39 protein-coding genes and 1 tRNA gene (2 of these 40 running past the window's edge) are annotated in these 57,671 nt (G+C 72.0%); 19 read left to right on the plus strand and 21 right to left on the minus strand.

Features of this window, described 5'->3' with window-relative positions:
- Together OG965_RS16070 and OG965_RS16075 are read right to left on the minus strand one after the other, a co-directional pair.
- On the minus strand, positions 1-2,418 hold the 5' portion of the coding sequence (locus OG965_RS16070; protein WP_371652760.1) for a LamG domain-containing protein. Its footprint begins 1,137 nt before the window's first position; only the first 2,418 of its 3,555 coding nucleotides appear in the window; it begins with the start codon at positions 2,416-2,418; the stop codon falls past the left edge of the window.
- A 32-nt stretch (positions 2,419-2,450) separates the two neighbouring features.
- Positions 2,451-3,929, minus strand: coding sequence for an integrin alpha (locus tag OG965_RS16075; protein ID WP_371652761.1), 1,479 nt, complete (start codon positions 3,927-3,929; stop codon positions 2,451-2,453).
- 373 nt (positions 3,930-4,302) lie between these two features.
- On the opposite strand from OG965_RS16075, the gene OG965_RS16080 reads away from it, so the two are divergent.
- From OG965_RS16080 to OG965_RS16140, 13 genes are all read left to right on the plus strand, one after another.
- The gene (locus OG965_RS16080; RefSeq protein ID WP_371652762.1) at positions 4,303-5,562 is read left to right on the plus strand and encodes an ROK family protein; all 1,260 of its coding nucleotides are present in this window, start codon (positions 4,303-4,305) and stop codon (positions 5,560-5,562) included.
- 65 nt (positions 5,563-5,627) lie between these two features.
- Positions 5,628-6,974 carry an ABC transporter substrate-binding protein gene (locus OG965_RS16085; protein ID WP_371652763.1) on the plus strand — a complete coding sequence of 449 codons (1,347 nt, stop codon included), beginning with the start codon at positions 5,628-5,630 and terminating at the stop codon, positions 6,972-6,974.
- Between the two features lie 27 nt (positions 6,975-7,001).
- Complete coding sequence (locus OG965_RS16090) at positions 7,002-7,943, plus strand: carbohydrate ABC transporter permease (RefSeq protein ID WP_371652764.1); 942 nt, start codon at positions 7,002-7,004, stop codon at positions 7,941-7,943.
- 13 nt (positions 7,944-7,956) lie between these two features.
- Positions 7,957-8,835, plus strand: a complete 879-nt coding sequence (locus OG965_RS16095) for a carbohydrate ABC transporter permease (RefSeq protein ID WP_190092531.1) — start codon at positions 7,957-7,959, stop codon at positions 8,833-8,835.
- Between the two features lie 3 nt (positions 8,836-8,838).
- Entirely contained in the window at positions 8,839-10,104 is a 1,266-nt protein-coding gene (locus OG965_RS16100; RefSeq protein WP_371652765.1) for a 6-phospho-beta-glucosidase, read from the plus strand.
- Complete coding sequence (locus OG965_RS16105) at positions 10,101-11,075, plus strand: N-acetylglucosamine kinase (RefSeq protein WP_371652766.1); 975 nt, start codon at positions 10,101-10,103, stop codon at positions 11,073-11,075. The genes OG965_RS16100 and OG965_RS16105 overlap by 4 nt, the downstream gene beginning before the upstream one ends.
- Positions 11,076-11,339: 264 nt before the next feature.
- On the plus strand, positions 11,340-12,740 hold the full coding sequence (locus tag OG965_RS16110) for a hypothetical protein (RefSeq protein ID WP_371652767.1): 1,401 nt from the start codon (positions 11,340-11,342) through the stop codon (positions 12,738-12,740).
- A gap of 61 nt (positions 12,741-12,801) precedes the next feature.
- Positions 12,802-13,779 carry a glutamate ABC transporter substrate-binding protein gene (locus tag OG965_RS16115; RefSeq protein ID WP_371652768.1) on the plus strand — a complete coding sequence of 326 codons (978 nt, stop codon included), beginning with the start codon at positions 12,802-12,804 and terminating at the stop codon, positions 13,777-13,779.
- A 59-nt stretch (positions 13,780-13,838) separates the two neighbouring features.
- On the plus strand, positions 13,839-15,167 hold the full coding sequence (locus tag OG965_RS16120; RefSeq protein WP_371652769.1) for a hypothetical protein: 1,329 nt from the start codon (positions 13,839-13,841) through the stop codon (positions 15,165-15,167).
- Positions 15,168-15,217: 50 nt separating this feature from the next.
- The gene (locus OG965_RS16125; RefSeq protein WP_371656952.1) at positions 15,218-17,947 is read left to right on the plus strand and encodes a tetratricopeptide repeat protein; all 2,730 of its coding nucleotides are present in this window, start codon (positions 15,218-15,220) and stop codon (positions 17,945-17,947) included.
- Between the two features lie 3 nt (positions 17,948-17,950).
- Complete coding sequence (locus tag OG965_RS16130; protein WP_371652770.1) at positions 17,951-19,249, plus strand: PP2C family serine/threonine-protein phosphatase; 1,299 nt, start codon at positions 17,951-17,953, stop codon at positions 19,247-19,249.
- Between the two features lie 66 nt (positions 19,250-19,315).
- Entirely contained in the window at positions 19,316-20,674 is a 1,359-nt protein-coding gene (locus OG965_RS16135; protein WP_371652771.1) for a VWA domain-containing protein, read from the plus strand.
- A gap of 118 nt (positions 20,675-20,792) precedes the next feature.
- Positions 20,793-21,935, plus strand: a complete 1,143-nt coding sequence (locus OG965_RS16140) for an FHA domain-containing protein (protein ID WP_371652772.1) — start codon at positions 20,793-20,795, stop codon at positions 21,933-21,935.
- Here OG965_RS16140 and OG965_RS16145 read toward each other — a convergent pair.
- Positions 21,932-22,909 carry a methyltransferase domain-containing protein gene (locus tag OG965_RS16145; RefSeq protein ID WP_371652773.1) on the minus strand — a complete coding sequence of 326 codons (978 nt, stop codon included), beginning with the start codon at positions 22,907-22,909 and terminating at the stop codon, positions 21,932-21,934. The two genes, OG965_RS16140 and OG965_RS16145, sit on opposite strands and share 4 nt — an antisense overlap.
- Positions 22,910-22,994: 85 nt before the next feature.
- Here OG965_RS16145 and OG965_RS16150 point away from each other — a divergent pair, with 85 nt between their 5' ends.
- The 4 genes from OG965_RS16150 to OG965_RS16165 all read left to right on the plus strand — a co-directional run bounded on the left by OG965_RS16150 (position 22,995) and on the right by OG965_RS16165 (position 30,576).
- Entirely contained in the window at positions 22,995-23,399 is a 405-nt protein-coding gene (locus tag OG965_RS16150) for a globin (RefSeq protein WP_371652774.1), read from the plus strand.
- 166 nt (positions 23,400-23,565) lie between these two features.
- Positions 23,566-26,880, plus strand: a complete 3,315-nt coding sequence (locus tag OG965_RS16155; protein WP_371652775.1) for an FtsX-like permease family protein — start codon at positions 23,566-23,568, stop codon at positions 26,878-26,880.
- 1 nt (position 26,881) lies between these two features.
- On the plus strand, positions 26,882-29,596 hold the full coding sequence (locus OG965_RS16160; RefSeq protein WP_371652776.1) for an FtsX-like permease family protein: 2,715 nt from the start codon (positions 26,882-26,884) through the stop codon (positions 29,594-29,596).
- Complete coding sequence (locus OG965_RS16165; RefSeq protein WP_371652777.1) at positions 29,593-30,576, plus strand: ABC transporter ATP-binding protein; 984 nt, start codon at positions 29,593-29,595, stop codon at positions 30,574-30,576. The genes OG965_RS16160 and OG965_RS16165 overlap by 4 nt, the downstream gene beginning before the upstream one ends.
- Before the next feature lie 250 nt (positions 30,577-30,826).
- Here the strand turns inward: OG965_RS16165 and OG965_RS16170 are convergent, their stop codons facing one another.
- The 7 genes from OG965_RS16170 to OG965_RS16200 all read right to left on the minus strand — a co-directional run bounded on the left by OG965_RS16170 (position 30,827) and on the right by OG965_RS16200 (position 40,709).
- Positions 30,827-31,504 (minus strand): hypothetical protein, encoded by a 678-nt coding sequence (locus tag OG965_RS16170; protein ID WP_371652778.1) that lies wholly within the window; start codon positions 31,502-31,504, stop codon positions 30,827-30,829.
- Positions 31,501-31,977 carry an acyl-CoA thioesterase gene (locus OG965_RS16175; protein WP_371652779.1) on the minus strand — a complete coding sequence of 159 codons (477 nt, stop codon included), beginning with the start codon at positions 31,975-31,977 and terminating at the stop codon, positions 31,501-31,503. Before OG965_RS16175 ends, OG965_RS16170 begins: the two co-directional genes overlap by 4 nt.
- Positions 31,978-31,982: 5 nt before the next feature.
- Positions 31,983-33,647 (minus strand): energy-dependent translational throttle protein EttA, encoded by a 1,665-nt coding sequence (gene ettA / locus OG965_RS16180; RefSeq protein WP_371652780.1) that lies wholly within the window; start codon positions 33,645-33,647, stop codon positions 31,983-31,985.
- 305 nt (positions 33,648-33,952) lie between these two features.
- A complete protein-coding gene (locus OG965_RS16185) occupies positions 33,953-35,389 on the minus strand; it encodes an LAETG motif-containing sortase-dependent surface protein (RefSeq protein ID WP_371652781.1) in 1,437 nt (478 codons plus the stop codon).
- Positions 35,390-35,606: 217 nt separating this feature from the next.
- On the minus strand, positions 35,607-36,218 hold the full coding sequence (locus tag OG965_RS16190) for a single-stranded DNA-binding protein (protein WP_371652782.1): 612 nt from the start codon (positions 36,216-36,218) through the stop codon (positions 35,607-35,609).
- A gap of 340 nt (positions 36,219-36,558) precedes the next feature.
- Entirely contained in the window at positions 36,559-38,247 is a 1,689-nt protein-coding gene (locus OG965_RS16195; protein WP_371656953.1) for a GTPase, read from the minus strand.
- An 863-nt stretch (positions 38,248-39,110) separates the two neighbouring features.
- On the minus strand, positions 39,111-40,709 hold the full coding sequence (locus OG965_RS16200) for a dynamin family protein (protein ID WP_371656954.1): 1,599 nt from the start codon (positions 40,707-40,709) through the stop codon (positions 39,111-39,113).
- Positions 40,710-41,051: 342 nt separating this feature from the next.
- On the opposite strand from OG965_RS16200, the gene OG965_RS16205 reads away from it, so the two are divergent.
- Both OG965_RS16205 and OG965_RS16210 read left to right on the plus strand, forming a co-directional pair.
- A tRNA-Arg gene (locus OG965_RS16205) sits at positions 41,052-41,124 on the plus strand.
- Between the two features lie 347 nt (positions 41,125-41,471).
- Positions 41,472-42,701, plus strand: a complete 1,230-nt coding sequence (locus OG965_RS16210) for a hypothetical protein (protein WP_371652783.1) — start codon at positions 41,472-41,474, stop codon at positions 42,699-42,701.
- Between the two features lie 70 nt (positions 42,702-42,771).
- Here the strand turns inward: OG965_RS16210 and OG965_RS16215 are convergent, their stop codons facing one another.
- From OG965_RS16215 to iolC, 11 genes are all read right to left on the minus strand, one after another.
- Entirely contained in the window at positions 42,772-43,320 is a 549-nt protein-coding gene (locus tag OG965_RS16215; protein ID WP_371652784.1) for a hypothetical protein, read from the minus strand.
- A 594-nt stretch (positions 43,321-43,914) separates the two neighbouring features.
- Positions 43,915-44,991, minus strand: a complete 1,077-nt coding sequence (locus OG965_RS16220) for a pentapeptide repeat-containing protein (RefSeq protein WP_371652785.1) — start codon at positions 44,989-44,991, stop codon at positions 43,915-43,917.
- Positions 44,992-45,532: 541 nt separating this feature from the next.
- Positions 45,533-46,420 carry an ABC transporter permease gene (locus OG965_RS16225; protein WP_371652786.1) on the minus strand — a complete coding sequence of 296 codons (888 nt, stop codon included), beginning with the start codon at positions 46,418-46,420 and terminating at the stop codon, positions 45,533-45,535.
- Positions 46,417-49,038, minus strand: a complete 2,622-nt coding sequence (locus OG965_RS16230) for an alpha/beta fold hydrolase (protein ID WP_371652787.1) — start codon at positions 49,036-49,038, stop codon at positions 46,417-46,419. The genes OG965_RS16225 and OG965_RS16230 overlap by 4 nt, the downstream gene beginning before the upstream one ends.
- A gap of 112 nt (positions 49,039-49,150) precedes the next feature.
- Entirely contained in the window at positions 49,151-49,945 is a 795-nt protein-coding gene (locus OG965_RS16235) for a maleylpyruvate isomerase family mycothiol-dependent enzyme (protein ID WP_371652788.1), read from the minus strand.
- Between the two features lie 83 nt (positions 49,946-50,028).
- The gene (locus tag OG965_RS16240; protein WP_371652789.1) at positions 50,029-51,426 is read right to left on the minus strand and encodes an APC family permease; all 1,398 of its coding nucleotides are present in this window, start codon (positions 51,424-51,426) and stop codon (positions 50,029-50,031) included.
- A gap of 450 nt (positions 51,427-51,876) precedes the next feature.
- The gene (gene mmsA / locus OG965_RS16245) at positions 51,877-53,388 is read right to left on the minus strand and encodes a CoA-acylating methylmalonate-semialdehyde dehydrogenase (protein WP_371652790.1); all 1,512 of its coding nucleotides are present in this window, start codon (positions 53,386-53,388) and stop codon (positions 51,877-51,879) included.
- Between the two features lie 15 nt (positions 53,389-53,403).
- A complete protein-coding gene (gene iolD / locus OG965_RS16250; RefSeq protein ID WP_371652791.1) occupies positions 53,404-55,284 on the minus strand; it encodes a 3D-(3,5/4)-trihydroxycyclohexane-1,2-dione acylhydrolase (decyclizing) in 1,881 nt (626 codons plus the stop codon).
- Positions 55,281-56,102, minus strand: coding sequence for a 5-deoxy-glucuronate isomerase (iolB, locus tag OG965_RS16255; protein ID WP_371652792.1), 822 nt, complete (start codon positions 56,100-56,102; stop codon positions 55,281-55,283). The genes iolD and iolB overlap by 4 nt, the downstream gene beginning before the upstream one ends.
- Before the next feature lie 9 nt (positions 56,103-56,111).
- Positions 56,112-57,005, minus strand: a complete 894-nt coding sequence (locus OG965_RS16260; RefSeq protein WP_371656955.1) for a deoxyribose-phosphate aldolase — start codon at positions 57,003-57,005, stop codon at positions 56,112-56,114.
- A gap of 2 nt (positions 57,006-57,007) precedes the next feature.
- Positions 57,008-57,671: the 3' portion of a 5-dehydro-2-deoxygluconokinase gene (iolC, locus tag OG965_RS16265; RefSeq protein WP_371652793.1), read on the minus strand. It continues 308 nt past the right edge of the window; the window shows 664 of its 972 coding nt (coding positions 309-972); its start codon lies off the right edge, out of view; the stop codon is at positions 57,008-57,010.

Consider the following 57,671-nt stretch of genomic DNA (forward strand, 5'->3'; position numbering starts at 1 on the left):
ACTGGCGGTGAAGCTCTGCCCGGTGTCGGTGATGGTGCCCCAGGAGTCCACGTAGGCGTCGGTCGTGCCGTTGAAGCGCGCCGCCCGGTCGGCCGGACCGCCGGGCCCCGGCACACCGAAGGTGACGCCTGTCCCGACGGCGCCGGGATGGCGCCCGGTCTCGTCCATGGCTGCGGTGGTCCCCTCCGCGTCGTCCAGGTTCCACTGGCCGACGGCCTGCTTGCCGTCGGTGACGAGGAATTCGTAACGCGCGGGGACCAGATTGGAGTTGTTGGCCCCGTCGTATGCCTCGACCGTCACTCCGTGGCGCCCCGCCCAAGTGGGCGTCCACGTCACCGTCACGGGGGCACCGCCCGAGGTCGCCTTCTTCACGGTCGCCTCGTCGTCGAAGGTGTAGCGGTACTCCTTCACGTCCTTGTCCGCCGCGGTGAAGGTGAAGCGGCCCACCGTCCCCACGCCGTGGTGCCACATCGGATCGTCCGGATATTCAACGGAGTTGACCGCAGGCGGTTTGGGTCGCGTGGCGTCCCAGATGAACTCACAGCGCGACGGGCTCCACGGCCCCCAGGCGTCTCCGTCGTACGCGCGCGCCTCCCAGGAGATCACCGAGTTCTGCTGGATCTGCGGCGTCGTCGCCGTGCGCTGGGTCACCTGATGGGAGAAGGTCGTTCCCGGGTTGGGCGACTTGTAGCCGGTGTCCGCCGTGTAGTTCTGCGCCTTGCCGCTCTTGTCCGTGTACCAGACCCGGAACTGCACCTTGACCTGATCGGCCTGGGAGGACGAGTTGTCGGCGTCGCGGGCCTCCGCGCGCAGAAGCGGCAGCACGTCCACGTACGGACGCGATGCTCCCGATACGCACTTGCCGCCCGGGCTGGACGTCATCAGCTGGTTGTCGACCGCCTTGGGCGGCGTGTTGTACTCGATGGACAGATAGGCATTTCCGCACAGCCGCTTCCACCCGGCGTACGAGGACTCGTCCTTCGCCTTGAGGCCGAGGGTCATGCTCTTCCACGAGTCGCCCGTGGCGTTCTGCACCTCGGTGAGGAGCTGCCCGTTGGTGATGTTGAGGTTGGCGGCGCTGTTGCACTGCGTGGGTGAGATCTTCGCGTTGAGCGTCGTCGGGATCGATCCCCACTCGTCCTTCGTGTTGGACCAACTGCTCGACGACGTGATGGTGCGGTTCTTGCCGCCGATGCGATACAGCTCTACCGGCTCCGCGGTGGGGGTGGCCGAGTAGATGTGTTCGACCCTGCCCGAGAACTGGGCGCTGAGGATCTGCTTCCCGCTGTACGTGGCGAGCGGGAAGGTGAAGAGGAGACGGCGGACTCCGATGTTGGCGCAGGTGACGGGGTTGTAGTCCAGCGGGCACTTGCCCATGCCGGCGCTTCCCGAGTACGCCCAGTCCTGCTCGGACGGCATGCCCGACATCACGGACGTCCAGGCCGTACGGCTGAGGGTCTTGGGGATGGGGTCGACGACGACCGGATACACCGTGTCCTTGCCGCGCAGCAGCGGGATGTCCGGCGTAAGGGTGATCTTGTTCTTCGTGACCGTGAGCCCGACGGGCGCTGTGCGGCCCGACTCCCCGACTTCCAGTCGGGCTTTCGCCGCGCGCGGCACCACTCCGCGAACGGACTGCTGCGTGGTGGTGGGCGGCGCCGAGTCCCACATGACCGGCTTCGCGGCTTCGAAGACGGTGCCGCCGACGGCGGCGTCCACGGCGCGCATGCCTCCGCCGGGAGTCGCCTCGATCCTCAAGCCCTTGGTGCTCAGACCCAGTTCGATGCGGGTCAGCCCGGGGTCGGCCGCGGCTTCGGCGTTCTTGACGATCAGAAAGTGCGCAAAGCCCTCGGCCTCGGCACGTACTGCCAGGTCGACACCTGGCAGAACCTCTTCGTACTGGGCCGTGTCGCCGCTGACTTTCGGCTTCGGAAGCGCGCTGCCGGGCCAGGTGAGCGCGTACTCACGGCCGGCCCGCTCCATCCGGGCGAAGGGGCCGTCGCCGCCTCCCGAGAACCGGACATCGACAGTCGCGGCCTTCGGCGACAGGGAGCCGTCCTTGCGCTGTACGAGCGTGTCGTCGACCGGCGTCCACGATCCGCTGAGGCGGGTGCGTACCGGCTGGGTGTATTCACGGGCCGTGAATGTGCCCCCCGGGTTGGCGAAGACGTCCCGGCGCTCCTGCCGCAGTACCGTCACTTCCACGGGCCTTCCGCTCGCCTGGGCAGCGGCCTGGGCCACCTGTTCGGTCGCCGCCGCACCGCTCTCTCGGGCAGACGCGACCGCTGCCTCGCGCGGGGCTGCCGCCGTGTCGGCATTCGCGGTCGGGAGCGCCACCGTGCCCGAGGCCAGCAGCGCCGTCAGCACCCCCGCCACGACGGTCGCGCGGTGTCCCCGGCCGGGCTTCTTCCTGAGCACGCCCGATCTCCTGCTTCTCTCCATGGCCCGGGTCATCGGATCGACGCCCCGAATGCCGCGCCCCCGGCGGGGATCCCGCCCTCTCCCGGTGTGAAGGTCTGTGTCGGTGCCGTACCGCTCTGGGAATCCCAACCGAACGCGTAGACGGCGCCCGAAGCACTGCCGGAGGCCTTCGCGACTCCGACGAGCAGCGCCTGCGGCGTCGCGGCCAGGCTCGCCCCGACGAACATCTGCTGTTCGGGGACGCCCGGAATCCCGTACCCCGGGTCGAACCAGGCGTCGGTCACCGTCGAATCACCCCGGACGGTGAAGATGTGGATGCCTCCCTTGTCGAGGTGCTCCTCGGAGGACTCCTCACCGGGGACGCCGACCGCCAGACGCAGCGTGAGCGGGCCCTGGAGCGACATGGCCACGGTCTGTCCGAAGAAGTCCCCGGTCTCCGGCGTGTTCCCCGCACCACCGACACCCTGAGCCAGGGCGCCCATGACGGTGGTGACGGTCCCGTCCCCCTCGATCCGGTAGAGAGACGCACTGCCGGCGTCGACCGCGGTACCCAGGTCCTCGCCCGGGGAGCCGACCAGCACATACGACTCACCGGCGAGCGAAGCCGGTAGTGGCGCCGCCGCGAGAGCGGTGCCGAAGCGGTCTCCGGCCTCCGCAGAGCCGACGTTCGTGGACGTCTGATCCGCGCCTGTGAGCGGCGTCGGGCGGCCGGTGGCGTCCAGTGTGTGGCTGAATATCACGATGCCACCGGCGAAGGCCTCCGTTCCGAATCCCTCACCCGGTACCCCCACGATCAGATGGGTGGGCGTCGATGCGAGCGAGGCGCCGAACCGGTCGTCCGGCTCCGAGAGCCCCGGCACGTTGGACGACTCCTGGTCCACCCATGCGGCCACGCCGCCGTGGACGTAGGCCATCGCGCCCGCGTCCCGGACCGTGCCCACGTCCTCTCCGGGGATCCCCATCGCCACATACGGCGTGCTCCCGGTCGCCTTGCCGGCGGAGAGGGAGTACCCGAACAGATCGCCGGGCTCGGAGGTGGCCGAGGTCCGCTCCTGCACGTAGAACGTGGAAGCAGGTCCCGTACCCAGACCCCCCGGAGCCCCGTAGATCACATAGACGGCTCCCGCGTCGGCCGCACCGTTCACGTCCCGGTACGGAGCCCCGACGACCAGATCGGCGCAGCCGTCGGCATTCAGGTCCCCCGACGTCAGCGAGAAGCCGAACCTGGTCCCGGCCTCCGGGTCGCCCGGCACCCATGCGAGCCCCTGGCGCACCTGGACGACCCCGGCTGCGCCGCCGTAGGCCACCGTGACCGTGCCCGCGAGGGACTTACCGTTCACGGTCGCGTCCGGGTCCCCGATCGCGGTGTCGCGAACGCCGTCACCGTTGTAGTCCGCGTCGACGCCACTGCACGCGGCGGCCGCGGCATGCGCCCGCCCGGTACCCCACGCCACCAGAGCCGCCACGACAAACCCCGCGACAGCGAGCCAGGCGATCCACTCCCCCACACGAAAATTCCTGCCCCACATCCTCGACGGCCCCCCAGCCTTCACATACGAGGTGATCTTGTGAAGACATCGACACTATGTGCGAATACGGGGTTCCGGAGCGTCATATCCCGCCAGAAAGCGGCCCTCCAGGAACACGAGCCCCACAGATCTCGGCCAACTCGCCACATATGCACAGGAGATGCGTCGAAGTGGGGTGTCGCGCCTTCGCGATCGCCGCCAACCCACCCAGGTAACGCTTTGGTAGCCGCCCGGGCGCAGACCATTGACGTCCCCATGACGTGCGGCCTACTTTCTCCCCCATCGGATAGGAAACTTTCCTAACAGTGAAGTGGGAAAGCCGCCTCAGAGGTGAAGGGCAGGTGCTGCCGTCGTGGCCGGTACTACCCCGGGAACGCCGCGCGTACTCCGCGCCATGAACGACCGTGCCGCCCTCGATCTGCTCCTGGAGCACGGGCCCCTGTCCCGTACCCGGATCGGGAAGCTCACCGGGCTCTCCAAGCCGACCGCTTCGCAGCTGCTCGCGCGGCTGGAGGCGGCGGGGCTGGTCGTGGCGACCGGGACCACCGAGGGGCGGCCCGGGCCCAACGCCCAGCTGTACGCGGTCAACGCGCGTGCCGCGCACGTCGCCGGGCTCGATGTGACGCCCGAGCGGATCCGGGCCGCCGTCGCGGACGTCGCCGGGGACGTGGTCGGGGAGTTCGAGGTGCGCACCCCGGGGCGCAGGGCCGGCGAGTCCGTGGTGCGGCAGGTGACCGACGCGCTCGACGGGGCCGTGAAGGCCGCCGACCTCGTCCGGGGCGATCTACACCGCGTCGTCATCGGCACGCCCGGCGCCTTCGACCCGGGCACCGGGCGGCTGCGGTACGCCTCCCATCTGCCCGGCTGGCACTCCCCCACCCTCCTCGACGAGCTCGCGGCCGCGCTGCCGATGCCGGTCGAGTACGAGAACGACGTCAACCTCGCCGCCATCGCCGAGCAGCGGCTCGGCGCCGCGCGCGGCCACGACGACTTCGTGCTGCTGTGGAACGAGGGCGGGCTCGGTGCCGCGCTCGTCATCGGCGGGCGGCTGCACCGCGGGTTCACCGGCGGCGCCGGCGAGGTCGGCTTCCTGCCGGTGCCGGGCGCCCCGCTCGTACGGCACGTCACCAAGGCCAACTCCGGCGGCTTCCAGGAGCTGGCGGGCGGGCAGGTGCTGCCCCGGCTGGCAAGGGAGTTCGGCGTCGCGGACATCCCCGTCGGCACGCCCATCGAGGTCGCCACCGCTCTGGTCGCGCGGGCGGCCCGGGCCATGGAGACGTCCGCCCCCGACACGTCCGCCGGCACGTCCGCCGACACCTCCGCCCCCGACTCCCCCTCCCGCCGCCTCCTCGAAACCTTCGCCACCGGCCTCGCCACCGGCCTCGCCTCCATGGTCGCCGTGCTCGACCCCGAGCTCGTCGTGCTGTCCGGCGCGCTGATCTCCGCCGGCGGCGAGCCGCTGCGCGCGCTCGTGCAGCACGAGCTGGGCGAGCTCGCCGCCTCCCGGCCCCGGCTCGTCATCGGCGAGGTGCGCCACCACCCCGTACTGCGCGGCGCGTTGGAGAGCGCCCTCGCCGCCACCCGCGACGAGATCTTCGACACCTCCCGCTGACCCCCCGCAACCCAGCCCGCCCGAACATCCCCGTTCCTCCGCCCCTGCCCCCGGGAGACTCCACCATGTCCGGAAACAGCCCAAACCGCCGGAAGTCGGCCGCCGCGCTCGCCGTGACCGCCTCCATCGCCCTGTTCGCCTCCGCCTGTACGGGCCAGAGCAGCTCCTCCACCGAGGACGACGCCTCCAAGGAGACGACGATCACCTTCTGGCACGGGTGGAGCGCCCCCGAGGAGGTCAAGGCGATCCAGGCCGACGTGGACGCCTTCCAGAAGGCGCACCCCAACATCCATGTGAAGGTCGTCGGCAACATCAACGACGACAAGGTCAACCAGGCGCTGCGCGCAGGCGGTTCGAGCGCGCCGGACGTGGTCTCCTCCTTCACGACCAACAACGTCGGCAAGTTCTGCTCGTCCAATGCCTTCGTCGACCTCGCCCCCTTCCTGAAGAAGGACGGGATCGACCCCGCGAAGACCTTCCCGAAGGCGATGAACGAGTACACCCAGTTCGAGGGCAAGCGCTGCACGCTCCCGCTGCTCGGCGACGCCTACGCGCTCTACTACAACAAGGACGCCTTCAAGGACGCCGGGATCGCCGGGCCGCCCAAGACGTGGAGCGAGTTCGCCGCGGACGCCAAGAAGCTGACCAAGGCGAAGGGCGGCTCGTACGAGCAGCTCGGGTTCATGCCGGACTACCACGGCTACGAGTCGACGACCGAGCACTACATCGCCCAGTGGTCGCCCACGTACTTCGACTCCAGCGGCAAGTCGAACATCGCCAAGGACCCGGCCTTCGCCAAGGGGTTCGCCTTCCAGAAGCAGCTGGTGGAGGACCTCGGCGGGTTCCAGAAGCTGGAGCGGTTCCGGTCCGGCTTCGGTGACGAGTTCGGCGCCAAGCACCCGTTCCACCTGGGCCAGGTCGCCATGCAGCTGGACGGCGAGTGGCGCCTCGGGATGGCCGAGGAGAGCAAGCCGAAGTTCGAGATCGGGGTCGCCCCGCTGCCCGTACCGGACGACCAGGCCGCGTCCTACGGGAAGGGCTACATCACCGGGACCATCGCCGGCATCGCCGCCACCTCCAGCAAGCAGAACGCCGCCTGGGAGCTGGTGAAGTACATGACGACCAACACCGAGGCGGTCGTGAACTTCGCCAACGCGATCCACAACGTGCCCTCCACGCTGGAGGCGCTCAAGTCGCCGAACCTGAAGTACGACCCGCGCTTCAAGACGTTCCTGGACATCGCGCAGAACCCCGGCTCGACGACCAGCCCGGCCTCCGTCAACGGCGGCCAGTACCTGGTGTCGATCCAGAACCTCGGCTACGACGTCGAGAAGGGCAAGCAGGGCGACATCAAGGCCGGTCTGGAGAAGACCGCCAAGGAGATCGACACCGCGATCGACCAGGCCAAGTAGGCCGGGCCCGGGCATCGCGGAGCACCCATGACCACGTACACACTGCGCGCCAAGCGCCGCCGGGCGGCGCTGCGGACCGCCGCCTTCATGTCCCCCTGGCTGATCGGCTTCGGCGTCTTCTTCGCCTACCCGCTGATCTCCACGGTCTACTTCTCCTTCACCCACTACGACGGGTTCACCGACCCCACCTTCAACGGGCTCAAGAACTGGTCGTACGTCTTCAACGACTACCCGCTGTTCTGGCCCGCGCTGCGCAACACGCTGTGGCTGGTGGTGGTCATGGTGGCCTGCCGGGTCGCCTTCGGGCTCGGCATCGGGCTGCTCATCACCAAGATCAAGACGGGCACCGGGGTCTTCAGGACGCTGTTCTACCTGCCCTACCTCGCGCCGCCCGTCGCCGCCACGCTCGCCTTCGTCTTCCTGCTCAACCCCGGTACGGGGCCGGTCAACTCGGTCCTGTCCGACCTCGGGATACCGGCGCCGGACTGGTTCACCGACCCCGCCTGGTCCAAGCCCGCGCTGACCATGCTCGCGGTGTGGGGCGTCGGGGACCTGATGGTGATCTTCATGGCCGCGCTGCTCGACGTGCCGAAGGAGCAGTACGAGGCGGCCGAGCTGGACGGGGCCTCGTCCTGGCAGCGGTTCCGGTTCGTGACGCTGCCGAACATCTCGCCCATCGTGATGTTCGCGGTGGTCACCGGGATCATCCAGACCATGCAGTACTACACCCAGCCGCTGGTGGCCGGAAAGGTCGCCTCGGGGATCATCGGCAGCTCCGGTCAGCCGTTCGAGCCGGGCTACCCGGACAAGTCGACGCTGACCCTGCCGCAGCTGGTGTACAACCTCGGCTTCCAGCGCTTCGACTACGGCTCCGCCTGTGTGGTCGCCCTGGTCCTCTTCGCCCTCTCCATGGCCTTCACCGCACTGCTGATGCGGCGCCGTGGCGGACTGATCCAGGCAGGTGACTAGGCAGATGGCCGACATGACGTACGCACTGGACGCCCCGGTGGCGACCCCGGCGGCCCGCGTGGCCCGCCGCAAGGCGCTCCTGCACTGGATCGGCGTGCACGCCCTCGGCGTCGCGGCGGCGCTCTTCTTCGTGCTGCCGTTCGTGTTCATCGTGCTCACCTCGCTGATGGACAACCAGCAGACGCTCACCCGCGACCTGGTCCCCGACCACTGGCAGTGGTCCAACTACAAGAAGGTGTTCGACACCCCCGGCTTCCTCACCTGGTGGCGGAACACCCTGCTCTACGCCGGGCTCGGCACCGTCCTGACGGTGGTGTCCTCCGTCCCGGTGGCCTACGCGCTCGCCAAGTTCCGCTTCCGCGGCCGCAATCTGTCGATGATGCTGGTCATCTCGATGATGATGCTGCCGCCCCAGGTGATCATCATCCCGATGTATCTGTTCTGGGCGAAGCAGCTGGACCTGTCCGGCACGCTCTGGCCGCTGATCATCCCGATGGCGTTCGGCGACGCGTTCTCCATCTTCCTGCTGCGGCAGTTCCTGATGACCATCCCCAACGAGTACCTGGACGCGGCCAAGGTCGACGGCTGCGGGGAGCTGCGGACCCTGCTGCGGGTCGTGCTGCCGATGGCCAAGCCGGGGATCGCCGCGGTCGCGCTCTTCCAGTTCTTCTACGCCTGGAACGACTACTTCGGGCCGCAGATCTACGCCTCGGAGAACCCGGGCGCCTGGACGCTGTCGTACGGCCTGGAGTCCTTCAAGGGCGCGCACCACACCGACTGGAACCTGACCATGGCCGCGACCGTACTGGTCATGGCCCCCGTGATCCTCGTGTTCTTCTTCGCACAGAAGGCGTTCGTCGAGGGTGTCACGCTCACCGGAGTGAAGGGTTAGAAATTGAAGCTCACCGTGGTCGGCGGAGGGTCGACCTACACCCCCGAACTCATCGACGGATTCGCCCGGTTGCGGGACGCCCTGCCCATCGAGGAACTGGTCCTGGTCGACCCGGCGGCCGACCGTCTTGAGCTGGTCGGCGGCCTGGCCCGGCGCATCTTCGCCAAGCAGGGCCACCCGGGCCGGATCACCACCACCTCCGACCTGGACGCGGGCGTGGAGGGAGCCGACGCGGTGCTGCTCCAGCTGCGCGTCGGCGGCCAGGCGGCCCGCGAGCGCGACGAGACGTGGCCGCTGGAGTGCGGCTGCGTGGGCCAGGAGACGACCGGCGCGGGCGGCCTGGCCAAGGCGCTGCGGACCGTCCCGGTGGTCCTGGACATCGCGGAGCGGGTGCGGCGCACCAACCCGGACGCCTGGATCATCGACTTCACCAACCCGGTGGGCATCGTCACGCGCGCGCTGCTCCAGGCCGGCCACAAGGCGGTCGGGCTCTGCAACGTCGCCATCGGCCTCCAGCGCAAGTTCGCGAAGCTGCTTCAGGTGACGCCTTCCGAAGTCCACTTGGACCACGTCGGCCTCAACCACCTCACCTGGGAGCTCGGGGTGCGCCTGGGCGGCCCCGCCGGGGAGAACGTGCTGCCGAAGCTGCTCGCCGACCATGGGGACGCGGTGGCGGACGACCTGCGCCTGCCCCGGCAGGTCCTCGACCGGCTGGGCGTCGTCCCTTCGTACTATCTGCGCTACTACTACGCGCACGACGAGGTCGTGCGGGAGCTGGGCACCAAGCCGTCACGGGCGGCCGAAGTCGCGGAAATGGAACGGCAGTTGCTGAAGATGTACGGGGACCCGGCGCTCGACGAGAAGCCGGAGCTGCTCGGAAAGCGCGGCGGCGCCTTCTATTCGGAGGCGGCCGTGGACCTGGCCGCCTCGCTGCTCGGCAACGGGGGCAGCCCGGTGCAGGTCGTCAACACGTACAACAACGGCACCCTGCCGTTCCTCGCGGACGACGCGGTGATCGAGGTGCAGGCGCGGGTGGACGCGAGCGGCCCGGTGCCGCTGGCCGTGCCCGACCTCGACCCGCTGTACGCGGGGCTGATCGCGCACGTCACCGCGTACGAGGACCTGGCCCTGGAGGCCGCGCTGCGCGGCGGCCGCGACCGGGTGTTCCGGGCACTGCTCGCGCATCCGCTGGTCGGCCAGTACGAGTACGCCGAGGGCCTCACCGACCGGCTGATCGCGCACAACCGGGAGCACCTCGCGTGGGCATGAGCGTGCTGGCGATCGACGCGGGCAACAGCAAGACCGACGTCGCCCTGATCGGCCCGGACGGCACGGTCCTGGGCACCGCACGGGGCGGCGGCTTCCGGCCTCCGGCCGTGGGCGTCGGGACGGCGGTGGACGCGCTGGCGGAGACGGTCGTACGGGCGTGGACGGCGGCCGGAAACACCGGGCCGGTGGCGGTCGACCACGTCTCCGCGTGTCTGGCCAACGCCGATCTGCCCGTCGAGGAGCACCAGTTGGCCGAGGCACTGACGGCCCGCGGCTGGGGCGGCACGGTCAACGTGTACAACGACACCTTCGCGATCCTGCGGGCCGGACTGCCCGTCGGCGCCGAGCCGCGCGGGGTCGCGGTGGTGTGCGGGGCGGGGATCAACTGCGTCGGCATGACCCCGGACGGCCGCACCGCCCGCTTCCCGGCGCTCGGCAAGATCTCCGGGGACTGGGGCGGCGGCGGCGGACTCGCCGAGGAGGCCCTGTGGTTCGCCGCGCGGGCCGAGGACGGGCGGGGCGGGCCGACGGCGCTGGCGCGGGCGCTGCCGGAGCACTTCGGACTGCCGTCCATGTACGCGCTGATCGAGGCGCTCCACCTGGAGCGCGTGGCGCCCGCCCGCCGCCACGAACTGGCGCCGGTGCTCTTCGCGGTCGCGGCGGACGGGGACCCGGTGGCCCGGGCCCTGGTGGACCGCCAGGCCGAGGAGATCGTGGCGCTGGCCGTGGTCGCCCTGGAGCGCCTGGACCTGCTGGACGAACAGACGCCGGTCCTGCTCGGCGGCAGCGTCCTCGCCGCCCGCCATCCGCAACTGGACGACGGGGTACGTACGTTGCTGGCGGCCCGGGCGCCCAAGGCGGTCCCGCTGGTGGTGGCGGCCTCGCCGGTGCTGGGCGCGGGGCTGCTCGGGCTCGACGAGGTGGCGGCGTCGGCGGAGGTGTTCGGGAGGCTGCGCGAGCAGTACACATAGGGCACTTGGGGGCGGTGCGCGCGTAGGTGCGGGGGTGGTTCGCGCGTAGGCGCGGGGGGTGGTGCGCTTAGACGCGCAGGGGGCGCCGTCGCATCGGGTCGCGCCGAGTGGAACCGATCCGATCCCAGCGGCGTATACATGGTGGGGAGGCAGCGGGGGCAGGGGTGAGCAAGCGGGTAACAAGATCAGGTCAACCCTTGTGTGGTGGTCGGTCCCTGCGTCCATACTGCTGGCCAGGCACTCGGTGACCAAGGGGGAGGTCAAGTGGCACACCCGCCGAGCACACGCGCACCGCAGGCGCCGGTGGCGGCACCGGCATCGGCACCACCGGCCCCGGGGCACCCGCCCGCCCCCGCGCCGCGCCGAGGCGGCTGGGCCGAGTCCCGGGAGCGGCTGCGCGCCGCCGCGACGACCGAGCCGGGGCGGCTGTGGATCATCGGCACGGTGGTCGCGCTGCTCGTCGTGGCGTTCGGCGCGGTGACCGCCTGGGAGGTCTCCGACCGGGCGGCCGCCGCCGACGACGTGGTGAGCCGCAGCCAGCCGCTGAGCGCCGACGCGGCCTCCATCTACCGCTCGCTCGCGGACGCGGACACCGCCGCCGCGAGCGGCTTCCTCGCGGGCGCCCACGAGTCCCACGACGTCCGGCTGCGGTACGAGTCGGACATCGCGACCGCCTCCCGCCTCCTGGTGAAGGCCGCGGCCAACACGACGGGCGCCTCCGACTCCGGCCGCTCGATAGCCGCGCTCAACGAGCAACTGCCGGTCTACAACGGCCTGATCGAGCAGGCCCGCGCCAACAACCGCCAGGGCTTCCCGGTCGGCGGCGCCTATCTGCGGTACGCGAACGAGCGGATGACCAAGCAGCTGCTGCCCGCCGCCCAGGATCTCTACGAGGCCGAGACCGGCCGGCTCTACGACGACTACGACCAGGCCGAGACCTGGCCGTACGCGGCGCTCGCGGTCGGCGTCGTGGCGCTCGGCGCGCTGTTCTGGGTCCAGCGGCGCAACTACCTGCGCACCAACCGGGTGCTCAACCACGGGCTGCTCGCCGCCAGCGCGGCCTCGACGGTCGTCCTGCTGTGGCTGGTCGCCGGGCACGCGGTGGCCGCCGCCGACCTGTCCACCTCGCGCTCGCACGGGCAGGAGTCGCTGAAGGTGCTCAACGACGCCCGCATCAGCTCCCTCCAGGCCCGCGCCAACGAGAACCTGACGCTGGTGGCCCGCGGGGCCGTCCAGACCAAGGACGGCAAGGACCAGTACGACACGGACTACGCGGCGGAGATGAAGGACCTCGTGGGCAAGCTCGGCTCGGCCGGTGAGCTCGCCGACGACACCTCGGGCCGTACGCCCGTCAAGGACGCGCAGGACGGCGTCACCCAGTGGCAGGAGCGGCACCAGAGCGCCCGGAAGACGGACGACGCCGGTGACTACGACGACGCCCTGACGCAGGTCATCGGCGCGTCCGGCTCCACCGGCCAGTCCTTCGACCGGGTCGACGCGGCCCTGGCGAAGGCGATCGACCACGAGCAGCACGAGTTCACCCGGGCCGCCTCCGACGGCAAGGGCGCGCTGGCCGGGCTTCCGCTGGGCGCCGCGGTGCTCGCGGTGCTGGGCGCGGCGGCCGCCGGCGTCGGCGTCAGCCGCAGGCTCGCGGAGTACAGGTGAACACCGTGGGGTACAGGGGAACACCGGCCCGAGGGGCACAGCGGTCCTGGGAGGAGGCGCGATGAACAGGAAGGGCAAGCTCCGCGGGTGGGGCGGCGTCGGCGGGATGGCGCTCGCCTGTGCCGCCGCCGCTTCGCTGCTCGTTCCGCTGTCGCGGCACGGAGCGGGCGAGGACGGCGGACGCGTCGGCGGGTCCGCAATCGCGCAGGGCGTCCAGGCGAAGGCCGACACCTGCAAGGAGCCCGAGGCCAGCCTGCCGCCCTCGGGTGAAGACGGGGCGACCATCAACGACATCAAGCGGCGCGGCAAGCTCGTCGTGGGCGTCGACCAGAACAGCTTCCGCTGGGGGTACCGCAACCCGGCGAACGGGGAGCTCGAAGGGTTCGACATCGAGCTGGTGCGGGCGATCGCCAAGAACATCCTGGGCGACCCGGACGCGGTCATCTACCGCACCATCCCCACCAGCCAGCGCATCCCGGCGCTCCAGAAGAAGCAGGTCGACATCGTCGTGCGGACGATGACCATCAACTGCAAGCGGATCGGCCAGGTCGCCTTCTCCTCCGCGTACTTCAAGGCCGGGCAGCAGGTGCTCGCGCCCAAGGTTTCGGCGATCACCGGGTACAACGACACGCTCAAGGGCAAGAAGGTCTGCACGGCGACCGGCTCGACCGCGTTCGACGCGCTGGAGAAGAACGCGTACGGCGCCGTCTACAAGAACCTGACCGTGCCCAGCCAGCTGGACTGCCTGGTGCGCCTCCAGCTCGGCCAGGTCGACGCGGTGGTCACGGACAACGCGCTCGCCGCGGGCCAGGCCGCGCAGGACCCGACGGTGAAGTTGCAGGGTGCCCCCTTCACCGAGGAGTACTACGGGGTGGCCACCAACCTGGAGAGCACCGACCTGGTCCGGCGGATCAACCAGGTCCTGGTGGACTACCGCAGCGGCGGTGCGAACAGCTTGTGGATGAAGGCCTACCGCGACTGGCTCGCCGCCGACCTGCCCAACATATCCGGCCCGCCAGAGCCCAAGTACCGTTCATAGCACCCGACTTGACCCCGGTTCGTACGACGGCAGAGAAACGCAGAGCGGAGAGGTGATCGATGGGCGCGGGATCCTTCCCCGGCTCCTCCTCGGGGAGGCCCGTCCGGCCGGTGCTCGACCGGGACGAGGTGGACCGTGCGCTGGCCCGGCTCGACGCCGAGCACGAGGCGATCGAGACCTCGCTGCTCGCGCTCCAGGACCACGCGGGCCGGCGCCTGCTGGAGGGCGCCGGGCTCACCGGGGTCACCGAGCAGCGCTGGGCCGCCACCGAGCAGTCGATCACCTTGCTGTGGGCGTACTTCGACGCGTACAAGGGGGCACTGGACAGCGCCCGGGATCTGCGCGAGCGGCGCCGCTGGCCCTCCCGCGAGGACCTGGTGGAGCTGACCGAGCGGCTGCGCGGCGAGTCGGTGACGGTCGCCGGATCGGCCTCCCAGGCCGCCACGCTGACGGGACCTGCCCGGCTGACCGAGCGGTTCACCCTGGAGCAGCTGGTGAGCCGGATGAACGAGCTGTACGCGCGCTCGCTCGACCTGGTCGTCGCGGCCGACGCGGTGTGGTCGGCGCTGCCCGCCCGGATAGACCTCCTGGCGGCCGAGCTGCACCGCACCCGGGGCCTGGCCCACTCGGTGGGCGTGCGCCCCGGGGAGCACCCGGCGGGCGACGACCTGGAGTCGATCACCGAGGAGCTGACGTCGCTGCGGGCCCAGGTGGTGTCGGACCCGCTGGCGTTCTGGGTGCCCGCGCCGGGCAGCTCCGCGCCCGGCGGCGGCCGCCCGGACACCGAGCGCTACGACCGGGCGGCCCGCGCCCTGGAGGACGTACGCCGGGAGATCGACGCTGTTCTGACGGTGCGTCAGGATGCCGAGCAGCGGCTGGTGCGGCTGCGGGACGTGCTCGTGCGGGCGGACCGCACCCTGACCGAGGCGCGGGCGGCGCGCGGCGAGGTGCTCGCGAAGATCGCCGCGTCCGAGGTGCCCGCGGTGAGCGGCCCGCCGACCGCGCTCCAGGAGCGCCTGGTGGCCGCCGCCGAGTACCGCAGGCACTCCCAGTGGCACCGGCTCTCGCCGCTCCTGGAATCCCTGGAGCGGGAGGCCGAGGACGAACTGCTGCGCGCCCGCGAGTCGCTGACGGCCGTCACCGCGCCGCTGGCGGTCCGCGCGGAGCTGCGCGGCAGGCTGGACGCGTACAAGGCGAAGGTCGCCCGGCACGGCATGGCCGAGGACCCGCTGCTCATCGAACGGTACGACGCGGCGCGCCGGATGCTGTGGTCCGCGCCCTGCGATCTGCGCGTCGCCGAGCAGGCGGTGCTGCGGTATCAGCGGGCGGCGGCGGAGGTGCTGGTTCCCAGGCAGCCCGGGCCCGTTGACCAGAGGGGGGAATCGTGAGCGACCAGAAGAAGTGCCAGCGCCCCGGTTGCGAGGGCTCCTACGAGGACATGGGCGGCGGTGAGCTGTACTGCGACACCTGCGGCCTGGCGCCGGTCGTGTCGGGATTGGGGTCTCCCCTGTTCGAGCGCAGCCGAGAACTTGGGGACGGCAGCATCTCCTCGCCCGGGACCGGGATCACCGGAGGCGGCCGCAAGGACAGCGGCTCGTCGTCGGCCGGGTCCGCCCGCTCGGCGCGGTCCTCGGCGTCGTCCCGCTCCTCCCGCTCCTCGACGTCCCGACGCTCCGTGTCGGGGCGCCTCTCGCGCTCCCTGACGGGGTCGGGCAGCGCGCGGTCGGTGTCGGTGCGCAGCTCGGGCTCCGCGACCAGCAGCTCCGGGCGCAGCAGACTCGGGGCCGGGCTCGTCACCGTGCCGGGAGTGCCGCGTCCCGACCCGGCCACGGCCGTGATGGAGCACCCGGAGGTCCCCGAGCGGAAGCGTTTCTGCTCGCGCTCGGACTGCGGGGCGCCGGTGGGCCGCTCGCGCGGGGAGCGGGCCGGGCGCACCGAGGGGTTCTGCACCAAGTGCGGCCACCCGTACTCGTTCGTGCCCAAGCTGCACCAGGGCGACATCGTGCACGGCCAGTACGAGGTGGTGGGCTGTCTGGCGCACGGCGGCCTCGGCTGGGTCTACCTCGCCGTGGACCGCGCGGTCTCGGACCGCTGGGTCGTCCTCAAGGGCCTGCTCGACACCGGCGACCAGGACGCGATGGCGGCGGCGATCTCCGAGCGCCGCTTCCTGGCCGAGATCGAGCACTCCAACATCGTGCGCATCTACAACTTCGTGGAGCACCTCGACCAGCGCACCGGCTCCATGGACGGCTACATCGTCATGGAGTACGTGGGCGGCAAGTCGCTCAAGGAGATCGCCAACGAGCGGCGCGGCCAGGAGGGCAAGCGCGACCCGCTCCCGGTCGAGCAGGCCTGCGCGTACGGCATCGAGGCCCTGGAGGCCCTCGGCCATCTGCACAGCCGCAACCTGCTCTACTGCGACTTCAAGGTCGACAACGCGATCCAGACCGAGGACCAGCTGAAGCTGATCGACATGGGCGCGGTGCGCCGGATGGACGACGACGAGTCGGCCATCTACGGCACGGTGGGCTACCAGGCGCCGGAGGTCGCCGAGGTGGGCCCCTCGGTCGCCTCCGACCTGTACACGGTCGCGCGCACGCTGGCCGTGCTCACCTTCGACTTCCAGGGCTATACGAACGTCTTCGCGGACAGCCTGCCGGACCCCGACAACATCGAGGTCTTCCGGACGTACGAGTCGTTCTACCGACTCCTGGTGCGGGCCACCGACCCCGACCCGGCGCGCCGGTTCGCCTCCGCGCAGGAGATGGCCGAGCAGCTGACCGGGGTGCTGCGGGAGGTCGTGTCGCTCCAGACCGGCCGCCCGCGCCCGGCTCTGTCGACCCTGTTCGGGACCGAACTGCGGGTCACGGACACGTCGTTGTTCGCCGAGCTCACCGGGGACGTGTCGGTGCTCGGCGCGCGGGTGGTGCCCGAGAGCCGGTGGGCGCGCAGGCGCGCGGCGGCCAACGGCTCCCCGGCGCCGGGATCGGGCACGCGCCCGGGCGCCGGCTCCGCGCTGGTGTACACGGGCGCGGGCGCCGTGCCCGTCGCCGTGGCCGGGCCGACCGTCACCGCGGCGCCGCACCCCGCCCCCGGCACCGGCGCCGCGGTCCCGGGGACCCCCGGCGCCCCCACGCCGACCGCCGTCGTCCCCGCGCCCCGCGTCGGCGGCTCCCCGGCCGCGTACGGCCGGGGAGCGGACGGCGACGGCTATCTGCGGTCCCTCGACGCGCCCGCCACCGCGCTGGCGCTGCCGGTGCCGCACGTGGACCCGGGCGACCCCAACGCGGGCTTCCTGGCGGGCCTGATGGCCGCCGCGCCCGCCGAGCTCATCGCCGCGCTGCGCACCGCGCCCGCCAACTCCGTGGAGAAGCGGCTGCGCGAACTGCGGGCCCGGCTCGACCTGGGCGAACTGGTCTCGGCGGCCCGGGGCCTCGAATCCCTGGAGGCCGACCATCCCGACGACTGGCGGGTCGTCTGGTACCGGGGAGTGGCCTCGCTCGTCTCCGGCGACCACGAGAACGCCGCGCTGTCCTTCGACGCCGTCTACGACGCGTTCCCGGGCGAGCCGACGCCCAAGCTGGCGCTCGGGGTGTGCGCGGAGGTCCTGGGGCAGCTGGACAACGCCGCCGAGTACTACCGGCTGGTGTGGACGACCGACCCGAGCTACGTGAGCGCCGCGTTCGGCCTGGCCCGGGTGCAGCTGGCCGCGGGCGACCGCACGGCGGCCGTGACGACCCTGGAGTCGGTGCCGGAGGCCTCGATCCACTACACGGCGGCCCGGGTCGCCGCCGTGCGGGCCAGGCTGCGGCGGCGCACCCCGGGCGACGCGCTCCTGGGCGACCTGCGGGCCGCCTCGGGCCAGGTGGACGCGCTGCAGCAGCTCGGCCTGGACGCGGTGCGCCGGGAGCGGCTGGCCACCGAGGTCCTCGGCACCGCGCTCGACTGGGTACTCTCCGGAAGCCAGGGCGGGCCCGGTGAGGGCGAGCGGAGCCGGGGCGGCCCGTCCGGCGAGGCCATACTGCTGGGCAGCGAGCTGGACGAGCGGGGCCTGCGGTTCGGCCTGGAGCGTTCGTACCGGGTACTCGCCCGGCTCGCCGGCAGCGGCGAGGAGCGGATCGAACTGGTGGAGCGGGCAAACCGTTTCCGCCCCCGGACGTGGGTGTGATTGATGGCGCAGATGCACCAGCCGGCAGCCGGGTCGACGTGCCCCGGCTGCGCGGAGCCGCTGGACTCGGGCGACCTGTACTGCGGGGCCTGCGGGTACGACCTGTCGGCCGTGCCCGTGGCCCCGGTGGACACCCCGACGGTGGTCATGGGCAGTCCCGTGGCGGGCGAGGCGTGGCCCGCCGCCCGTGCCGACGGCTCCGGCGCGCCGGTGCACCTGCCCACCGATCTGCCCGGCACCGACTCGGGCGGCTCCCCGCTGCCCTCGCACGCACGGTCCGACGGGCCCGGGGGCGAGGCCGATGAGTACCCCCTGCCCGCGCCCGACCCGCGCGCGGCCGACCTCGGGGAGCAGGCCACCCATGTCCGCGCGCCCGTGAAGGTCTGTGTGGCCTGCCGGGCCGGGCGGGTCGACGAGGACGGGTACTGCGAGAACTGTGGGCACGCCCAGCCGCGCGAGCGCGACCACATGGAGCGGGAGCTCGGCCCGGTGGCGGCGGTCAGCGACCGGGGCCTGCGCCACCACCGCAACGAGGACGCGTTCGCCGTCTCCACCACCGCACTGCCCGACGGCTCGCCCGCCGTCGTGGCGATCGTCTGCGACGGCGTCTCCTCCGCGACCCGCCCCGACGAGGCGTCGGCGGCGGCCGCGGCCCGCGCCAACGAGTCGCTGCTCCAGGCGCTGCCCCAGGGCACGCACCCGCAGCAGGCGATGCACGAGGCGATCGTGTCCGCCGCAGAGGCGGTCAACTCCCTTGCCGACGAGCCCGGCCCGGCCGTGGAGCACGACCCGCACCGCCACCAGAACGCGCCGGCCTGCACGCTGGTCGGCGCGATCGCGGCGGGCGGGCTGCTCGTGGTCGGCTGGGTCGGCGACAGCCGGGCGTACTGGGTGCCCGACGACCGTACGACCCCGCCCGCCCGGCTCACCGAGGACGACTCGTGGGCCGCGCAGATGGTGGCGGCGGGCCTGATGAGCGAGGCAGACGCGTACGCGGACGAGCGGGCGCACGCGATCACGGGGTGGCTGGGCGCCGACGCGTACGAACTCGACCCGCACACCGCCTCGTTCAAGCCGGACCGCTCCGGTGTGGTCGTGGTCTGCACGGACGGGCTGTGGAACTACGCGGAGGGCGCCGAGGAGATGGCCGGGGCCGTGCCCTCGGACGCCGCCGAGCGGCCGCTGCACAGCGCCCAGGTGCTGGTCGGCCACGCCCTGGACGGCGGGGGCCACGACAACGTAACAGTGGCCGTCGTGCCGTTCGCGGTCCCTCAGCCTGGGGCAGGATCCGCCTACAACTAGGCCTTGGCACCGGATTCCCCCACATTCTTGTCTCTTCAGGCCCAGAAGCCTCAAGGAGCCTTTCAGATGGCCAACTTCTCCAAGCCGAACGCGCCGCGGTTCTCCGTCGAGGTCTACCAGAACGAGTACCTCCCGGAGGGCGGCCGCGAGGTCAACGCGATCGTCACGGTGACGTCGACCGGCGGTGGCACGGTCGGCGGGGCCGCACTGGCCGGAGCCGCGCTGTCGCCCTCGTCCATACCGGGGCAGGCGCCGAGCGCCGCCGTGGTGATCATGGTCGACTGCTCGGGGTCGATGGACTACCCGCCGACGAAGATGCGCAACGCGCGCGACGCCACGGCGGCCGCGATCGACACCCTGCGCGACGGCGTGACGTTCGCGGTCGTCGCGGGCACCCACCAGGCCAAGGAGGTCTACCCGGGCAACGGGCGCCTGGCCACCGCCGACGCGCAGACCCGTGCCCAGGCCAAGGAGGCGCTGCGCAAGCTGAGCGCGGGCGGCGGCACCGCCATCGGCACCTGGCTGCGGCTCACCGACCGGCTGCTGAGCTCGGCCGACGTACCGATCCGGCACGGCATCCTGCTCACCGACGGCCGCAACGAGCACGAGTCGCCGGCCGACCTGAAGGCGGCGCTCGACGCCTGCGCGGGCCGGTTCACCTGCGACGCGCGCGGGGTCGGCACCGACTGGGAGGTCAAGGAGGTCACCGCGATCGCCTCCGCGCTGCTCGGCACCGCCGACATCGTGGCCGACCCCTCGGGCCTGGCCGCGGACTTCACGCGGATGATGGAGAACGCGATGGGCAAGGAGGTCGCGGACGTCGCGCTGCGGCTGTGGACCCCGGTCGGCGTGGAGATCAGGTTCGTGAAGCAGGTCGCGCCCACCGTCGAGGAGCTGACGGGCCGTCGGACCGAGGCGGGACCGCGCGCCGGGGACTACCCGACGGGCTCCTGGGGCGACGAGTCGCGCGACTACCACGTGTGCGTCCAGGTCCCCGAGGCCGGGATCGGCCAGGAGATGCTCGCCGCCCGGGTCTCGCTGATCCTGCCCGACCCGGCGGGCGGGACCCCGCAGACGCTGTCGCAGGGGCTGGTCCGCGCGGTGTGGACCGAGGACATGGCCGCCTCCACCTCGATCAACCCCCAGGTCGCCCACTACACGGGTCAGGCCGAACTGGCCCAAGTCATCCAACAGGGTCTCGATGCCCGCAAGTCGGGCGATATCGATGGCGCCACCGCCAAGCTCGGCCGCGCCGTCCAGCTCGCCGCGGCCTCCGGGAACGCGGATACGGCGAAGCTGCTCGCGAAGGTGGTGGACGTCGTCGACGAGGCGACGGGTACTGTGCGACTGAAGGCGAAGGTCGCGGAGGCGGACGAGATGACTCTCGAAACCCGCTCGACCAAGACCGTACGCGTGAAGAAGTGACGAAGTAGCCGAACCGGGCACCAGCCCGGGAGCAAGCCGCACACAGCGGTACGCAGTAGCGAAACCACTTGAGTGCCTCGGCCCGAGGGGCCGGACGAGGAGAGGGGGAAGCGACTCCATGCCGACCTGCCCGAACGGACACCAGTCGGGTTCCGACGACTGGTGCGAGGTCTGCGGCCATCGCATGGGCGCCGTGCCGCCGCCTCCCCCGCCCCCGCCCGCCTTCCCGGGGCCGCCCCCGCAGGGCGGCTACGGCTACCCCGCCCCCGAGGCCCCCGCCGCCCCGGCGGAGCTCTGCCCCCAGTGCCGCACGCCCCGGGAGGGCAACACGCCCTTCTGCGAGGAGTGCCGCTGGAACTACCTCACCCAGACGGCGACCTCGTACACGCCGCTGGCGCCCAACCCGGCCCCCGGGCGTGGCGAGGGCCTCAATCTGCCGCCCGGGTTCCAGTCGCCGCCGCCCCCGCAGCAGCAGCGCGACCCGTACGAGTACCAGAGCTCGCGGCCCTCGCAGGTCAACCGGCCCGCCGAGCCGCTCACCGGCGACCCCGCGCAGCAGGGCCCGCCGCCGTTCCACCAGGGGCCGCCGCCCCCGCCGAACGGTGACCCGTCCCTGCGCCAGGGCCCGCCGCCGCACTTCCAGCAGGGGCCGCCGCCCCCGCCGGTCTTCCAGCAGGCGGGGCCGCCCGCGCCTCCGACGTTCCCGCAGGTGCAGCCGCCGGCCCGGGCAGAGAACGACGACTGGATGATCCAGCCGCCCTCCCACCCGCAGCCGCCGCAGCACACCCAGGCGCCCCATGCCCCGCAGCAGCCGCAGCCGCCCCAGCAGCAGTTCCAGGCCCCGCCGCCGCAGCCGCTCGGCTGGCTGGTGACCATCGGGCCGGACCGCGACTACTTCATGGCGATGATGCAGCGCAGCGGGCCGGAGGCGTCCGGGCTCAACCTGCCCGCGTACTCGCCCGAGCAGCAGCGCCCGCTCACCGGCAACCAGCTCACCATCGGCCGCCGCCGCCACTCCACCGGCGAGGCGCCCGACATCGACCTGGCGGTGCCGCCGGAGGACCCGGGCGTCTCGCACCAGCACGCGGTCCTGGTCCAGCAGCCCGACGGCAGCTGGGCGGTGGTCGACCAGAACTCCACCAACGGCACCACAATCAACGGCGCCGAGGACCCGATCCAGCCGTACGTGCCGGTCCCGCTCCAGGAGGGCGACCGGGTCCACGTGGGCGCCTGGACGACGATCACGGTCCGCCGCGGCTAGACGTTCCCCGGGACCACATCCCGCAGGGGCCACGTATGTGGTCCCCGCGGGTCGTCCAGCCAGGCCCACTGGCCCTCGTCGGTGACCGTCACGCCGAACCGCTCGCGCCGGGGGCGGTCCTCGCGCCGCCACAGTTCGTACGCCTCGTACGGGTCCAGGCTGTCCGCCGTGAGCGCGAGCAGGAAGCGGAAGAGCTCGTTCTCCAGGCTCGGGCGGGGCAGCCCTCCGGCGTACGGGGCGCCGGGTGTGGGCGCCACGCCCCGCAGCGGCACGAAGTAGGCCGGGGTGTGCAGGAAGCGCCCCTCCGCGTGCCCCGCGTCGCGCACCTTCAGCAGGATCAGCCCGGTGGCCAGCGGGGCCTCGATCAGCGCCCCCGGTGTGCACTGCGCCAGCCACCCGGCCGGCACCGACGGCAGGGTGCAGGTCGCGATGATCCGGTCGAAGGGCGCCCGCGACGGGCAGCCGCGCGCCCCGTCGCCGGTCACCACCGCCGGGCGGAAGCCCGCCGCCACCAGATGCGTCCGGGCCGACTCGGTGATCTCCGGGTCCAGGTCGACCGTGGTGACCAGCTCCTCGCCGAGGCGGTGGCTGAGCAGCGCCGCGTTGTAGCCGGTCCCGGCGCCGATCTCCAGGACCGCGTGCCCGTCCCGGACGTCCAGGACCTCCAGCATCCGGGCCATCAGCGAAGGCTGGCTGCTGGAGGAGAGCAGCTCCCCGTCGCGCAGCCGGGTGGCCAGCGGCATGTCCGTGTAGACCCCGTCCAGCCAGCGCGCCCGCCGGTCGGGGTCCGGGTCCTCGCCCCACAGCCGCTCGTAGCCGCCGGGGCGCCCCACGAAGTAGTACGGCACGAAGAGGTCGCGGGGCACCTCCTCGAAGGCGGCCCGCCAGGCCGGGTCGGCGAGCGCGCCCCCGGCCACGATCTCCGCGACGAGGGCCGCCCGCGCCCTGGCGGCCGAATCCCGGTGTGCGCCCATATGTCCACTGTGCTGCGCGCGGGCCCGGGAGGCGAGTGGTCCTAGGCCTCCGGTACTCGGCCGCGGCGTCTGAGACCATGGACACGTGAACGAGATTCCGCGCGGCACGCTTCAGGAGCAGACCTTCTACGAGCAGGTCGGCGGCGAGGAGACCTTCCGGCGCCTGGTCCACCGGTTCTACCAGGGCGTCGCCGAGGACCCGCTGCTGCGGCCGATGTACCCGGAGGGCGATCTGGGCCCGGCCGAGGAGCGGCTCGTCCTCTTCCTGATCCAGTACTGGGGCGGCCCGCGCACCTACAGCGACCACCGCGGCCACCCCCGGCTGCGGATGCGCCACGCGCCGTTCACCGTCGACCGGGCCGCGCACGACGCCTGGCTGACCCATATGCGTACGGCCGTCGACGAGCTGGGGCTCTCCGGGGAGCACGAGACGACGCTCTGGAACTATCTGACGTACGCCGCCGCCTCGATGGTCAACACGGCGGAGTAGGACGGAAGTTCACGTTCCGCCCGCCCCGAACCCGGAATGCGGCACTCCGTGATCGCATTCCGGTCACGATCGGGCAAGATCGGGCCGCAAGCGGTTTCCACGAACCTGTGCCCTCTGAAAGCATCCGGACAGACTTTCGGGGGCAAAGCGGGGATCTGGGGGCCGTGTGGCGGGTTTCGTGTTTCTGCGGGTGCGCGCGCACCGGCTGCTTCTGGCCGCCGCGCTGCTGGCCGTCCTGCTGACCACCTCGGTCCTGGCCGCCCTGACCGCCTTCTCCGGCTCCATCGGGGACGCGTCCCTGCGCCACACCCTGGCCACCAGGTCCAGCGCGCCCGCCTCGCTGATCGTCAAGGCGACCGTCCCCGAGGCGAAGCGGCAGGCCGCCGACGCCGCCGTACGCGAGGGCGCGCACCGCACCTTCGGCGGACTCCCGGTCACCACAAGGACGTTGACCCAGTCCGGCCCCTACGCGCTGCCGCGCACCCTCCAGTCGCCGGACGCCCGCAAGGGCACCGAGCCCGACCTCACGCTCTTCGCCGCCGTCGACCGCACCCGCGTCCGGCTGACCGGCGGCAGCTGGCCCGCCCCGCCGGGCACCGGCCGCGAGATCCAGGCCGCCCTCCCCGAGAACGCCGCCGCCCAGCTGGGCCTGCGCCACTGGCCCGTCTCGCTGACCCTCACCGACCGCATGAGCGGCCCGGCCGTGCAGGTCCGCGTCACCGGCGTCTACCGTCCCGTCGACGCCACCGAGGCGTACTGGCAGCTGGACGACCTCGGCGGCCGGGGCACGCGCCGGGTCAACTTCACCACGTACGGGCCGCTGCTCACCGATCCCACGGCGCTCACCGGCGGGCGGCTGAGCCGGGGCCAGACGTCCTGGCTGGCCTCCGCCGACTTCTCCACCCTGACCACCCACCGGATCGGCGCCCTGCGTGCGGCGGCGACCCAGGGGCCCAAGTCCCTGGTGGAGGGCAAGGTGTTCGCGGGCGACGCGACCGCCGCCACCTCGCTGCCCGACGTGCTCGACCGGGCCGAGCGCTCGCTGCTTGTCTCCCGCTCGACCCTGCTGATCGTCGCGCTGCAACTGGTACTGCTCGCCGGGTACGCGCTGCTGCTGGTGGCCCGGCTGCTGAGCAGCGAGCGGACCGGCGAGACCGAGCTGCTGCGGGCGCGCGGCGGCTCCCGCTCCCGACTCCTCGGCCTGTCCGCGACCGAGGCGCTGCTGCTCGCCGCCCCGGCGGCGGTGTGCGCACCGCTGCTCTCCGGCCCGCTCACCCGGCTCCTCGCGAGCCACGGCCCGCTCGCCCGGATCGGCATCCACCTCGACACCGGCCCGACCGGCACGGTGTGGCTGGTGGCGGCGCTGGTCGCGCTGGGGTGCGCGGCGGCCGTGGTGGCCCCGGCCCTGTCGGCCGGGCGGGCCACCCGCGCCCGGGCCGCCGCACTGCCCGCCTCCGTGCGCGCCGGGGCCGACATCGGGCTCCTGCTGATCGCCGGGGTCGCCTACTGGCAGCTGGACCGCCAGACCTCGGGGTCCGGGGCGCTCAGCGGCGACCGAGCGGGCGGCCTCGGCATCGACCCGCTCCTGGTGGCCGCGCCCGCGCTTGCCCTGCTCGCCGGGACCGTACTGACCCTGCGGCTGCTGCCGCCCGCCGCCAAGCTGGCCGAACGGCGGGCGGCGGGCGGGCGCGGGCTCCCGGCGGCGCTAGCGGGCTGGCAGTTCAGCCGCCGTCCGCTGCGCGGCGCGGGCCCGGTGCTGCTCCTCGTACTCGCGGTCGCCATGGGCATGCTGGCGATCGGGCAGTCCGCCTCGTGGGACCGCTCGCAGGAGGACCAGGCGGACTTCCGCGCGGGCACCTCGGTGCGGGTCTTCGGGTCGAGCCTGAGCGGCTTCGGGCAGGCCGGTTCGTACGACGCGGTCCCGGGCGTACGGGCGGTGGCCCCGGCCGCGCGCTCCTCGGTGGAGCTCTCCGGCGGCCGCTCCGGGACGCTGCTCGCCCTGGACACCGCGCACGCGGACGGGCTGCTGCTCCGCTCCGACCTCGGCGGCAGGTCCCCCCGCGCGCTCCTGGGCGAGCTCACCCCGCCCCGGGCGGCGCGGACCGGTGTGCTGCTCCCGGCGGACGCCGCCGAGCTCGCCCTCGGCCTGCGGCTCGGCGCCGAGGGCACCCCGGGCGGGGCCTCCCCGAGCGGGGTCACCGCGAATCTGACGGCGGTGGTCGAGGACCGCTTCGGCATCCAGTACCGCCTCCCGGCCGGGCCCCTGGAGGCCGACGGGCGCCCTGCCGAGCGCCGGCTCTCGCTCGATCTGGCGGCGGGCGCGCCGGTGGGCCGCCCGGCCGCGCCGCTCGCGCTCACCTGCTTCGAGCTGGACTTCAACGTGCCGTACGAGAAGGCCGAACAGCACCGCTTCACCGTGCGGGAGCTGCGGACCGTGACACGGGACGGGCGCACCGCCCCCGTCGCGCTGCCCGCCGCCGACCGCTGGCGGGCCACCTCGCTGGAGTCCGGCGAGGGCCCGGGCGGCCTGCTGGCCCTGACCCCGAAGACCGAGGGGCAGGCCCTGTCGGTGCCGTACGCCACGGGGTCGACCCTGGTGACCGCCGGCTCCTGGACGGGGATACCGAGCCGGACCGTCAGAGTCGCCGCCGTCCGGCCCGCGCCGCCCGCGCTGACGGCGATCGCCACCGACCGGTTCCTGGCCTCCAGCGGAACCCGGGTCGGGCAGACCGTCACGGCCGTCCTGGCCGGGCAGACGCTGCGCGCGAAGGTCGTCGACCGGATGGCCGAGGTCCCGACGACCGGGCCCGGCGCCGAGACCGCGGGTGGCGGCGGCCGCGACGGCGGTGCGCTCCTGCTCGACCTGAGCGCGATCAACGCGCGGCTCGCCGTCGACACCGGCAGCAGCCTCGCCCCGACCGAGTGGTGGCTCACCACCGGCCCCGGCGACGCGGCCCGCGCGGCGGCGGCGCTGCGGGCCCGGCCGGACATCGATCCGCAGCAGGTGGTGGTGCGCGCGGAGGTCGCCGAGCAGCTGCGCGACGACCCGCTGGGCGCGGGTCCGCAGGCCGCGCTCATCGCCGCCGCGATCGTGGCGGCGGCCCTCGCCGCGGTCGGCTTCGCGGTGAGCGCGGCGGGCTCGCTGCGCGAACGCGGGGCGGAGTTCGCCGTGCTGCGGGCCCTGGGCGCCCCGCGCCGCCAGCTGGCCCGGCTGATCGCGGCCGAGCAGGGGGTGCTGATCGCGCTGGCGCTGCTCGTGGGCCTCGCCCTGGGCGAAGTGCTGACGCGCGCGGTGGTGCCGCTGATCGTGCTGACCGGGCAGGCCACCCAGCCGGTGCCAAAGGTGCTGGTGGAACTGCCCGCCGGGCGGCTCGCCGTACTGCTGGCGGGAGTCGCCGCCGTACCGCTGCTGATCGTCGCGACGCTGGCGCTGCGGCGGACCGACCCGGCGGTCTCGCTGCGCCACCAGGGGGGCAACTGACATGCGTACCAAGGCCGTTGCCCCCTGGGTGCGGACCCGGCTGCGGACCGCGCCGGGCGCCGCGGGCGCGCTCGCCCTGCTGGTGCTGCTCACCGCGTTCCTGGCCGCGTCGCTGCCGCGCGGGGTCGACGTGTACGAGGACCGGGGGCTGCGCCACGCCGTGGAGTCGGCGGCGCCGGAGAACTCGGTGATCCGGCTGTCCGGCCCGATGCCCGTCAACGGCGACTCCGCGCTCGGCCCGCAGGCCATGGAACGGGCCTACCGGGACCAGCTCAAGGCGATCCCGGCGCCGCTCCGGGCGGACAACGGGCAGTCGGCGTACGGGGTGCGCACCACGGAGAAGGTGCGTGCCGACTCCCCGCTGGACTCCTGGCTGCCGAGGCCCGAGGGCCTGCCGCCGCGCCTGCTGATCGCCTCCCGGTCGTCGCTCTCCGACCACGCCCGTCTGGTGAGCGGGCGCCTGCCCACCGCGAAGGCGGACGCGACCTCGCACACGGCCGAGGCGGCGGTGACGGCGGCGACCGCCAAGGCGCTCCACATCTCCCCCGGTTCGGTCATCCACGTGCCGGGCGCGGGGGGCGAGCCGCTCGCGATCCGCATCACCGGGATCGTGCGCCCGCTGCTCCCCGACGGGAACTACTGGGCCACCGAACCGGTGCTGCGCGACCCCGAGTTCAACTCCTCCTCCCCCAGCGACCGCGAGGCGCCGCACTACTGGTACGCGGGCCTGCTGCTCGGCCCCGACTCGGCGCCCGTACTCCTGGGCACGGCGGGCAGTCCCGAGCTGTACGCGGACATCGCCCCGGCCGCGGGCAGCATGAACGCCCGTCGGCTGCACGGCCTCGCCACCTCCGTGGCCTCCCTGGAGGCCGGCCCGGCACTCGCCGCCCTGCGCGAGCAGGTCGGCCCCGGCGCCACGATCTCCACCGAACTCGACGCGATCCTGGAGGAGTACACCTCCGTACGCGACTCGATCACCCCCGTCGTCGCGGTCGCCACCTTCGGCACGGCGACGGTCGCGGTCGTGGTCCTGCTGATGGCGGGCGGCCTCGCGGCGGCCCGCCGGAGCACCGAACTCGCCCTGCTGCGCGCCCGGGGCGGCTCGCTGCCCGGCATCGGCGGCCGGCTGGCCGCCGAGACGGCGGTGGTGACGGTCCCGGCGGCGGCGCTCGGCCTGGGCCTGGCGGTCCTGACCGTACGCGGCGGCCGGCTCGGCCCCGCGCTGCTCGCCGTGGCCACGGTGGCGGCGGTGTCCTGTCTGGCCCTGCCGGTACGGGCGGTACTCACCCACCGCAGGGTCCGCACCGCCTCCGACCGCGACGACCTCGTACGCGTCAGGCCCTCCCGGCGCCGCACCGTGGCCGAACTGACCCTGCTGGTCCTGGCGGTGGGCGCGGTGGCGGCGCTGCGCCGGCGCACCACGGCGGCGGGCTCCGACTCGCTGGTCAGCTCGGCGCCGGTGCTGATCGGCGTGATCGCGGCGCTGGTGCTCGTACGGCTGTATCCGCTGCCCCTGCGCTGGGCGGCCCGCCCGGCCGCGCGGCTGCGCAGCACGGTCGGCTTCCTCTCGCTGGCCCGCGCGGGCCGCGCCTCCGGCGGCGGAGTGCTCCCGCTGCTCGCCCTGCTCACGGCGCTGACCACGGCCGCGTTCGGCGGCTCGGTGCTCGCCGGGGTCGCGGACGCGCGGGACCGGGCGGCGCTGTACACGACGGGCGCGGACGCGCGGGTCGACAGCGTGACGGCGCTGCCGCCGGGCCTGGCGGACCGGGTCGCCAAGGTCGGCGGGGTGTCGCGGGTGGCCGCGGCCCATGTCGACTACGGCGTGGAGATGCCGTACGGCGACAAGATCGCGGTGATCGGCGCGGACCCGTCCTCGTACGCCCGCCTCACGGCCGGCACCGGCCTGGGCGCGATCCGGGCCGACGACCTGAAGGCCCGCCCGGGCAAGGCGTTTTCGGCGATCGCGTCACCGAAGGTGGCGGCGGGCCTGGGCAAGGGTCCCAGGGAGGTGCGGGTGGCGGGCTACCGGCTGATGGTCCAGGTGGTGGGCGTGCGGGAGCGCACCCCCGCCGTCCCGCGCAGCGACTTCCTGCTGGTGGACACGGCCGGTCTTGGCGCCCGGGAACCGACGACGCTGCTGGTGGCGGGGACGGGCCTGGACGCGAAGGACCTGCGCCGGACGGTATCGACTCCCCGCGTCGCGGGCGACCCCCCAACGGTCCAACTCCGCTCGGAGACACGCCGCAAGCTCGTCGACTCGCCGCTCCAGTCGGGCGCGGAACGGGTTTACGGGACAGCGGTGGCGGCGGGCGCGGGGTACGCGGTGCTGGCGCTGCTGCTCTCCCTGCTGCGGGGCGCGCCGGAGCGTTCGGCCCTGCTCGCGAGGCTGCGGACGATGGGCCTGACCCGCCGCCAGGGCCGCCGCCTGCTGATCCTGGAAGCACTGCCGCAGGCGGTCCTGGCCGCGCTGGGCGGCGCCCTGACGGGCTGGGCGGCGACGGAACTGCTCGCCCCCGGCGTGGACTTGACGGGCCTGGCCCTGGCGGCTTCTCCGTCGACCGCTGCGGCGGGCGGCGGGTTGCGCACGGACCCGATGTCGCTGCTGATACCGGCGGTGTGCGTGGTGGCGCTTGCGGCGGGGGTCGCGGCGACCCAGGCGTGGTGGACGAGCCGGCGCGGCTCGGTGACGGAACTGAGGGCAGGAGACACGCGATGACGGGGACGAGGGCCGGGGCGACGGCGGGGACGGAAGTCCGGACGCTGTCCGAGCTGGAGGAACGGGCGGCGGCGCGGCGTGACCGCCCGGCGTACGGCCATGACGCCCTGATCGCCTGCGACCGCCTGGTCCGGATCTTCACGACGGACGGCGTGGAGGTCCAGGCCTTGCAGGGCCTCGACCTCCTCGTGACGGACGGCGAGCTGATGGCCCTGGTGGGAGCATCCGGCAGCGGCAAATCCACACTGATGAACATCCTGGCGGGCCTGGACGTCCCGACGGCGGGCCAGGCGAAGGTGGCGGGCCGGGACCTGCTGTCGATGGACGCGAAGGCGAGGCTGGACTACCGGAGGGAGGTGGTCGGCTTCGTCTGGCAGCAGACAGCGAGAAACCTCCTCCCGTACCTGACGGCCGCTCAGAACACCTCGCTCCCCATGCAGTTGCGAGGCCGCCGACGCGGCGCGAAGGGCAAGTCGACCCGAGCGGACGAACTCCTCACCCTGCTCGGGGTGGCCCACTGCCGCGACCGCCGCCCCCACCAGATGTCCGGCGGCGAACAGCAGCGCGTGGCGATAGCGGTGGCCCTCGCCAACAACCCCTCGGTCCTCCTGGCCGACGAACCGACCGGCGAACTCGACTCCGCCACGGCCGAACAGATCTTCGCGGCCTTCCGCACGGCGAACGAGGAGCTGGGCACGACGATCGTCATCGTCACCCACGACCAGACGGTGGCGAACGAGGTCCGCCGCACGGTGGCCATCCGCGACGGCCGCACCTCCACGGAGGTCCTACGCCGCACCCACCTCAACGAGCAGACGGGCGAGGAGTCAGTGGTCTCCCGCGAATACGCGATGCTCGACAGGGCGGGCCGCCTCCAACTCCCCACGGAGTACACGGAGGCCCTGGGGATGGAGAGAAGGGTGCTGCTGGAGCTGGAGCAGGACCATATCCAGGTGTGGCCGGATGGGAGTGGGGAGTAGCGCTGTTTGTCTGCGGGTTCGGTGGGGGCTGGTCGCGCAGTTCCCCGCGCCCCTAAAGGCAGAACGGGGCCCGGGCACATTCAGCCCCTCCGGCGTTTGAGGAGCGGGGTCCGGGGCGGAGCCCCGAAAGCGGGGTGCAGGGGCCGCAGGCCCCGCAGAGGGGGTCCGGGGGCGCAGCCCCCGGGAAACGAGCCTCCACCCCCCACCCACCCCCGGAGGGTTTAGGCGAAGGGGCGGGGTGGGGCAACCCTCACACCGGAGACAGCGGCAGCGCCCCCGCCCCCACCCTCCGAACCGCAACCGACCCATACGCCGTACGCAGCCGCAACCACGGCCCCGCCCCCAGCAAAGCCAACTCCGCGCCAGAACCGGCACCCGGCCCCGCCCCGCCCCGCAGAAACCCCAGGGACTGCGCCGCGTGCACGACCCGCAGCGGCACCTCCGTCGCCCCCAGCGTCCGCGACCAGATCTCACGCCCGATCCGGTCCCGCTCCGCCCGCGTACGCGACTGCTCCGGCAACGCCTCGTCCCGCGCCCGGAACTCCGCCACCGCGGCCCCGACCGCATCTCGTATCTCCGCGGCCGAGGGCAGCCCGGGCAGCCGGCTCCAGCCGCCGCGCGGCGGCAGCACGCCCGCCCACGGCGGACCGGTCACGGAGGGAGGAACCACCACCGCGGACGCGGGCTCGTCGAGCGCCTCCAGGAGCTCACCCGCCGAGACGGTGACATCGAGCTCCACCACCGCGTCCAGCCGCACCGTACGAATCGCCAGCACCTCGAACGCCGGCGGGCGCCCGAACACCGCCAGCGCACCACCGCCGGCCTGCAGCCGGACGGCCGCCGACCGGTCGTAGTGGATCAGCCGGGCCAGGAAGGCGGCGAGATCCGCCACCTCCCCGGCATCGGCGAAGCCCAGCTTCACGGTCATGCCGCGGCCCGCTCCACGCGGTCACCACGGTCGCCACGCCCTGCACGGCCACCGCGACCCGCGTCGGCCTCCTCCACGTACTCCTGGAGGAACGCCTTCTCCTCCGCGGAGATCCGCCGAGGCCGCCCCGCAGCGAGATCGAACGGCACCACGACCGTCGACGCCCGCACATACACCTGCTCGGGGTCCTTGATCTCGTACGCGATCGTCAGCGACGCCGCGCCGATCTTGGTGACCCACGACTCGACGGTCACCGGCTCGTGGCGGTGCACCAGCGGCCGCACGTAGTCGATCTCGTGCCGGGCCACCACGGACCCGCCCGAGAACGACGGCGAGCCGTCCCCCGGCGCCAGCCGGAACATGAAGTCGATGCGGGCCTCCTCCAGATAGCGGAGGAAGACCACATTGTTGACGTGCCCGAAGGCGTCCATGTCCGACCAGCGGAGCGGGCAGCTGTAGATGTGGCGAGCCAAGAAGATCAGCCCCGGGTGAGCTTCTTGTAGGTGGCGCGGTGCGGACGCGCCGCGTCGGCGCCGAGCCGCTCGACCTTGTTCTTCTCGTACGACTCGAAGTTGCCCTCGAACCAGTACCACTTCGAGTCGCCCTCGTACGCCAGGATGTGCGTCGCCACCCGGTCCAGGAACCACCGGTCGTGGGAGATCACGACAGCCGCGCCCGGGAACTCAAGGAGCGCGTTCTCCAGCGAGGACAGAGTCTCCACGTCCAGGTCGTTGGTGGGCTCGTCGAGGAGCAGCAGGTTGCCGCCCTCCTTGAGCGTCAGCGCCAGGTTGAGGCGGTTGCGCTCACCACCGGAGAGCACACCGGCCGGCTTCTGCTGGTCCGGGCCCTTGAAGCCGAACGCGCTGACGTACGCGCGCGAAGGCATCTCGACCTGGCCGACGTTGATGTAGTCGAGCTCGTCCGACACCACGGCCCAAAGGGTCTTCTTCGGGTCGATGTTGGCGCGGCTCTGGTCGACGTACGAGATCTTGACGGTCTCGCCGACCCGGATGGAGCCCGAGTCGGGGGTCTCCAGGCCCTGGATCATCTTGAACAGCGTGGTCTTGCCCGCGCCGTTCGGACCGATGACGCCGACGATGCCGTTGCGCGGCAGCGTGAACGACAGGTCGTCGATGAGGACCTTGTCGCCGAAGGCCTTGGAGAGGTTCTCGACCTCGACGACGATCGAGCCCAGACGCGGGCCCGGCGGGATCTGGATCTCCTCGAAGTCCAGCTTCCGCATCTTGTCGGCCTCGGCCGCCATCTCCTCGTAACGGGCGAGGCGCGCCTTGGACTTGGTCTGCCGGCCCTTGGCGTTGGAGCGGACCCACTCAAGCTCTTCCTTGAGCCGCTTGGCGCGCTTCTCGTCCTTGCGGCCTTCGACCTTGAGGCGGGAGGCCTTCTTGTCCAGGTACGTGGAGTAGTTGCCCTCGTACGGGATCGCGCGGCCGCGGTCGAGCTCAAGGATCCACTCGGCGACGTTGTTCAGGAAGTACCGGTCGTGGGTGACGGCGACCACGGCGCCCGCGTACTTCGAGAGGTGCTGCTCCAGCCAGTTCACCGACTCGGCGTCGAGGTGGTTGGTGGGCTCGTCGAGGAGGAGCAGGTCGGGCGCCTCGATCAGCAGCTTGCAGAGCGCGACACGGCGCTTCTCGCCACCGGAGAGGTTGACCACGGGCCAGTCGGAGGGCGGGCAGCCCAGCGCGTCCATGGCCTGCTCAAGCTGGGCGTCGAGGTCCCAGGCGTTGGCGTGGTCGAGGTCCTCCTGGAGCTTGCCCATCTCCTCAAGGAGCGCGTCCGAGTAGTCCGTCGCCATGAGCTCGGCGACCTCGTTGAAGCGCTTGAGCTTGCCCATGATCTCGGCGGCGCCGTCCTGCACGTTCTCCAGGACCGTCTTCGTCTCGTCGAGCTGCGGCTCCTGCATGAGGATGCCGACGGTGTAGCCCGGAGACAGGAAGGCGTCACCGTTGGAGGGCTGCTCAAGGCCCGCCATGATCTTGAGAACGGTGGACTTACCGGCACCGTTGGGGCCGACCACACCGATCTTCGCGCCGGGCAGGAAGCTCAGCGTGACGTCGTCAAGGATCACCTTGTCGCCGTGCGCCTTGCGCGTCTTGCGCATGGTGTAGATGTACTCAGCCAAGAGAAACCGTCCGGCAGTGTGAATCGGGCTGTGGGCAGATACACCCCATCTTGCCAGTCGTCCACCCTTGCGAGCGAATGAGTAGGTCAGGAGCTCCTGACCTGGGGCGCGATCATCGGCCGCTTCCCCCGGGCGGTCGTCGTTGGTCGAAGTCGGTCGACGTTGACGGCCCTGGGACGGCCCCCCTGGCGGAAACGGGTGCTGCTATGGGACGCCAGTGGCCCCGGTGCGCCTGCGCTCACCGGGGCCACTGTCACAGGGTGGTCACTCTGAGTCCACGGTGCCGTGTCTCAGAGCCGCGGGGGTCAGTGCCCGGCGGTCCCGGCCTTCTTGCGGCGGAGGAAGAACACCGCGCCGCCGCCTATGACGACCAGGGCGACAGCGACGCCCGCGATCATCGGCGTGGAGCTGGAGGAACCGGTCTCGGCCAGGTCACCACCGGTGGTGGAGCCGGACGAGGTGCCGCCCGCCGAGGCGGGGCTGGGCTGCGACGACGGCTTGCTGGTGCCGGTGCCGGCGGTCTTGCAGTCCAGGACGCCCTTGAACTCCTGCTTGAAGCCGTTCGGCCCGGTGATCACGAAGTCGTAGGCCTGATCCTCGGCGACCGGCACGGTGACGGTCTTCGACTTGCCGGCGCCGATCGTGTAGGAGAAGCCGGCCAGCTTGAAGGTGAACGCCTCGTCGCCCTTGTTGGTCGCCGTGACGTCCACGCCGCCCTTGGCGCAGTTCTTCGCGGCCGTCAGGGCCGGAATGGCGCCCTGCTTGGCCCAGGTCGCCTTGGCCGCGGCGGTCACCGTGGAGTCGCTGGACCCGGCGAGGATCTGCGTCTGGCTCTTGGACTCACTGGCGAACGCACGGCCGACCGGCACCTGGGTGGTGGCCTGGACGGTCAGCGAGCCGGAGCCCGGCTGGGCGCCCGCGGGCACGTCGAAGAAGAGCTGCGAGCCGTTCTTGGCGGTCGTGGCCGCCTTGCCCGCCTTGTCGACGACCTTGACGCCGGCAGCCTTGAGCTCCTCGGACGGGGTCACCGAGACCTTGTCGGCGTTGGTGCGGACGGTCACCGGGCCGAGCTTGGAGCCCGCCTTGCCGGAGACGGCCGGGTTGTCGAGGGTCAGCGACGACTTGGGCTCGCCCACGTTCTGCGCGGACTTGGTCAGCCAGTCCGCCAGGTCCTTGGCCTGCGCGTCCACCGCGTCGACCTGGGCGTGGTCCGAGTAGCGCCAGATGGCGACCTGGGTGGCGGCGGCGGCCGTGCCATTGGTCAGCTGGCCCTTGAGGCCGGCCGACTTGGCGAGCGCCGTCAGATCGTTCACCTGCGGGTACGAGTGCTCAAGGATCCAGCGGATCTTGCCCGCGTCCGGGTTGCCGCTCAGCGAGGTGCCGCTCCAGGGGGTCTCCTGGTACTTCGCGGCGGGCTGAGTCGGGTTGTGGATGTCGATGCAGTACGTACGCAGGGTGCCGCCGCCGTCGACGACCATCTGGAACAGACCGGCCGAGACCGGCCGGTCGCCGCCCTGCTGGTGGATGACGGCCTTGCCCGAGGCGTCCGGGTCCAGGCCCTTGATGGTGGCGACCGCGCCGCCCTGGTGCTGCTGGCCGGGCGTGTCGGCGACCGCCGTGCCCGCGCCGGCTATGGCGCCGCCGGCGACCAGACCCGAGACGGCGACAGCGGCAGCGAGGCGTGCGGCGCCGCGCTTGCGTACAGACTTGGGTACAGAAAACCCGTGAACGACTGAAAACACAGAATTCCCCTTCGGGCGAGGAGCTTTCGCGTACGTGCGTGGGGGAAGTGCCTCGCCTGCTGACTCAAGTGCCCCGTGAGTAACGGGAATCCTATGGAGGCCGCGCCCCCCGATCCCCTGTCATGCGATCAGATAACCATTCCGAATCGCAATCGTTATCGCTGGCACCCACCCCCACCTGGGGTTATCGACAAATCTCCGGTACGGAACGGGACGTTCAGGGCACTGCGGCAGCCACGGCGGGTGGCTTCGCGGGAGCTGTTCCGCGCCCCTCACCAGGGCTTTCTCCGGCGCCTCCGGCACTCGCCCCAGCCGTCCCGTCACCCCCCGCCACCACACCCGCACCGCCCGTACCGGTCCACGCCGGAGTGGGCGTCGGAGCCGGGGGCGGGGCCGGTGTATGCGCTCGCGAGGCCGGTGAACCGGCCTCCCCCGCCGGGTCCTTGAGCGGCTCCGTCAGGGACGGGTCCGCCTTCACCACGCGCCGGAACGCCGACGTCCCCCGGGTCAGGTCGTGGCCCACCGCGGTCGCCTCGACGTCCGCCGAGAATCTGCGCTGTCCGTCCTGGTCCTCGTCACGCACCCGCAACCTGCCGTGCACCACCAGCGGTTCGCCCACGGCGACCGAGCTGGCCAGGTTCAGACCCAGCGTCCGCCAGGCCCAGACCGTGTAGAAACTGGAGTGCCCGTCCACCCAGGCGTTCTTCTGCCGGTCGAACCGGCGTGATGTCACCGCCAGCCGGAACCGGGCCACTCCGCCCGTCGCCGTCTCCCGGTACTCCACCCGCGTCGCGGCGTTCCCCACCAGCGTCACCAGCGTGTCGTTCATCCCCACCACTCCCCCGTCATGCGTGCCGTGCGCGCCCGTCGCGCGCACGGCGTCCCCGTCGCGGCTCCGTCCGGCCCAGGCGGCCGATCGAACCCTTGCGCTGTCGATCTCCATGCTGGACCGGACGGAGGACCTTGTGCCGGGGGCTGTGGACCACCCAGCGATTGTGGAAAACCTCGTCACCCGTACGGGGGTTGGCCGAGGGGTGGCGGGGGGCGGGGGCGTCGGTTGGCCAGGGGCGGGGTGCGGCGTGCGGCGTGCGGCGTGCGGGGGTGGGTCGCAGAACCCCGGCCCCCTTCACGTCACCCCCTCGCGTCACCGCCCCCTCGCGTCACTCCTCTCACGACACCCCCGCCCGCACCCCCGCCCCGCCGCGCACCGCCACGTACTGCTCGCGCACCTCGCGGTAGCGCAGCAACTCCGCCGCGACCGGGTCCAGGACCTTGGCCCGGCCGCACCCGGCCGCCGCCTCCCGCAACCGCCGCTCGGCCTCCTGCCCGTAGCGCCGACCGGGCCCGCGCGCCGCGACCCCGCAGGCCCACTCGACCAGCGGGCCCCCGACGATCCCCGCCAGCATGACCAGCGCGGGGACCAGCAGACCGGGTTCGAGCACGCCCACGATCTGGCCGACGAGCCAGAGCCCGCCCACGATCTGCACCAGCGTCATGGCCGCCTGCACCAGCACCGCCGCGGGCCACCAGGCGGGCCTGGGTGAGGTGCCCCGTTCGAGTTCCGCCCGTACCGCCAGCTCGTCCAGGGCCTGCGGCAGCCCCTCGGCGCCACGCACCGCCGCCTCCCGCACCGCCTGCGCCCAGGGGGCGGGCAGTCCGGTGGCCGCCGCTTCCGCGACCAGCCGTACGGCCTGCTCGACACGCTGGCGGGCCGTCACCTTCTCCTCCGGAGGAGGAGTGGGCAGCGGCGACTCGCGGCCCGGGATGCGGATCCGCTCGTACCAGCGCCAGAGCCGCAGCCACGGGGTGCCGCAGGCGCGGCCGGCGTTGCGGCGCCACTCGCGTTCGGCCGCCTCTCCGGCCGCGGCCGCGCCCACGGCCGCCGCGAGCCGGTCGGTGAACGCCTCCCGGGCCCGCTCGTCGAGCCCCGTACGGCCGTCCGCGACGTACACCGGACGCAGTCCGGCGGCAGCGGCGTCCAGATCGGCCGCCACCCGGCGTTCCGGGGCGCCGCGCTCCTGCACGAACCGGCTGAGCAGGTCGCGAAGTTCGCCGACTCCCTGGCCGGTGAGGGCGGAGAGGGACAGCACGGTGGCGCCGGGTTCGCCGTGCTCGCCGAGTGCCATGCCGTCCTCGTCGAGGAGGCGGCGCAGATCGTCGAGCACCTGGTCGGCGGCGTCGCCGGGCAGCCGGTCCACCTGGTTGAGCACGACGAACGTGACCTCGGCGTGCCCGGCCAGCGGCCGCAGATACCGCTCGTGGAGCACGGCGTCGGCGTACTTCTCCGGGTCCACGACCCAGACCACCGCGTCTACGAGGGCCAGTACGCGGTCGGCCTGGCGGCGGTGTTCGACGACCGCCGAGTCGAGGTCGGGCAAATCGACGAGGACCAGCCCCTGCAGGGCCTCGGCGTTCGGGTCGGTGGGCAGCGGTCTGCGCCGCAGCCGACCGGGCAGCCCGAGCCGGTCCAGGAGACCCGCCGCGCCGTCGGTCCAGCTGCACGCGATCGGCGCGCTGGTGGTGGGGCGGCGCAGCCCGGTCTCCGAAATGTGCGTACCGGCGAGGGCGTTGAACAGGGTCGACTTGCCGCTGCCGGTGGCTCCGGCGATGGCGACGACGGTGTGCCGCGCGGACAGCCGCTGCCGTGCGGCGGCCTCGTCGAGTACGCGTCCGGCCTCGGCCAGCGTCTTCCCGTCCAGCCGCGTCCGCGACAGCCCCACGAGCTCGCGCAGGGCCTCCAGCCGCCCGCGCAGCTCGCCCCCGTAGGGCCCGCCGATGGGCACGTACTCCTCCGCCGGCTCGGGTTCCTCGACGGGAACCTCCCCCTCGGCCGGCTCGTTGACCCGTCGAGCGATCAGCCCGTCGTCCCAGGCGGGCGCGGGCTGCGCGGAGCCGGCGGCGGGACCGGCGTCGGCGGCCGCGCGCGCGTCGGGGGTGCGGCGGGAGGGTGGCCGGCTCGGTCGGGCCGGGACGGCCGTCGGTGTGAATGCCGGTGCTGCGCGGCTTGGTGCCGGTGGGGTTGTGGGGGGCGATTCGGGACGCGGGGGTGTTTCGATGCGGGTGGCGGGCGTGTTGCGGGCGGGGCGGGTGCTTTCGGGTGCGCCGGTGGACGGGGTCTTGGCCGAGTCGGCCGCCGACGGGTCGACATTTACTGTCGCGGCTCCGGGCGTGTCGGCTTGGGGCGTGTCGGCCTGGGGCGTGGCTTTTCCGGAGGCTCCAGTCCCGAATGCTCCAGTCCCGGATGCGCCGATTCCGGATGTGCCGGTTCCAGAATCGTCGGCCTCGGGCGTGTCGGCTTCCGTCACGTCGGCTGCTTTGGGCGTGTCGGCCTCTCCTGGGAGGGGCTCCGTCCGTACGGATGGCGTACCCGCAGCTCCCTCCTCACCCGATTCCGTCCGCCGGAAAGGGGGCCGTTCGGCCCATGGGCGGTCGAAGCCGAGCCATCCCGACGTCGGCGCGACGGCTTCCAGTCGGCCGATCGAGGGCCGCCCGGCGGCCCGTACCTCGACCGTCAGCGGTGCGGCTGCCACCTGCGCGGGCTCGTCCCCACCGGCTGCGGAGCCACCGTCCGCCGACCGCTCCGGCTCCCCCTCCTCCGGAGGGGAAGGAAGCTCGGCCCCGGCCTCCGGCTGCCCGGACTTCGACTGCCCGGGCTCCGACTCGGGCCGTTCGGACTCGGGCTGGTCGGCCCCCGGCCGATCCGTCAGAGCGGTCACCCCGCTCACCTCTCCTTCTGCAGTAGGGACAGCGCGGCGATCAGCCCGGCCTGGGGCTCGGGGGTCACCCGGAGCGCGTCCAGTGGGGCGAGCCGGCGGTCGCGTTCGGCGTTCAGGACGCGGTCGATGTACGTCGTGACCAGCTCACCGCCCTGGTCGCGCAGGCGCAGCGCGCGCTGGGCGCCGATGCGTTCGGCGAGCCGTTCCCCGGCCCGGCGGGCGCGGCGCCCGCCGAGGAGCGCGGCCGCCAGCAGGGCCGCCACGGCCTCGGCGGAGGGCGCGACGGCCCGGTCCATCTCCCGTACCTCTTCCTCGGCCAGCTCCTCCAGGACCCGGCGCCAGCGCCGTACGGCGAGCTCGATGCGCTCACCGGTCTCCCGGTCCCGTACGCCCTCGGCCAGTTCCGCCGCCGCGGGCTCGCGGCCCCACGCCTCGCGGACCCGTTCGTCGGCGGCGTCCGCGGCGCACCCGAGCAGCTCCGCGAGGCTCTCGCAGAGCGCGTCGAGGAGCTCGACGGAGGTCGCGTCCCGGGGGTACGCACGCCAGCGGGTGAGCGCGTCCCCGGCGAGTACGCCCCCTGCCTGCAGCCTGCGCCGCACACGTGCCCCTTCCCGCTCGTACGCCTCCTCGACCGCGCTCGTCATCCGTACGGCGGCGGCGTACTGCGCGGCGACGGCGGAGGCGAGCTCGGGCATACGGGCGTTGAGCGAGTCGATGACGCCGACGGCGGTACGGACGACGGCCTGCTGCCGGGCGGCCGGGTCCTGCGCCCGGTGGGTGAGCCACTGGCCGAGTGGGGCGACCGCGGTGGAGGGCAGCAATCCGCTCCCGCCACCGGCCGATTCGGGCAGCTCGGGGATGGTGAAGCGGGGCACATCACCGAGCCCGGCCTTGGTCAGGAGCGCCGCGTACTGCCGGGACACCTCACCGATGACCTGGTGGGGCACCCGGTCGAGGACGGTGATCAGCATGGCGTCGTACTCCTTGGCCGTGCGCAGCAGATGCCACGGCACGGCGTCCGCGTACCGCGATGCGGTCGTCACCATCACCCAGATGTCGGCGGCGCAGATCAGCTGGGCGGCGAGCAGACGGTTGCTGACGACGAGTGAGTCGATGTCGGGCGCGTCGAGCAGGGCGAGCCCGACGGGCAAATTCCGCGAGGTCTCGACCCGCAGCGAATTCTCCGCGTCATTGCCCCCGATGCCCTCCTCCACCTCCGCTTCTTCGTTCTGCTGGGGCAGCCAGACGCGGGTGAGCTGGGGCAGTACGCGGATCTCGGTGAACCAGTGGTGGTCGTCGGGGTGGCAGACGAGTACGGGGGTGCGGGTCGTCGGCCGCAGCACGCCGGCCTCGCTGACCCGCCGCCCCACAAGGGAGTTGACGAGCGTGGACTTCCCGGCGCCGGTGGACCCGCCGACCACGGCGAGCAGCGGCGCTTCGGGATCTTTGAGCCGGGGCAACAAATAATCGTCGAGCTGTGCGAGCAGCTCGATCCGGGTCTGCCGTGCCCGCGCCGCCCCCGGCAGGGGCAGGGGAAGACGCATGGCGGCGACCCTGTCGCGCAAGGCGGAGAGTGCGTCAATCAGCTGAGGCCGTACGTCCAAGGTCACCACATGCGAAGAATGCCCAATTTTGGCGCCTTTTTGAAGCGTATGGAGGCCCTCGCGCGCCGATCGGACACATGGGACAGACGGGATGAGTGGGACGCAGGCATAACGAGTGCACAACACCCGGCGCCACGAGCGTCAAAAGCGCTGCGTGTTCTGCTCTCGCCTGCGATTATCGGTTCGCTTCACCGAACCTCCACATCGTGCCACGCAGGTGAAGCAACCGGGACGAGGCGAGAGGAGCCCTATCCTTGTCCCCGGCAAGGTCACGACCCGGAGCCCGCTCCGGATCACACCCTTGCCCGCCCGGGGGCTCCAGGCCACCGCGGCCGCCATCCGGCCCCCGTAGCTCAGTGGATAGAGCAGGCGCCTTCTAAGCGCTTGGCCGCAGGTTCGAGTCCTGCCGGGGGCGCTTTCGCCCGCGCGGTGTCAGGCCCTCCCTCCAGGAGGGCCTTTTTGCTGCTCGGCAGCACCGTAGCGCGGCGGTCGTAGAGGCCGCGTAAGCGCCGGATCCGGGCCTGGTGGGGGCGGGTAGGGTACGGCGCTGTCCTGCTGATTCCGGGTTTCTGCGGGTGGCCGTGGCAAATACGTGGCGAAGCATCCACCATCCACCCAGCCATCGAACACGTGACCTGATCCCTGAAGAGACTTGCCGGGCGGCAGACATCGGAAAACCCGGTGCCATGGAGTCCAACCCTTGCGAGGATCTAGGGCGTGGACGATGACCATGCTGCGAAGACTGGAGCTCACAGTCAGCCTGTGCTGCTGACCTTCTTGGTTGCGCTCCCGTTCCCGTGCCCCTTGCCGCACGGCACCGTCTTCTCACGGACGGTCGAAGGTGAGGTTCACGGACTGGACGGTATCGCCCTCCGCGTGACGCCAGAGGCCCCAGACCTGCCAGCCGACATGAACAGCCGGGTATTCGTATCCCTGAAGTTCTGGCAGGTTAAAGAACGCGCGGCGGCAGGGAATTGGCACCTCGGCGCGCTCACGCAAGTAGCCTCTGACATCACAGGGAAGCCGCTCCCCACACCGGATGAACCTGAACCCACGGTTGAGTCCTACCGCACGGTCGTGGAGATGATCACTGTTCAGAATGCCGATACTTCGCACGCCTCATGGCCAAATACCCGTGACGAAGCACTAGACCGCTGCTTCCGCGTTCTATCGGACGTATCTGCCATGACGCGCCTCGTGAAGCACCACGGACATCCCATCGCGACTAAAGAACAGGTTCCCTTCGCTCTATGGTTCGCTCGCCGACCTGAGTCATGCAGCTACGCCGACAGCGTGGGAGGCATGTTGTTCTTGTCTCCGCCCGCTGACCCCGTCACCGAAGTACTCAACGCAGAACAGATGGAGCGCTTGACCAGCCACCTCACTCGGGTCTGGGACGGCTCACCGCTAGAGCTGGCCATAGACCGTTCCGTGGAGGCCAGCACCTTCATGCAACGCGACGGTGACTACGGGAATGCCGTAATCCACGCCGCCCTGTCTTCGGAGATCATCCTGGACAGCACTCTGGCGTTGATGCTCTGGGAAGAACAGTTGGTAGCGCCGTCTACCGAAGCAGCTATCGCTGTCTTCGACGAAACGCGTGGAGGCCTCGCCTCCCGGGTACGGCGCGAGTACAGTCCTCGGCTCGGGGGGACGTGGGATCCGGATAAGATCGGTCCGGTACAGACATGGTCCCGAAACCTGGCCCGCCTCCGAGGGCGCATTGTTCATCGTGGCTATCGACCCACTGAACTCGAAACTGCTGCGGCCCTGTCCGCGAGCGACGAGTTGTTGGAATTCGTCAAAGAGCGGCTGGCTCGCAGAGTCAAGAGATATCCGCGTACTGCGCTACTCATGTTGGGCGAGCCGGGACTGCGTAGGCTTGGCGGATGGCGAGCAGCCAGCGGATACCTGGAAGCGGGTTCTAACCGTCCTGACGACTGGTTCCGCGAATACTCAGCATGGCGTACCAGGGTCGACGCCGCCCTCTAATTCCACGACCGTCAGCAACCATGTGTGATGAGGCCCCCCTGGATGGTGTCAGAGGCCTCATCGCAGCGCGTCAGTTGAACAGGTCGGGGAGCGCGTCACGTGCCTCGATGCGCTTCTTAAGGTCGTCAAGCTGACCGGAGATGCACCAGGCATAGATGGCGAGCAGTACGGGGACGCCGTTGCCCGCCCACTCCGCTACCTGCGCCGGTGGGACACCGGCGTTGAGCCAGTTCGTCAGGCAGGTGTGGCGCAGGTCGTACACGCGCTTGCCGAGTGGCGACGTGTACTCCTCCGGGGTGAGAATTTCCCTCCGGGCGGTTAGCCAGGCCCGGCGGATGACCGAGCCCGCGAGCATGTCGCCTTTCTCTCCTGGGAACAGCAGGTCGCCCGGCTTCAGCCCCCTCGCCTTGATGTGCTCGCGGAGTATCCGAGTCAGCGAGGGATGGCCCGGCACGACACGGGTGTCGTCTGAGGCGCGTCCCTTCAGCCCGCGTTCTTCGTGGATCTCGCCGTCATCGGTCCAGTTCTTGCCGACCTCTGGCTGAGCGGTGTGGAAGAGCAGTTCAGACCATTGGTCCTCTGCGTCTTCTTCGGGCAGGCGGACGTCGGAGACGCCCATGGCCACGGCTTCCTCTGGGCGCGGCCCAGCGTAGTACATCGTCGCGAAGAAGGCGTGCAGTCGCTTGCCCCCGCGAGGGCGCCGGCGCACCCAGCCCAGCAAGCGTGCTGCCTGCTCCGGGTTGAGGAGACCTCTTGTCCACCGCGGAGGTGGTCTTGGGCACCGATCCTCTGCCCTTCGGGAGGGGGTTCGCGCGGCGAGTCCGTGGCCCCTGCCTCTTCCCCGGGGTCGGAGAAGAGCGGCACGCCGACTACACGGATGGCTTCCTCACCCCATCGGTTCGCGCCTCGCGAGGAACGCCGACGATTGATCTGGACTGCGTGTGGCATGCGACAAACCGCCAATCAGCGCTTCAACCTTTGGTACAGCTCCTGGCGCAGGTGTCCGAGGCGTCCGGGTCTATGTGACCGGGCAGAGAGGTGTCCCAGCTGTCCGACTGTCCAGTTGGGGGCGCTGACCTGCGTGAATTGACCGGACACCCTGGAAGCGGTTGGTGTCCTGGTGTCCGATCGCGAGAGGCTGCAACACGCGGGGGGACGGCATGGACGGGAGCCGGCCCCCAACGACTGCCCAGGCTCGACATCAAATTCCTGATCAGGCACTAGCCGGAGGAAGGGCGTCAAGGTACGCACCGACCTGCGGGTGTGCTGCCATATCAGGCGCCAGCCTGGTCGCCCGGTCCGGCTTGGCGGACAGGATCTGGTCAACGGTTATTGCGGCTGACCGCAGATCCACCCCCGTGAGATTGGCGGCCGCGAGGACTGCCAGACCGCCCTGGCCCGTCTCTTCAGGTATGTGCGAATCCATGAAATCAGCATTGGTAAGCACCGCCATACTGAGCCTTGCCTCGGTGAGATCAGCCTTACCCAGCTTGACATCGGCAAGGACAGCCTCCGATAGATCAGCACGACAGAGATGCGCTTCCCGCATCCACGCACGGGTAAAATTCACCCCCTCCAGCCAGGCACGGGTCAGATCGGTCCTCCAAAGCCTTGCGTCGGTCAGATCGGCCCCCTTCAAATTGGCGCGCGACAGATTCGCCTCTGCGAGGTCGACATTCTTCAGGTCTGCCCCTCGGAGATTGACCCGCTCAAGATGAAGTCCGCTGAGATTTACGGTCCGGAGGGGCCGGACACCAGCGTCTACATTCGCACGGAAGGACGGCCGGGTGAGAGCTGTAAGAGCGGCTTGGACATCCGCAGCCGGCTCTATGAGGAGGGCTGAATCGCGAGGAACTGTTGCTTGCCGTCTACGTGTGGCACGTAGAGTGCGAATCCGTTGCTCGCGAGCCGAACTGGCGCTCAACCGTTCAGCGCGCGGGGCTCGCTCGCGGATGAAGGAAACCAGCACCTGGGAGGCATGTGTTGCCTGATCTGGGGCGTCTTGCACAATCTGCTCCAAGGCGAGAACACCGCCGATTCGCACGTACAGTTGGTCTGACCCCAAGCGTTCCAGAGCCTTGGTGAAGCGGTCAGTCACCTGCCCACGCCGGGTCAGCCGGTAATTGAAAGCAGTGAAAAGCAGTGCGATGCCTGCTCCAAGGACGGCTGCAACCTGAACCAAAGCTAGCCTGAACTGCCCTAGAGCCGCAGAGCGCGCAGCTCCGTCCATCGTCGTCCAGTCTGGCCCTGAGATCCACTTCACCAGCATTCTCAGGGTGGGAGTGAACACCACGGTCAGTGTCCCTGTGACTGCCATCGCTCCGAGCCCGACCCCTGCAACGGTAGCCGCGCGCCTCAAGCTATCTCGCATACCACCATATTGGCGGGGCTCGCCCGCATCCGAGGGGCGATTGTTGTTCGAACGGCCGTCTGCCGGCGAGGGCTGCAACACCCAGAGTGAAGCAGCCCTCGACAGCAGGCTCAGGGGGTGTCACTCGGGGTCTGAACACCTGGCTCTGGCAAATGCGTGGCACAGCGCCTGCGCGGGATGGGCATAGCTCGACAACCAGGCAGGTCAGAAGCTCACTTGGTCGAGAGTGCATGCACCTCTTCTAAGCGCTTGGCCGCAGGTTCAAGTCCTGCCGGGGGCGCTCTCGCCCATGCGGTGTCAGGCCCTCCCTCCGGGAGGGCCTTTTTGCTGCTCGGCAGCACCGTAGCGCGGCGGTCGTAGAGGCCGCGTAAGCGCCGGATCCGGGCGGCGAGGAACCGGCCTCGACGGCGCCACGCCGAGCGGCGTGTCGTCCGGGCCTCTTCGCGCGCCGCCGCGGCTCCTACGAGACGATGTCCTTCTTCTCGAAGCCCCGGAACGCCAGCGCCATCAGTACCAGTGCGTACCCCACCGACACCCCCGCCCCCTGGGCCATGCCGCTCCACTCCAGGTGCGGCTGGAGTGCGTCCGCCCAGGCGAACTGCCAGTGTGCGGGCAGGGCGTCGCGCCAGTCGCCCAGGGCCGTGATCGCGTCCAGGACGTTGCCCACGATCGTCAGGCCCACCGCGCCGCCGACCGCGCCCAGCGGCGCGTCCGTCTTGGTGGAGAGCCAGAACGCCAGTCCGGCGGTGACCAGTTGGGAGACGAAGACGAACGCCACGGCGATGGCGAGGCGCGGTACCGCCTCCCCGGCGCCGAGCGAGCCGCCGGTCGGGATCTCCAGCGGGCCCCAGCCGTACGCCGCCGTGCCCACCGCGAGCGCCACCAGCGGCAGCAGGACGATCGCCGCCGCGCTCAGACCCAGCGCCACCGCCAGCTTGCTCCACAGCAGCCGCGCCCGGGGCACGGGTGCGGCCAGCAGATAGCGCAGCGACGACCAACTGGCCTCCGAGGCGACCGTGTCGCCGCAGAACAGGGCGACGGGCACCACCAGCAGGAAGCCCGCCGAGACGAACAGGGCGGTCGCCGCGAAGTTCGCCCCGGACGCCGTCGCCGTGTCGATCAGGGTGATCCGGCCGTCCCGTCCGGACGGCGTGCCGCCGATCGCGAACGCCGTGACCAGGATGAACGGCAGCGCGGCGAGGATGCCTCCCATCACCAGGGTGCGGCGGCGCCGCAGCTGGCGCGCGGCCTCCACCCGCAGGGGCAGGGTGCGGCGCGGGCGGTAGCCGGGGGCGGTCGCCCGCAGGTCCGGCGCGGCCTCGGCCCCGGTGTGCGTCGGCGCACTCATGCCGATCCTCCGATCAGGGTCAGGAACGCGTCCTCCAGGCGGCGGTGCGGGCCCACGCCCGTCAACGGCACATCGAGGCGGACCAGTTCGGTGATCAGCTCCGTGGCCGTGGCGCCGTCCAGGCGCACCAGCATGCCCTCGTCGGTGCGCGTCGCCGCGCCGATGCCGGGCAGCGCGGTCACCTTGTCGGCGAGCACCTCGGTGACCGGGCCGTCGACGGTGACCAGGAGCGTGTCGCTCTCGCCGGTGATCTCGGCGACCGGGCCCGCCTGGATGAGCCGGCCTCGGTCCATGACCACCAGATGCGTACAGGACTGCTCCACCTCCGACAGGAGGTGGCTGGAGACGATGACCGTGCGGCCGCCCTGCGCGTAACGGATCATCACGTCCCGCATCTCGCGGATCTGCGGCGGGTCCAGGCCGTTGGTCGGCTCGTCGAGGATCAGCAGGTCCGGCAGGCCGAGCATGGCCTGGGCGATGGCGAGGCGCTGGCGCATGCCCTGCGAGTACGTCCGCACCGCGCGCGAGAGCGCGTCGCCCAGGCCCGCGATCTCCAGGGCCTCGTCCATGTGCGAGTCCTCGGCGGGGCGGCCGGTGGCCTGCCAGTACAGCTCCAGGTTGGCGCGGCCGGACAGATGCGGCAGGAACCCGGCGCCCTCGACGAAGGCGCCGACGCGGGACAGGACCGGTGCGCCCGGCCGGATGGCGTGGCCGAAGACGCGGACCTCGCCGCTGTCGGGGCGGATGAGGCCCATCAGCATGCGCAGGGTGGTGGTCTTGCCCGCGCCGTTGGGCCCGAGCAGGCCCAGGACCTGGCCCTTCTCGACGCGGAAGGAGAGGTCGCGGACCGCGTACCGGTCGGTCGACTTGGCGTACTTCTTGGTCAGGTCGGTGATCTGGAGCGGGACTTCGGCCAGCTCCGGGTCGGGGGCGGGGGCCGTGGCGCGGCGGGTGGCCAGCAGGCCGAGCGCGATCACGGCGCCCGCGAGCGGCATGCCCCAGGCCCACCAGGGCACCCCGGCGGGCTCGGTCTTCACGCCGGGCGCGGTCGGCACGGTCAGCGAGCCGTCCACGAGCGAGACCTTGTACGTGCCGGGCGCCACCGGGGAGGCGTAGCCGAGATCGGTCGCGGCGACCACCAGGCGCAGCCGGTGGCCCGCCTCCACGTTGTGGTCGACGGCGGGCAGGGTGACCTCGACCTCCTTGCCCTCCTTGGCGCCGTCCACCCGGACGGGCGCGACCAGTTGGGCGGGGAGCACCTGCTGCTTGCCGTCGGGGCTCACGTCGTACACCTTGCCGAAGAGCACCGCGTCGTCGCCGCCGGAGGTGACCTTCAGCCGGACCGTGGGCGAGCCGGTGATGCGCAGGCCGGGCTTCAGCGGCTCGGAGTCGAAGCGCGCGTACTGCCCGGGGAAGTCGATGGAGAGGCCGCCCACGCCGAGCGAGGACAGGCCCGCGAGGCCCCCGCCGACGCCGGGCACGGCCGAGATGGCGGGCGGGGCGGCGCCCGCCGGGTTCTCGAAGGTCTGCTCGCGGCCGGTGAGCGACACCTTGCGCGTGCCCTCCGCCAGGCCCGGGTAGCTGCCGCTGGTGGCGCCGCGCAGCTGGGCCGCGCCGTCGGTGGAGCTGATGCCGCCGGTCCTGGTGACCCGGAAGGCGGGGCCGGTGGAGGCGCCCTTGTCGCCCTTCAGATAGTGGTCGAACCAGGAGGCGATACGGGAGTTCACCCGGCCCGACTCCCGGTCGCCGCCGTCGTGGCCGCCGGTGATCCAGTCGACCGCGACCGGGGCGCCGTTGGCGCGGATCCGCCGGGCCATAGCGTCGGCCTGGCCGAGCGGGAAGAGGGAGTCGCTCTGGCCCTGGACGATCAGTGCGGGCACCTTGATGCGGTCGCCCACGGCGGACGGGGAGCGGGCCGCGAGCAGGTCGCGCGCCTGCGTGTCCGGCTTTCCGCTGACCGCGACCCTCTCGTACATGTCGCAGAGCTGCTTCTCGAAGGTCTTGCAGCCGCCGCCGGTGGAGAAGAAGATCCCGGCCCAGAGCTTCTTGAACACCCCGTCGGGGAAGAGCGCGTCCGCCAGGTTCCAGTAGGTGATCTGCGGCGCGATCGCGTCGACCCTCTTGTCGTACCCGGCGGCCAGGAGCGAGATCGCGCCCCCGTAGGACGCGCCGGTGACGCCCACGCGCGGGTCGCCCGTCGCGTCGAGCTTCACCTCGGGGCGCTTCGCCAGCCAGTCGACGAGCCGCGAGACGTCCTTCACCTCGTACGCCGGGTCGTTGAGGCCGATCTCGCCCGTGGAGTCGCCGAAGCCGCGCGCGGACCAGGTCAGCACCGCGAAGCCGTCGCGCGCGAGGTCCTGCGCCTGGGCGCGGACGTCGCTCTTGCTGCCGCCGAAGCCGTGGCCGAGGAGGACGGCGGGGCGCTTCTTCTTCGCGTCGCCCGCCGTGAAGTACGACGTGTCGATCTTCGCCCCGGGCATCTCCATCACCCGGTCCTCCTGGTGCACCGCGGGCGTGCCGCCGGCACCGGAGGCCGTCCAGACGCCGGCACCGGCGAGCACCGCGAGGGCGGCGGCCACCCCGGCCGCCGCCCTCCCACGAGGTCTGCGCAATCTCATGCCCCCACCGTAAGCGCCGGGTCCGACAACCGAGCCTGCCGCCAGGTGGAGGTCGCGGGTGTACTCGCGGCGTACGGCACGCGCCCGCCGTACCGCGCCGGGAGTACACCCGTCAGCCGAACGACGCCCGCTGGAGCCAGAAGTCCAGGAGCTCGGCGTCGCCTAGGACCTCGACCCGGGGACTGTCGGCGGGCAGCCGCCGGTAGAAGACGCTCAGGACGTCGGTGAGCGGGCCGCGCAGCGCCACCGTGGCCTTCTCGTGGCCGCGCCGCCAGCTCACCCCGTCCTCGCCGAGCTCGATCAGCCACTCGGCGCCGGGCACGTCCGTCGCGTGCAGATGGATGCTGCGGCCGGGGCCGCGCAGTTCGGCGGCGGCCGGGGCCAGCTTGGCGGCCTGGACGTAGGTGACGATCTCCAGCCACTCGTCGATGGTGTCCGCGGCCACCTCCGGCGCGAGCCGGTACCCCGCGCCCACGGTGAGGGCCGCGTCCGCGCGGTGGACGACCGTCTCGTGGGTCATCCGGCGCGCCCAGAACCCGGCGGTCGCCTCGCCCGCCCACGTCCAGGCCGCCTGGTCGGCCCCGGCCGTGCGCAGGGTGTCCGCGCAGAGTGCGGCGCCCTCCGCCAACCAGGCGTCCAGCGCCTCCGGTTCGTCCTTCTCGGGGCCGGTGAAGTCGGGCACGCGCTCCTGGGGGACGACGGCGGTGGCCTTCGTACGGACGATCTCGGCGACCCAGCGGTGGGCGCCGCCGACATGGACGGCGAGCTGGCGCAACGTCCAGTCGGGGCAGGTCGGCACGGTGACGGCGAGCTCCGCACCGGTCAGATGGGACCTCAACTCGTCGGTCTGTCGCAGGATTTCGGAACAGTAGAAGTCGTGGTCGAGAGGCGTGTGCGCGGCTGTCATACCCCAAACCCTAGGCGGGGCCCGCCCGTTGCGTCCCGCGTAAACACCGCCGGATCCGGACAGACCCCGCCACGGGCCGCACCTCAGGCCTGCTCGTCCTCGGGGATGCTCACCAGCCACCGCGTCTCGCGGCGCGGGCGCAGGTAGAAGGCCCAGTAGAGGGTGGCGACGGCCGTGATGCCGCCGGTCCACAGCAGGTACCGCGTCTCCTGCTGGGTGAGGATGTACGCGAGGACGGCGATCAGGACCACCGGGACCGCGGGCCACAGCGGCATCCGCCAGGCGGCGGTCTCGCGGTGCGAGCCGCGGCGGCTGAGCAGGGCGGCGACCGCGACCAGCAGGTACATGCCGGTGACCGAGACGCCGGTGACGCCGTAGAGGGTGTCGAGGTTGACGAAGCAGAGGGCCGCGCCGGGCACGCCGACCAGGAGGGTGGCGACCCACGGGGAGCCGAACCGGCCGAGCCGGGACAGGCCGCGGTTGACCGGCTCGGGCCAGGCCTTGTCACGGGCCGAGGCGAACAGGACGCGGGAGTTCTGGATGACCATCACGATGCCCGCGTTGACGATGGCAAGGGCCACGCAGAGGCTGACGAAGGTGCCGACGGCCGAGTTGGACCAGGCGGTGACCATGCCGCTGATGTCGCCGGAGGTGAGCGCCGAGAGGTCGGAGGCGCCCAGCGTGATGGCGACGACGGGGACGAGGATGACGGCGGCGGAGATGGCGAGGGTGGCGAGCACGGTCCGGGCCACGTTGCGGCGCGGGTGCTCCAGCTCCTCGGAGAGGTAGACGGCGGTCGAGAAGCCCTGGGTGATGAAGAGGGCGATGGCGAGTCCGGAGACGACCATCATCGCGGTGACCGTGGAGTGCGTACCGCCGTCCCCGGCGACCGTGCCGTGGACGAGCGAGGAGGCCCCGCGCTGGCTGTGGGAGAAGCCGAGGACGGCGACGACGGCCGCGGCGACCACTTCCAGTACGAGGAAGATGCCGGTGATCCAGGCGTTGGCCCGCAGGTCGAGCAGTCCGGCGAGGGTGGCGAGCAGCATCACTGCGCCGCCGGCGAGGGGCGCCGGGATGTGGACGAGCGGAGCCAGGTAGTCGGCCGTGCCCATGGCGATGACCGGGGGGACGATCATCACCACGAGCAGCGAGAGGACGAAGACCAGCCAGCCCGCGAGCCGTCCGGCGAGCGTCGAGACCATCGCGTACTCGCCGCCCGCGCTGGGGATGAGGGTGCCCAGCTCCGAGTAGCAGAACGCGACGCCGATACAGAGCAGCGAGCCGATGGCGATGGTCAGCGCGGTGTAGGTGCCGAGGCTGGAGAAGAGGTCGGGCACGACCACGAAGAGGGTCGACGCGGGCGTCACGCAGGAGAGCGTGAGCAGGGTCCCGCCCACGACGCCGATGGAACGCTTGAGCTTCTTGGGGGCTTCGCCCGTAGCCGGGGAGAGGACATGGGGCGGGCTGAGCGTTTCGGTCATCGAGGGTGCGTCCGATCGGCGGGGTGCGTGGGTACTGAGCGGGGAGCGCTATCGACCTCCGGGTGGTGCTCGCGGGGCCCGTCCGGCCCCGGTGGTGAGTGGTGGGTCGCTCCCGGGCCGCCATTTCAATCTCCACGCGATCCGCAGGTCAATAGCCGTTCACCTACGGAATTCGTCGCCCCGATGCCCTTCCGGCACTGATACGGCGTTAAGAGTGCAATAAAAACGCGTGATCGAGCGGTACGGGAACCGCAGCCTCCGCGCCGAAAAAGTTTGCCGAATTCCGAATGCCGGAACACTTTGGCACCCCGTGCCAGGCTTTCTGGTTACCCCCGGTCACCGCCGTGCGTCAGCCGGTGTGCGCGAGCCCTGCCGCCGGGAATGCGGACGGCCGCGAAGCCCCTTCGTGCGGGGCTTCGCGGCCGTGTGCCACGCCAGTGGCGTCCTGCGTCAGTGGTTGCGCGGGAAGCCCAGGTCGACGCCCGTGGGGCCCTCGGAGGGGTCCGGCCAGCGGGTGGTGACGACCTTGCCTCGGGTGTAGAAGTGCGTGCCGTCGTTGCCGTAGATGTGGTGGTCGCCGAAGAGCGAGTCCTTCCAGCCGCCGAAGGAGTGGTAGCCCACCGGCACCGGGATCGGCACGTTGACGCCGACCATGCCGGCCTCGACCTCCAGCTGGAAGCGGCGGGCCGCGCCGCCGTCACGGGTGAAGATCGCGGTGCCGTTGCCGAACGGCGAGGCGTTGATGAGCGCCAGGCCCTCGTCGTACGACTCCACGCGCAGCACGCACAGCACCGGGCCGAAGATCTCGTCCCTGTACGCGTCGGCGGAGGTCGGCACCTTGTCGAGCAGCGAGAGGCCGATCCAGTGGCCGTTCTCGTAGCCCTCCACCGTGTATCCGGTGCCGTCCAGGACGACTTCGGAGCCCTGCGCGGCCGCGCCCTTCACGTACGAGGCGACCTTGTCTCGGTGGGCGGCCGTGATCAGCGGGCCCATCTCGGAGGCCGGGTCGTCGCCCGGGCCGATCTTGATCTTCTCGGCGCGCTCGCGGATCTTCGCCACCAGCTCGTCACCGATGGCGCCCACCGCGACGACCGCCGAGATGGCCATGCAGCGCTCGCCCGCCGAGCCGTACGCGGCCGAGACGGCGGCGTCGGCGGCCGCGTCCAGGTCGGCGTCCGGCAGGACCAGCATGTGGTTCTTGGCGCCGCCGAGGGCCTGGACGCGCTTGCCGTTGGCGGAGGCCGTGGTGTGGATGTACCGGGCGATCGGGGTGGAGCCGACGAAGGAGACGGCGGCCACGTCCGGGTGCTCAAGGAGGCGGTCGACGGCCACCTTGTCGCCGTGCACGACGTTGAAGACGCCGTCGGGCAGCCCGGCCTCGCTGAGCAGCTCCGCGATCTTCATCGCCGCCGACGGGTCCTTCTCCGACGGCTTGAGGACGAAGGTGTTGCCGCAGGCGATGGCCAGCGGGAACATCCACATCGGCACCATCGCCGGGAAGTTGAACGGCGTGATGCCCGCGACGACACCGAGCGGCTGGCGCAGCGAGGCGACGTCCACCCGGCTGGCGACCTGCGTCGACAGCTCGCCCTTGAGCTGCACGTTGATGCCGCACGCCAGGTCCACGACCTCCAGGCCGCGCGCGACCTCGCCGAGCGCGTCCGAGTGCACCTTGCCGTGCTCGGCGGTGATCAGCTCCGCGATCGCGTCGCGGTTGGCGTCGAGCAGCGCGCGGAACTTGAACAGCACCGTCGTACGTTGAGCCAGCGAAGACTGGCCCCAGGTCGCGTACGCCTCACGGGCCGCGGCGACCGCCGCGTCCACCTCCTCCACATTGGCGAAGGCGACCTGCGTGGTCACGGCCCCGGTGGCCGGATCGGTGACCGGGCCGTACGTACCGGACGCGCCCGCAGCCCTCGCAACGGGCTTACCACCAATCCAGTGGTTGACGGTCTTCGTCATGATCGCATTGCTCCTTCAGAGATGGCGGCGTCGGGCTGCGACTTGCCGGTCGTACTCCTCACGCGCCTCGACCGCCGACGAGCGGGTCGCGGTCTCGGCCACAGGAACATCCCACCACGCCTGTGCCGGGGGCGGGCCCGACACAGTGTCTGCCGTTTCGGTCTCGACGTAGACACATGTAGGACGGTCCGCCGCGCGGGCGGTCGCGAGGGCTTCGCGCAGGTCACGAACGGTCTTGGGGCGCAGCACGGCCATCCCGAGGGAGGCCGCGTTGGCCGCCAGGTCCACCGGCAGCGGCTCGCCCGTATAGGTCCCGTCGGGTGCCTTGAAGCGGTACGCGGTGCCGTAGCCCTCGCCGCCCACCGAGGCGGAGAGGCCGCCGATCGAGGCGTACCCGTGGTTCTGCAGGATCACCACCTTGATCGGGAGGTTCTCCTGCACCGCCGTGACGATCTCGGTGGGATTCATCAGATACGTGCCGTCGCCGACCAGCGCCCACACCGGACGGCCTGGCGCGGCGAGCGCAACCCCGATCGCCGCCGGGATCTCGTATCCCATGCAGGAGTAGCCGTACTCGACGTGGTACTGGTCGCGCGAGCGGGTCCGCCAGAGCTTGTGCAGATCGCCGGGGAGCGAGCCCGCCGCGTTGATCAGGATGTCGTCCCCGGTGACCAACGTGTCGAGTGCGCCCAGGACTTGGGCCTGGGTGGGGCGGGCGTCCTCGTCTCCGGGTGCGTACGCGGCGGTCACCCGCTCCTCCCAGGCGGCCTTCGCCTCGCCGTAGGCGGTCGTATAGGCGGGTGCGACGCGGTGCTCGCCGAGGGCCTTCGCGAGCGCGGCGAGGCCCGCGCGCGCGTCGGTGACGAGCTGGAGCGCGCCCAGCTTGTGGGCGTCGGCGCCGTTGACGTTGAGCCCGATGAAGCGGACGGAAGGGTTCTGGAAGAGGGTCGAGGAGGCGGTGGTGAAGTCGGTCCAGCGGGTGCCGACCCCGAGGACGACATCGGCCTCGCGGGCGAGCGCGTCGGCCGTGGCGGTGCCGGTGTGGCCGATGCCGCCCACGTCGCAGGGGTGGTCGTACGGCAGCGAGCCCTTGCCCGCCTGGGTGGAAGCGACCGGGATGCCGGTCCGCTCGGCGAAGCGGCGCAGGGCGTCCTCGGCGCGGGCGTGGTGCACCCCGCCGCCCGCGACGACCAGCGGACGGCGGGCGGTGCGCAGCAGTTCGGCCGCCTCGTCGAGCTCGGCCGGGTCCGGCTCCTGGGCGCGCACGTGCCACACCCGCCGCCGGAAGAACTCCTCGGGCCAGTCGTACGCCTCCGCCTGCACGTCCTGCGGCAGCGCCAGCGTGACCGCGCCGGTCCTGGCCGGGTCCGCGAGCACGCTCATCGCGGCGAGCGCGGCCGGGATCAGGGCCTCGGGCCGGGTGATCCGGTCGAAGTAGCGCGAGACCGGACGCAGACAGTCGTTGACCGACACATCGCCCGCGTAAGGGACTTCGAGCTGCTGGAGCACCGGGTCGGCCGGGCGGGAGGCGAAGACGTCGCCGGGCAGCAGCAGGACCGGCAGATGGTTCACGGTGGCCAGGGCCGCGCCCGTGACGAGGTTGGTGGCGCCGGGGCCGATCGAGGTGGTCACCGCGTGCGCCGAGAGCCGGCCCGACTGCCGGGCGTAGCCGACGGCCGCGTGCACCATGGCCTGTTCGTTGCGGCCCTGGTGGTACGGCATGTCGCTGCCGGGCTCCAGGAGCGCCTGGCCGATCCCGGCGACGTTGCCGTGGCCGAAGATGCCCCAGGTGGCGGTGATCAGGCGCTGCTCGGCGCCGGAGCGGGCCGTGTACTGGCGGGAGAGGAAGGCGAGCAGCGCCTGCGCGGTGGTGAGGCGCCTGGTCGTACCGCTCATCGGTAGCCCTCCGCATGGTCGGGGTGGAAGCGGATCTGCCACGCGCGTTCCTCGCCCGGGCCCGCCATCACGTTCAGGTAGTACATGGGGTGCCCGGGCGCTGCGATGGAGGGGCCGTGCCAGCCGTCGGGGACGAGGACGGCGTCACCGGCGCGGACCTCGGCGAGCACGTCGGCGCCGCCGGGGCGCGAGGGCGAGACGCGCTGGTAGCCGAAGCCCTGCGGGGTCGCGAACTCGAAGTAGTAGATCTCCTCCAGCTCCGACTCCTGCCCGGGGACGTGCTCGTCGTGCTTGTGGGGCGGGTAGGAGGACCAGTTGCCGCCCGGGGTGATCACCTCGACGGCGATCAGCCGGTCGCACGCGAAGACGTCGGCGGCGGCGAAGCCCCGGACCTCGCGGGCGCTGACGCCCGCGCCGCGCCGTTCGACGGGCACCTCCGGCGCGGGGCCGTGACGAGCGGGGAGTCTGCGCTCGCAGCTCGCTCCTGCCAGGGCGAACCGGCCTCCCGCGCCGGAGGCGATCTGTGCGTGGGCGTCACGCGGGAGGTACGCGAAGTCGGTGACTCCGGCGAACACGCTCTCCCTGCCCAGCAGTTCCATGATCCGGTCATCTACGTGTACCGTACAGCCACCATTGAGGGGCAGCAGGATCCACTCGCTGTCGCCGGTGGCGAAGGCGTGCGTCCCGCCCGGCGCCAGCTCCAGCACGCGCAGCCCCGAGTAGCCCCAGCCGGCCCGCTCGGGGCCGATGTCGAGGGCGTACGCCTCGCGGGAGGTGGTTCCGGCCCGTACGAACAGCTCGTCCTTGTGCTCGTCCATGCCTCCTCCCTACCCCCTCAGCAGCGTGGCTGCGGTGTCGACCGCGCCCGCCACGTCGCCGTCGGCCGGATAGAGCAGGGTGCGCCCGGCCACCAGCCCCTGCACGGTGGGCAGTCGCAGCGCGCCGCGCCACTTCTCGTACGCCGCCTCCTGCTCTCCCACGGTCTTGCCGATGTCCCCGCCGAGCAGCACGGCGGGCAGCGTGGTGGTCGCCATCACCCGGGCCATGTCGTCCGGGTTCTCGGTGACGGGCACCTTCAGCCAGGTGTACGCCGAGGTCCCGGCCAGTCCGGAGGCGATGGCGAGCGAGCGCGTCACCGCGTCCGCGCTGAGATCGTTCCGCAGCCGTCCGTCGCGCCGGTGACAGATGAACGGCTCCACGAAGACGGGGAGTCGACGCTCCGCCATCTCGTCGATGGCGCGGGCCGCCGAGTACAGCGTGTTGAGCGAGCCCGGGTCGTCGTAGTCGACCCGCAGCAGCAGTTTGCCCGCGTCGAAGCCGAGCCGGGCGAGGTCCTGGGCGCGGTGGCCGGTGAACCGGTCGTCCAGTTCGAAGGAGGCCCCGGCGAGCCCGCCCCGGTTCATCGACCCCATGACGACCTTGTCCTCCAGGGCGCCCAGGAGCAGCAGGTCCTCCAGGATGTCCGCGCTGGCCAGCACCCCGTCGACGCCGGGCCGGGACAGCGCGAGGCAGAGCCGTTCGAGCAGCACGGACCGGTCGGCCATGGCGAAGGCGTCGTCGCCGACGCCCAGCGCGCCCCGGGCGGGGTGGTCGGCCGCGATGATCAGGAGCCGCCCGGCGCCCCGCACGAGCGGACGCCGTTCGCGCCGGGCGGCGGCTTCGGCGACGGCCTCCGGGTTCCGGGCGCGCACCCGGGCGAGGTCGCCGGGGCTGATGCGGATGCTCACGGCCGTCCCCCCGCCAGTACGCGCTCGACCTCGGCCGGGTACGGCATGGCGGAGGAGCAGGCGAGCCGGGATGCGACGATCGCGCCGGCGGCGTTGGCGTACCGCATCAGCCGCTCGATGCCCCAGCCCGCCAGCAGCCCGTGGCAGAGCGCCCCGCCGAACGCGTCCCCGGCGCCGAGCCCGTTGACCACCTCCACGGGGACGGGCGGCACCTCGGCGGTGCTCCCGTCCCGGTGGACGGCGAGCACGCCCTTCGGCCCCTGCTTGACGACGGCGAGCTCGACCCCGGCCGCGAGCAGCGCGCGGGCGGCGGCGTGCGGATCCCGCTCCCCGGTGGCCACTTCGCACTCGTCGAGGTTGCCGACGGCGACGGTCGCGTGGCGCAGGGCCTCGCGGTAGTACGACCGCGCCCGGTCGGGGGCCTTCCAGGCTGCGTCCTTCCAGAACGCCGGCCGCCAGTCGAGGTCGAAGACCGTGGTGCCGGTACGGGAGCGGGCGGCCAGCGCCGCCAGCGTGGTGGACCGGCTCGGCTCGACGCTCAGCCCGGTGCCCGTGACCCAGAAGATCCGGGCCGCGCGAATCGCGTCGAGGTCGAGGTCCGCCTCGTACAGCTCCAGGTCGGGCGCCTTGGGCTCGCGGTAGAAGTACAGCGGGAAGTCG

This window comes from Streptomyces sp. NBC_00224 (assembly GCF_041435195.1).
Classification (GTDB): Bacteria; Actinomycetota; Actinomycetes; order Streptomycetales; family Streptomycetaceae; genus Streptomyces.

Bases quoted from the DNA above. Each gene is read 5' to 3' on its own strand.
- OG965_RS16085 (WP_371652763.1), top strand. From the start codon at position 5,628: ATGTCCGGAAACAGCCCAAACCGCCGGAAGTCGGCCGCCGCGCTCGCC.
- OG965_RS16115 (WP_371652768.1), top strand. From the start codon at position 12,802: ATGAACAGGAAGGGCAAGCTCCGCGGGTGGGGCGGCGTCGGCGGGATG.
- OG965_RS16135 (WP_371652771.1), top strand. From the start codon at position 19,316: ATGGCCAACTTCTCCAAGCCGAACGCGCCGCGGTTCTCCGTCGAGGTC.
- OG965_RS16170 (WP_371652778.1), bottom strand. From the start codon at position 31,504: ATGACCGTGAAGCTGGGCTTCGCCGATGCCGGGGAGGTGGCGGATCTC.
- OG965_RS16145 (WP_371652773.1), bottom strand. From the start codon at position 22,909: ATGGGCGCACACCGGGATTCGGCCGCCAGGGCGCGGGCGGCCCTCGTC.
- OG965_RS16140 (WP_371652772.1), top strand. From the start codon at position 20,793: ATGCCGACCTGCCCGAACGGACACCAGTCGGGTTCCGACGACTGGTGC.
- OG965_RS16160 (WP_371652776.1), top strand. From the start codon at position 26,882: ATGCGTACCAAGGCCGTTGCCCCCTGGGTGCGGACCCGGCTGCGGACC.
- OG965_RS16240 (WP_371652789.1), bottom strand. From the start codon at position 51,426: ATGACCGAAACGCTCAGCCCGCCCCATGTCCTCTCCCCGGCTACGGGC.
- OG965_RS16130 (WP_371652770.1), top strand. From the start codon at position 17,951: ATGGCGCAGATGCACCAGCCGGCAGCCGGGTCGACGTGCCCCGGCTGC.
- OG965_RS16120 (WP_371652769.1), top strand. From the start codon at position 13,839: ATGGGCGCGGGATCCTTCCCCGGCTCCTCCTCGGGGAGGCCCGTCCGG.
- OG965_RS16235 (WP_371652788.1), bottom strand. From the start codon at position 49,945: ATGACAGCCGCGCACACGCCTCTCGACCACGACTTCTACTGTTCCGAA.
- OG965_RS16165 (WP_371652777.1), top strand. From the start codon at position 29,593: ATGACGGGGACGAGGGCCGGGGCGACGGCGGGGACGGAAGTCCGGACG.
- mmsA (WP_371652790.1), bottom strand. From the start codon at position 53,388: ATGACGAAGACCGTCAACCACTGGATTGGTGGTAAGCCCGTTGCGAGG.
- OG965_RS16105 (WP_371652766.1), top strand. From the start codon at position 10,101: ATGAGCGTGCTGGCGATCGACGCGGGCAACAGCAAGACCGACGTCGCC.
- OG965_RS16090 (WP_371652764.1), top strand. From the start codon at position 7,002: ATGACCACGTACACACTGCGCGCCAAGCGCCGCCGGGCGGCGCTGCGG.
- iolD (WP_371652791.1), bottom strand. From the start codon at position 55,284: ATGAGCGGTACGACCAGGCGCCTCACCACCGCGCAGGCGCTGCTCGCC.
- OG965_RS16125 (WP_371656952.1), top strand. From the start codon at position 15,218: ATGGGCGGCGGTGAGCTGTACTGCGACACCTGCGGCCTGGCGCCGGTC.
- iolB (WP_371652792.1), bottom strand. From the start codon at position 56,102: ATGGACGAGCACAAGGACGAGCTGTTCGTACGGGCCGGAACCACCTCC.
- OG965_RS16230 (WP_371652787.1), bottom strand. From the start codon at position 49,038: ATGAGATTGCGCAGACCTCGTGGGAGGGCGGCGGCCGGGGTGGCCGCC.
- OG965_RS16215 (WP_371652784.1), bottom strand. From the start codon at position 43,320: ATGGGCGTCTCCGACGTCCGCCTGCCCGAAGAAGACGCAGAGGACCAA.
- OG965_RS16190 (WP_371652782.1), bottom strand. From the start codon at position 36,218: ATGAACGACACGCTGGTGACGCTGGTGGGGAACGCCGCGACGCGGGTG.
- OG965_RS16225 (WP_371652786.1), bottom strand. From the start codon at position 46,420: ATGAGTGCGCCGACGCACACCGGGGCCGAGGCCGCGCCGGACCTGCGG.
- OG965_RS16095 (WP_190092531.1), top strand. From the start codon at position 7,957: ATGACGTACGCACTGGACGCCCCGGTGGCGACCCCGGCGGCCCGCGTG.